50 protein-coding genes (2 of these 50 only partly in view) are annotated in these 56,879 nt (G+C 71.9%); 29 read left to right on the top strand and 21 right to left on the bottom strand.

The genetic code is table 11. The annotated features are described in order from the left end of the window. The 4 genes from MOV08_RS15780 to MOV08_RS15765 form a co-directional block, all read right to left on the bottom strand. Positions 1-244: the start of a succinate dehydrogenase/fumarate reductase iron-sulfur subunit gene (locus MOV08_RS15780; protein ID WP_275307801.1), read on the bottom strand. Its footprint begins 554 nt before the window's first position; only the first 244 of its 798 coding nucleotides appear in the window; its start codon is at positions 242-244; the stop codon falls past the left edge of the window. Then, the gene (locus tag MOV08_RS15775; protein WP_039640896.1) at positions 241-2,163 is read right to left on the bottom strand and encodes a fumarate reductase/succinate dehydrogenase flavoprotein subunit; all 1,923 of its coding nucleotides are present in this window, start codon (positions 2,161-2,163) and stop codon (positions 241-243) included. Before MOV08_RS15775 ends, MOV08_RS15780 begins: the two co-directional genes overlap by 4 nt. Before the next feature lie 70 nt (positions 2,164-2,233). Further along, the gene (locus MOV08_RS15770) at positions 2,234-3,061 is read right to left on the bottom strand and encodes a hypothetical protein (RefSeq protein ID WP_039633112.1); all 828 of its coding nucleotides are present in this window, start codon (positions 3,059-3,061) and stop codon (positions 2,234-2,236) included. Between the two features lie 15 nt (positions 3,062-3,076). Further along, positions 3,077-3,376 carry a hypothetical protein gene (locus MOV08_RS15765; RefSeq protein WP_039633110.1) on the bottom strand — a complete coding sequence of 100 codons (300 nt, stop codon included), beginning with the start codon at positions 3,374-3,376 and terminating at the stop codon, positions 3,077-3,079. 388 nt (positions 3,377-3,764) lie between these two features. Between MOV08_RS15765 and MOV08_RS15760 the strand changes: the two genes are divergently transcribed. From MOV08_RS15760 to MOV08_RS15730, 7 genes are all read left to right on the top strand, one after another. Then, positions 3,765-6,122: an ABC transporter family substrate-binding protein gene (locus MOV08_RS15760; RefSeq protein ID WP_275307800.1), complete on the top strand. Its 2,358-nt coding sequence runs from the start codon at positions 3,765-3,767 to the stop codon at positions 6,120-6,122. A 184-nt stretch (positions 6,123-6,306) separates the two neighbouring features. Then, positions 6,307-8,214, top strand: a complete 1,908-nt coding sequence (typA, locus tag MOV08_RS15755; RefSeq protein ID WP_039633106.1) for a translational GTPase TypA — start codon at positions 6,307-6,309, stop codon at positions 8,212-8,214. Positions 8,215-8,465: 251 nt separating this feature from the next. Next, the gene (locus MOV08_RS15750) at positions 8,466-10,088 is read left to right on the top strand and encodes a peptide ABC transporter substrate-binding protein (RefSeq protein ID WP_275307799.1); all 1,623 of its coding nucleotides are present in this window, start codon (positions 8,466-8,468) and stop codon (positions 10,086-10,088) included. 20 nt (positions 10,089-10,108) lie between these two features. Further along, positions 10,109-11,032, top strand: a complete 924-nt coding sequence (locus tag MOV08_RS15745; protein ID WP_039640894.1) for an ABC transporter permease — start codon at positions 10,109-10,111, stop codon at positions 11,030-11,032. Then, the gene (locus MOV08_RS15740; protein ID WP_039633103.1) at positions 11,025-12,008 is read left to right on the top strand and encodes an ABC transporter permease; all 984 of its coding nucleotides are present in this window, start codon (positions 11,025-11,027) and stop codon (positions 12,006-12,008) included. Before MOV08_RS15745 ends, MOV08_RS15740 begins: the two co-directional genes overlap by 8 nt. A gap of 13 nt (positions 12,009-12,021) precedes the next feature. Next, the gene (locus MOV08_RS15735) at positions 12,022-13,032 is read left to right on the top strand and encodes an ABC transporter ATP-binding protein (RefSeq protein ID WP_275307798.1); all 1,011 of its coding nucleotides are present in this window, start codon (positions 12,022-12,024) and stop codon (positions 13,030-13,032) included. Further along, the gene (locus tag MOV08_RS15730) at positions 13,019-14,080 is read left to right on the top strand and encodes an ABC transporter ATP-binding protein (RefSeq protein ID WP_275307797.1); all 1,062 of its coding nucleotides are present in this window, start codon (positions 13,019-13,021) and stop codon (positions 14,078-14,080) included. Before MOV08_RS15735 ends, MOV08_RS15730 begins: the two co-directional genes overlap by 14 nt. Positions 14,081-14,157: 77 nt before the next feature. Here MOV08_RS15730 and MOV08_RS15725 read toward each other — a convergent pair whose 3' ends face one another. The 6 genes from MOV08_RS15725 to MOV08_RS15700 all read right to left on the bottom strand — a co-directional run bounded on the left by MOV08_RS15725 (position 14,158) and on the right by MOV08_RS15700 (position 23,372). Further along, a complete protein-coding gene (locus MOV08_RS15725) occupies positions 14,158-15,306 on the bottom strand; it encodes an ABC transporter ATP-binding protein (protein ID WP_039633097.1) in 1,149 nt (382 codons plus the stop codon). 12 nt (positions 15,307-15,318) lie between these two features. After that, on the bottom strand, positions 15,319-16,386 hold the full coding sequence (locus MOV08_RS15720; protein WP_073443631.1) for an ABC transporter ATP-binding protein: 1,068 nt from the start codon (positions 16,384-16,386) through the stop codon (positions 15,319-15,321). 11 nt (positions 16,387-16,397) lie between these two features. Beyond that, positions 16,398-17,369 (bottom strand): ABC transporter permease, encoded by a 972-nt coding sequence (locus MOV08_RS15715; protein ID WP_039633093.1) that lies wholly within the window; start codon positions 17,367-17,369, stop codon positions 16,398-16,400. Positions 17,370-17,492: 123 nt separating this feature from the next. Then, positions 17,493-19,292 carry an ABC transporter substrate-binding protein gene (locus tag MOV08_RS15710; RefSeq protein ID WP_039633092.1) on the bottom strand — a complete coding sequence of 600 codons (1,800 nt, stop codon included), beginning with the start codon at positions 19,290-19,292 and terminating at the stop codon, positions 17,493-17,495. Between the two features lie 101 nt (positions 19,293-19,393). Beyond that, the gene (locus MOV08_RS15705) at positions 19,394-20,428 is read right to left on the bottom strand and encodes an ABC transporter permease (RefSeq protein WP_039633090.1); all 1,035 of its coding nucleotides are present in this window, start codon (positions 20,426-20,428) and stop codon (positions 19,394-19,396) included. Positions 20,429-21,212: 784 nt separating this feature from the next. Further along, positions 21,213-23,372: a S9 family peptidase gene (locus tag MOV08_RS15700; RefSeq protein WP_275307796.1), complete on the bottom strand. Its 2,160-nt coding sequence runs from the start codon at positions 23,370-23,372 to the stop codon at positions 21,213-21,215. A 233-nt stretch (positions 23,373-23,605) separates the two neighbouring features. On the opposite strand from MOV08_RS15700, the gene MOV08_RS15695 reads away from it, so the two are divergent. After that, entirely contained in the window at positions 23,606-23,800 is a 195-nt protein-coding gene (locus MOV08_RS15695) for a hypothetical protein (RefSeq protein WP_039633087.1), read from the top strand. A 307-nt stretch (positions 23,801-24,107) separates the two neighbouring features. Here the strand turns inward: MOV08_RS15695 and MOV08_RS15690 are convergent, their stop codons facing one another. Beyond that, positions 24,108-25,343: an IS110 family RNA-guided transposase gene (locus MOV08_RS15690; protein ID WP_275307795.1), complete on the bottom strand. Its 1,236-nt coding sequence runs from the start codon at positions 25,341-25,343 to the stop codon at positions 24,108-24,110. A 475-nt stretch (positions 25,344-25,818) separates the two neighbouring features. On the opposite strand from MOV08_RS15690, the gene mshB reads away from it, so the two are divergent. From mshB to MOV08_RS15650, 8 genes are all read left to right on the top strand, one after another. After that, positions 25,819-26,820: an N-acetyl-1-D-myo-inositol-2-amino-2-deoxy-alpha-D-glucopyranoside deacetylase gene (gene mshB / locus MOV08_RS15685; protein ID WP_275307794.1), complete on the top strand. Its 1,002-nt coding sequence runs from the start codon at positions 25,819-25,821 to the stop codon at positions 26,818-26,820. Beyond that, positions 26,817-27,380 carry a DUF6113 family protein gene (locus tag MOV08_RS15680; RefSeq protein WP_275307793.1) on the top strand — a complete coding sequence of 188 codons (564 nt, stop codon included), beginning with the start codon at positions 26,817-26,819 and terminating at the stop codon, positions 27,378-27,380. Before mshB ends, MOV08_RS15680 begins: the two co-directional genes overlap by 4 nt. 242 nt (positions 27,381-27,622) lie before the next feature. Next, positions 27,623-29,911 carry a hypothetical protein gene (locus MOV08_RS15675; RefSeq protein WP_420834161.1) on the top strand — a complete coding sequence of 763 codons (2,289 nt, stop codon included), beginning with the start codon at positions 27,623-27,625 and terminating at the stop codon, positions 29,909-29,911. Between the two features lie 174 nt (positions 29,912-30,085). Continuing rightward, positions 30,086-31,045, top strand: coding sequence for an ABC transporter ATP-binding protein (locus MOV08_RS15670; protein ID WP_275307791.1), 960 nt, complete (start codon positions 30,086-30,088; stop codon positions 31,043-31,045). Continuing rightward, positions 31,042-31,779, top strand: coding sequence for an ABC transporter permease (locus tag MOV08_RS15665; protein ID WP_039633077.1), 738 nt, complete (start codon positions 31,042-31,044; stop codon positions 31,777-31,779). The genes MOV08_RS15670 and MOV08_RS15665 overlap by 4 nt, the downstream gene beginning before the upstream one ends. After that, positions 31,776-33,041, top strand: coding sequence for an ATP-binding protein (locus MOV08_RS15660; protein ID WP_275307790.1), 1,266 nt, complete (start codon positions 31,776-31,778; stop codon positions 33,039-33,041). Before MOV08_RS15665 ends, MOV08_RS15660 begins: the two co-directional genes overlap by 4 nt. A gap of 331 nt (positions 33,042-33,372) precedes the next feature. Further along, positions 33,373-33,978, top strand: coding sequence for a response regulator transcription factor (locus tag MOV08_RS15655; protein ID WP_180990357.1), 606 nt, complete (start codon positions 33,373-33,375; stop codon positions 33,976-33,978). 216 nt (positions 33,979-34,194) lie between these two features. Next, on the top strand, positions 34,195-35,316 hold the full coding sequence (locus tag MOV08_RS15650; RefSeq protein WP_275307789.1) for a PP2C family protein-serine/threonine phosphatase: 1,122 nt from the start codon (positions 34,195-34,197) through the stop codon (positions 35,314-35,316). A 23-nt stretch (positions 35,317-35,339) separates the two neighbouring features. Here the strand turns inward: MOV08_RS15650 and MOV08_RS15645 are convergent, their stop codons facing one another. Together MOV08_RS15645 and MOV08_RS15640 are read right to left on the bottom strand one after the other, a co-directional pair. Next, the gene (locus MOV08_RS15645; protein WP_039633071.1) at positions 35,340-36,215 is read right to left on the bottom strand and encodes a transglutaminase family protein; all 876 of its coding nucleotides are present in this window, start codon (positions 36,213-36,215) and stop codon (positions 35,340-35,342) included. A 17-nt stretch (positions 36,216-36,232) separates the two neighbouring features. Beyond that, positions 36,233-37,297, bottom strand: a complete 1,065-nt coding sequence (locus MOV08_RS15640; protein WP_275307788.1) for a GNAT family N-acetyltransferase — start codon at positions 37,295-37,297, stop codon at positions 36,233-36,235. Positions 37,298-37,439: 142 nt separating this feature from the next. On the opposite strand from MOV08_RS15640, the gene fdxA reads away from it, so the two are divergent. Beyond that, complete coding sequence (gene fdxA, locus MOV08_RS15635) at positions 37,440-37,766, top strand: ferredoxin (protein WP_016573354.1); 327 nt, start codon at positions 37,440-37,442, stop codon at positions 37,764-37,766. Positions 37,767-37,956: 190 nt separating this feature from the next. Further along, complete coding sequence (dapC, locus tag MOV08_RS15630; protein WP_275311789.1) at positions 37,957-39,108, top strand: succinyldiaminopimelate transaminase; 1,152 nt, start codon at positions 37,957-37,959, stop codon at positions 39,106-39,108. Between the two features lie 73 nt (positions 39,109-39,181). On the opposite strand, the gene MOV08_RS15625 is transcribed toward dapC, so the two are convergent. Both MOV08_RS15625 and MOV08_RS15620 read right to left on the bottom strand, forming a co-directional pair. Beyond that, entirely contained in the window at positions 39,182-39,655 is a 474-nt protein-coding gene (locus MOV08_RS15625; RefSeq protein WP_039633065.1) for a hypothetical protein, read from the bottom strand. Positions 39,656-39,983: 328 nt separating this feature from the next. Then, positions 39,984-40,919, bottom strand: coding sequence for a VldE C-terminal domain-containing protein (locus tag MOV08_RS15620; RefSeq protein ID WP_039640888.1), 936 nt, complete (start codon positions 40,917-40,919; stop codon positions 39,984-39,986). Between the two features lie 42 nt (positions 40,920-40,961). On the opposite strand from MOV08_RS15620, the gene dapE reads away from it, so the two are divergent. Continuing rightward, positions 40,962-42,062: a succinyl-diaminopimelate desuccinylase gene (dapE, locus tag MOV08_RS15615; RefSeq protein WP_275307787.1), complete on the top strand. Its 1,101-nt coding sequence runs from the start codon at positions 40,962-40,964 to the stop codon at positions 42,060-42,062. Between the two features lie 105 nt (positions 42,063-42,167). Beyond that, entirely contained in the window at positions 42,168-42,920 is a 753-nt protein-coding gene (locus tag MOV08_RS15610; RefSeq protein ID WP_039633061.1) for an LOG family protein, read from the top strand. A gap of 176 nt (positions 42,921-43,096) precedes the next feature. On the opposite strand, the gene folP is transcribed toward MOV08_RS15610, so the two are convergent. After that, complete coding sequence (folP, locus tag MOV08_RS15605; RefSeq protein WP_275307786.1) at positions 43,097-43,957, bottom strand: dihydropteroate synthase; 861 nt, start codon at positions 43,955-43,957, stop codon at positions 43,097-43,099. A gap of 93 nt (positions 43,958-44,050) precedes the next feature. Between folP and MOV08_RS15600 the strand changes: the two genes are divergently transcribed. Together MOV08_RS15600 and MOV08_RS15595 are read left to right on the top strand one after the other, a co-directional pair. Further along, entirely contained in the window at positions 44,051-44,530 is a 480-nt protein-coding gene (locus tag MOV08_RS15600) for a DivIVA domain-containing protein (RefSeq protein ID WP_275307785.1), read from the top strand. After that, a complete protein-coding gene (locus MOV08_RS15595; RefSeq protein ID WP_275307784.1) occupies positions 44,527-45,132 on the top strand; it encodes a DNA-3-methyladenine glycosylase I in 606 nt (201 codons plus the stop codon). Before MOV08_RS15600 ends, MOV08_RS15595 begins: the two co-directional genes overlap by 4 nt. A 40-nt stretch (positions 45,133-45,172) precedes the next feature. Here MOV08_RS15595 and chcB read toward each other — a convergent pair whose 3' ends face one another. Further along, the gene (chcB, locus tag MOV08_RS15590) at positions 45,173-45,973 is read right to left on the bottom strand and encodes a 2-cyclohexenylcarbonyl CoA isomerase (RefSeq protein WP_275307783.1); all 801 of its coding nucleotides are present in this window, start codon (positions 45,971-45,973) and stop codon (positions 45,173-45,175) included. A 323-nt stretch (positions 45,974-46,296) separates the two neighbouring features. Here chcB and MOV08_RS15585 point away from each other — a divergent pair, with 323 nt between their 5' ends. Then, entirely contained in the window at positions 46,297-46,464 is a 168-nt protein-coding gene (locus MOV08_RS15585; RefSeq protein WP_003985072.1) for a DUF3117 domain-containing protein, read from the top strand. 171 nt (positions 46,465-46,635) lie between these two features. Here MOV08_RS15585 and MOV08_RS15580 read toward each other — a convergent pair whose 3' ends face one another. Further along, complete coding sequence (locus tag MOV08_RS15580) at positions 46,636-47,319, bottom strand: O-methyltransferase (protein ID WP_275307782.1); 684 nt, start codon at positions 47,317-47,319, stop codon at positions 46,636-46,638. 299 nt (positions 47,320-47,618) lie between these two features. Here MOV08_RS15580 and sigE point away from each other — a divergent pair, with 299 nt between their 5' ends. The 5 genes from sigE to MOV08_RS15555 all read left to right on the top strand — a co-directional run bounded on the left by sigE (position 47,619) and on the right by MOV08_RS15555 (position 52,807). After that, a complete protein-coding gene (gene sigE / locus MOV08_RS15575; RefSeq protein WP_039633050.1) occupies positions 47,619-48,320 on the top strand; it encodes an RNA polymerase sigma factor SigE in 702 nt (233 codons plus the stop codon). Continuing rightward, complete coding sequence (locus tag MOV08_RS15570; RefSeq protein ID WP_275307781.1) at positions 48,317-49,264, top strand: anti-sigma factor family protein; 948 nt, start codon at positions 48,317-48,319, stop codon at positions 49,262-49,264. Before sigE ends, MOV08_RS15570 begins: the two co-directional genes overlap by 4 nt. Before the next feature lie 151 nt (positions 49,265-49,415). Beyond that, complete coding sequence (locus MOV08_RS15565; protein ID WP_275307780.1) at positions 49,416-51,428, top strand: S1C family serine protease; 2,013 nt, start codon at positions 49,416-49,418, stop codon at positions 51,426-51,428. Positions 51,429-51,545: 117 nt separating this feature from the next. After that, on the top strand, positions 51,546-52,043 hold the full coding sequence (locus tag MOV08_RS15560) for a sec-independent translocase (RefSeq protein ID WP_039633044.1): 498 nt from the start codon (positions 51,546-51,548) through the stop codon (positions 52,041-52,043). Positions 52,044-52,159: 116 nt separating this feature from the next. Continuing rightward, positions 52,160-52,807, top strand: a complete 648-nt coding sequence (locus MOV08_RS15555; protein ID WP_039633042.1) for a hypothetical protein — start codon at positions 52,160-52,162, stop codon at positions 52,805-52,807. 133 nt (positions 52,808-52,940) lie between these two features. On the opposite strand, the gene MOV08_RS15550 is transcribed toward MOV08_RS15555, so the two are convergent. From MOV08_RS15550 to MOV08_RS15540, 3 genes are all read right to left on the bottom strand, one after another. Beyond that, entirely contained in the window at positions 52,941-54,107 is a 1,167-nt protein-coding gene (locus tag MOV08_RS15550) for an Mrp/NBP35 family ATP-binding protein (protein ID WP_039640885.1), read from the bottom strand. Between the two features lie 96 nt (positions 54,108-54,203). Then, on the bottom strand, positions 54,204-54,815 hold the full coding sequence (locus MOV08_RS15545) for a DUF1003 domain-containing protein (RefSeq protein ID WP_039633040.1): 612 nt from the start codon (positions 54,813-54,815) through the stop codon (positions 54,204-54,206). Continuing rightward, the gene (locus tag MOV08_RS15540; RefSeq protein ID WP_039633038.1) at positions 54,805-56,112 is read right to left on the bottom strand and encodes a magnesium transporter MgtE N-terminal domain-containing protein; all 1,308 of its coding nucleotides are present in this window, start codon (positions 56,110-56,112) and stop codon (positions 54,805-54,807) included. The genes MOV08_RS15545 and MOV08_RS15540 overlap by 11 nt, the downstream gene beginning before the upstream one ends. Positions 56,113-56,328: 216 nt before the next feature. On the opposite strand from MOV08_RS15540, the gene MOV08_RS15535 reads away from it, so the two are divergent. Further along, a protein-coding gene (locus tag MOV08_RS15535) for a hypothetical protein (protein WP_039633036.1) crosses the window boundary here: on the top strand, positions 56,329-56,879 show its 5' portion. The gene runs 220 nt beyond the window's last position; only the first 551 of its 771 coding nucleotides appear in the window; it begins with the start codon at positions 56,329-56,331; its stop codon lies off the right edge, out of view.

Below are 56,879 nucleotides of genomic sequence, written 5' to 3'. Positions count from 1 at the left end.
TCAGCCGCGGCCGACCGTTGATCTCCGCGCTGCACGAACCGCACTTGCCCGCCTTGCAGTTCCACCGGACCGCGAGGTCGGGCGCCTGGGTCGCCTGGAGGCGGTGGATGATGTCCAGCACCACCTCGCCCTCGTGCACCTCCACCTCGAAGTCCCGCAGCGCGCCGCCGTCCGCGTCGCCCCGCCACACCCGGAAGTGCGCCTGGTAGGCGCCGGACCGCTGCTCCGCCTGCTGCTCGCTCACCGGCTCAGCTCCTCGTCCGTCAGATACTTCACCAGCTCGTCCTTGTCGAAGAGTTCGAGGAGATCGCGGCGGATCGGCGGGGTCTCGCGGCGGGAGAGCCGGATCTGCCCCAGCACCGGATCCGCCTCGCCCTGCTCCGCCCGGTAGTCGGCCAGTTCGCAGACCAGGTTGACGTTGCGCCAGTGCCGGTCCATCTGTGGATGGTCGTCGCGGGTGTGTCCGCCGCGGCTCTCGGTGCGCTCCAGGGCCGCCCGCGCCACGCACTCGCTGACCAGCAGCATGTTCCGCAGGTCCAGGGAGAGGTGCCAGCCCGGGTTGTACTGCCGGTGGCCCTCCACGCCCGCCCGGCGGGCCCGCGCCCGCAGCTTCGTCAGCCGGTCCAGCGCCTCGGCCATCTCGCCCTCCCGGCGGATGATGCCGACCAGGTCGTTCATCGACTGCTGGAGCTCCTGGTGCAGGGTGTACGGGTTCTCCGCCGGGCCGCGGCCGTCCTCGGCGCTGAACGGGCGCAGCGCCTCCGCCTCGGCGGCGTCGATCTCGCGCGGTTCGGGGGCCGGCCGGGCGCGCAGCCCACCGACGTACTCGGCCGCGTACAGCCCCGCGCGGCGGCCGAAGACCAGCAGGTCGGAGAGGGAGTTGCCGCCCAGCCGGTTGGAGCCGTGCATCCCGCCGGCCACCTCGCCGGCGGCGAACAGCCCCGGCACCCCGGTCGCCGCCGCGGTGTCCGGGTCCACCTCCACGCCGCCCATCACGTAGTGGCAGGTCGGGCCGACCTCCATCGGTTCGGCGGTGATGTCCACGTCCGCCAGTTCCTTGAACTGGTGGTGCATGGACGGCAGCCGGCGCTTGATCACCTCGGCCGGCATCCGGGTCGACACGTCCAGGAACACCCCGCCGTGCGGGGAGCCGCGGCCCGCCTTGACCTCGGCGTTGATGGCCCGCGCGACCTCGTCGCGGGGCAGCAGTTCGGGCGGTCGGCGGTTGTGCTCGGGGTCCTCGTACCAGCGGTCGCCCTCGGCCTCGGTCTGGGCGTACTTCTCCTTGAAGACGTCCGGGATGTAGTCGAACATGAACCGCTTGCCGTCGGTGTTGCGCAGCACTCCGCCGTCGCCGCGCACCGACTCGGTGACGAGGATGCCCTTGACCGACGGCGGCCAGACCATCCCGGTCGGGTGGAACTGGACGAACTCCATGTTGATCAGCGGCGCGCCGGCCAGCAGCGCCAGCGCATGGCCGTCGCCGGTGTACTCCCAGGAGTTCGAGGTCACCTTGAACGACTTGCCGATGCCGCCGGTGGCCAGCACCACGGCCGGCGCCTCCAGCACGAAGAAACGGCCGGACTCCCGGTCGTAGCAGAAGACGCCGCAGACCTTGCCGTCCGCCTTCAGGACGCGGGTGACGGTGCACTCCTGGAAGACCTTCAGCCCCTCCTCGTACGAGCCGGAGACCCGCTCGTCCTCCTGCTGGAGCGAGACGATCTTCTGCTGGAGGGTGCGGATCAGCTCCAGGCCGGTCCGGTCGCCGACGTGCGCCAGCCGCGGGTACTCGTGGCCGCCGAAGTTGCGCTGGGAGATCCGGCCGTCCGGGGTGCGGTCGAAGAGCGCGCCCCAGGTCTCCAACTCCCAGACCCGGTCCGGGGCCTCGCGGGCGTGCAGCTCGGCCATCCGCCAGTGGTTGAGGAACTTCCCGCCGCGCATGGTGTCCCGGAAGTGGACCTGCCAGTTGTCGTGCTCGTTGGCATTGCCCATGCTGGCCGCGATGCCGCCCTCGGCCATCACCGTATGGGCCTTGCCGAACAGGGACTTGCAGATCACCGCCGTCCGCATGCCCGCCTCACGGGCCTCGATGGCGGCACGCAGCCCGGCGCCGCCCGCCCCCACCACGACCACGTCCCAGGTCTGCCGGTCCACATGCGCCATCAGCGGCACACCTTCCCTCGGTTCTCGTCGGAGTCCGTGGATTCCCGCGGACTCCCTCGGATGTCGTTCGTCAGAAGAAGCGCGGATCCTCGAACGCGCCGCTGGCCAGCAGGAAGACGTAGAAGTCCGCCAGCGCCACGCTGATCAGCGAGGACCAGGCGAGCAGCATGTGGCGCGCGTTGAGCCTGCTGACCCAGCCCCACAGCCGGTAGCGCACCGGGTGCTTGGAGAAGTGCCGCAGCCGACCGCCGACGATGTGCCGGCAGGAGTGGCAGGAGAGGGTGTAGGCCCAGATCAGCCCGATGTTGGCGAGGAAGATCAGCGAGCCCAGGCCCATATGGCCCCAGCGGTAGTGGTCGTCGCGGAAGGTCAGCACGGTGTCGTAGGTGAGGACGCCGGCGACCAGCACCGCGAAGTAGAAGAAGTAGCGGTGGACGTTCTGCAGGATCAGCGGGAAGCGGGTCTCGCCGGTGTACTTCCGGTGCGGCTCGGCGACCGCACAGGCCGGCGGGGAGGCCCAGAAGCCGCGGTAGTACGCCTTGCGGTAGTAGTAGCAGGTCAGCCGGAAGCCCAGCGGGAAGATCAGGATCAGCAGGGCGGGCGACAGGCCCCACCAGCTGCCGAAGAGCGCCCAGTTGGGGCCGCCGCGCATGGTGTGGCAGTTGTCCGCCAGGCACGGCGAGTAGAACGGCGAGACATAGGGGGCGTGGTAGTAGTCGGCGTTCGCGAACGCACGCCAGGTCGAGTAGACGACGAACGCGAGCAGCCCTGCGGCCGTGCATGCCGGCGCCAGCCACCAGCGGTCGGTGCGCAGGTGGCGGGCGGGGATGGCGGCGCGCGAGGCATCGTGCACGCCGGTCGGGCCCGATTGCGATGCGGGTTCGATGCCAGTGGCCATCGTCGGTCTCCGTCCTCAGGGCGCGTGCCGGTCCTTGGCGCCCAGGCCCTCGTCCTCGGCGTCCGTCCACAGCGCGGCGTTGTAGGGGGTGTCCGGGATCGGCACCATCTCGTCCTCGGCCGCCTCCGGCCGGCCCGGCGGGGCACCGGCCAGGCCCTGCTTGAGCAGCGCCAGGCTCTCCCGCAGATGGTCCGTGTCGCTGCGGACCCGGCGGACGTCCAGCCCGCCACCGATCCGCGTCTGAAGTTTTCCGACCGCCTGGACCAGGGCGTCCAGGCTGCGTTCAACCGCCGTCAAGTCGTCCTGTACGGACATCACATGCCCTCACTTCGTGAGCGTGGTGGGCGATCTCATGCGCCCGAGAGTGTCGCGCGTCACAGTAGGGCTTGGGAAGGGGGCAGGCGCGAGTACGACTCGAACCGGTGCGTTGCGGGACCGCCGTACCCTGCGCTACGCCGAACTCCGGTGCGAAACGAGCCGGTACGGCGGCCCGCGGAGTTCCCGGCGCGCTCCCCGCGTCCGTCAGCCGGACGAGTCGCAATTGGGCCGGGCGGGTGGCCTTGCCCGGACCCCCGACGTGTCGAACGAGCCGGGCCTGGGCGGTCACCTTCAGTAGGGAGCCCATAGATGTGATGAGCCGCAAAGTCGGCCGAACGTGTTGCTGCGGCTCGGCGCGGCGCGGGCGAGCCCGGAGGGAACAGTCATGACCGACCACGTCAGCCCAGGCGGCGCGGTGTGCCGGAGGCGCCGCTGTGTCGCGCTCGTCGCGGTGGGGGTGCTGCTCCCGCTGCCGGCACTGGCCGGATGCAGCCAGGGCGACACCGCGCCCTCCGTCGCCCAGTCCCAGGACATCGCGCCGGCTCCGCGCGGGTCGGTCAAGGACGGCGGTACGGTCCGCTGGGCGATCGACTCGCTGCCCAGCACCTTCAACGCCTTCCAGAGCGACGCCGACGCGGCCACCGCCCGGGTCACCGGCGCCGTCCTGCCCAGCCTGTTCACCCTCGACGCCAACGGCCGGCCGCAGCGCAACGCCGACTACCTCGCCGCCGCCGACGTCAGCGCCCGCGAGCCGCGGCAGGTGGTCACCTACAAGCTCAACGCCAAGGCCCGCTGGAGCGACGGGCGGTCGATCACCGCCGCGGACTTCGTCGCCCAGTGGAACGCGCTGCGCGGCAAGGACAACGCCTACTGGACCGCCCGCAACGCCGGTTACGACCGGATCGCCAAGGTCGCGGCGGGCGCCACACCGCGCGAGGTCAAGGTCACCTTCGCCCGCCCGTACGCCGACTGGCAGTCGCTGTTCACCCCGCTCTACCCGAAGAGCGTGATGGGCGACGCCAACGCCTTCAACGACGCGGCACGGGAGAAACTCCCGGTCGGCGCCGGCCCGTTCCTCGTCCAGAAGCGGGACGCCGACCACCGCACCGTCACCCTCGTCCGCAACCCCCAGTGGTGGGGCGACCGGGCCAAGCTCGACCGGCTGGTGCTCACGGCGCTGCCCCGGAGCAAGCGGGCCAAGGCGCTGGCCGCCGGGGCGGTCGACGTCGCCGCGGTCGACCAGGCCGCCGCCAAGCGGGTCGCCCAGGCCGCCGGGCCCCCCGCGGCCAAGGGCGCGGACGCCAAGGCCGAGGGCCGGGACGCCGCCGCCCGGAAGGCCGCGCTGCGCGGCTACACCATCCGCAAGGCCCTGGAGCCGGCCTACACCCAGCTCGCCCTCAACGGCAGCGCCGGGCCGCTCGCCGACCAGCGGGTGCGCCGCGCGGTGGCCCGCGCGATCGACCGGCAGGCGCTCGCCGACACCGTCCTCAAGCCGCTGGACCTGCCCACCAAACCGCTCGGCAACCACCTGCTGATGGCCGGCCAGCACGGCTACGAGGACCACAGCGACGCCCTGGGCGACACCGACTCGGGCGAGGCCAGGAAACTGCTCGCGGAGGCCGGCTGGAAGCCCTCCGGCGGGTCCGCCGGGCAGCCGGCGGGGGAGGAGCAGGCCGGCGCCGGCCGGGCGGTCACGCCGGACCGGGCCGCCGACGGGGACGGGTACTCCGAGGACCCCCGGGCGGACGAGCCCGGCGACGGCACCGCCGTGGACCAGTCCGGCGACGCCGGGTCCGACGGCCGCAACCCGCACCGGCCCGGCGCGGTCGACGACCGGGACGGCGCCCGCCCGGCCGCCGCCGAGGCGCCGCTGTCCTTCGCCGGGGCGGTCGGCTCCGAGGTCCAGCAGGCCGCCCTGCTGCGGCAGAGCGCGGGGTTCTACAAGGCCGAGGCCGCCCAGCAGAAGGTGGCGGCGGGCGGGGACACCGCTTCCCCGGCGTACCGCAAGTACCGGCGGTACAAGAAGCGGGCCGCGCAGGTGCTGGGCGCCGCCGAGCGGATCGAGACCGGGCAGGCCCCGCACCTGCCGGGCGCCGCCGCCGGCCACGCCGCCGCCCTGTGGTCCGGCACCGGCCTGCTGCACGCCCGGCCGGCCGACGCCGGGCGCTCCTCGCAGGCGGCGGCCGGCCGGGCCCCCGGCGCGGCGCCGGTGCTGCGGAAGGACGGCCGGCCGCTGGCGCTGCGCTTCGTCCTCCCCGAGGGTCCCGGCTCCGAGCAGCTGCGCACCGTCGGCCGGCGGATCTCGGGGATGCTGAACCGGATCGGGGTGCAGACCACGATCCAGCAGGTGCCGGACTCCAGCTACTTCCAGGACCACATCGCCTCCGGCGACTTCGATCTGGCGCTGTACTCCTGGCCCGGCACCGCCTACCCGGCGACCGACGCCCGGCCGATCTTCGCCAAGCCGCAGCCGGCGCCGGACGGCTCGCTGACCGTCGAACAGAACTACACCCGGGTCGGCACCGACCACATCGACCAGCTCTTCGAGCAGGCCGCCTCGGAGCTGGACACGGACGCCGAGCACACCCTGGTCGAGCAGGCCGACGCCCGGATCTGGGCCGCAGCCGGCTCGATCCCGCTCTACCAGCGGCCGGAACTGGTGGCCACCAGGAAGTCACTCGCCAACATCGGCGCGTTCGGCTTCGCCACACCCCGCTTCCAAGACATCGGTTACACGAAGTAGGGGTTGCGCCAGAGCTAAAGTTCGATAAGAAACCGCAGGTCAGAGGTGGTGCGTACGGGCTGGGGCGGCCATTGCCGCCGCAGCCCCGTACCATGGGGTGAGGCCGTGGCGTGTCAAGCCCGGCAGGGCCGCGTAACACAGACGTACGCGCAGCCGTCCACTCACTTCGGGAGTACGCCGCAATATGGCCACGCGCCACGACATCCGTAACGTCGCCATCGTCGCCCACGTCGACCACGGCAAGACGACCATCGTCGACGCCATGCTCAAGCAGGCCGGCGCCTTCGCCGCGCACCAGCTGGAGTCCGTCGACGACCGCGTCATGGACTCGAACGACCTGGAGCGTGAGAAGGGCATCACGATCCTCGCCAAGAACACCGCGGTGAAGTATCACCCGAAGGACGGCGGGGAGCCCATCACGATCAACATCATCGACACCCCCGGCCACGCCGACTTCGGTGGCGAGGTCGAGCGCGGTCTGTCGATGGTCGACGCGGTGGTCCTGCTGGTGGACGCCTCCGAGGGCCCGCTCCCGCAGACCCGCTTCGTGCTGCGCAAGGCGCTGCAGGCCCGGATGCCCGTCATCCTGTGCATCAACAAGACGGACCGCCCGGACTCCCGCATCGACGAGGTCGTCAACGAGACGTACGACCTGTTCCTGGACCTGGACGCGGACGAGGAGCAGATCGAGTTCCCGATCGTCTACGCGTGCGGCCGTGACGGCATCGCGTCGCTGACGAAGCCGGAGGACGGCACGGTCCCGGCCGACTCCACCAACCTGGAGCCGTTCTTCTCCACGATCCTGGAGCACGTCCCGGCCCCGACCTACGACGAGACGGCCCCGCTCCAGGCGCACGTCACCAACCTGGACGCCGACAACTTCCTCGGCCGTATCGCGCTCCTGCGCGTCGAGCAGGGCGAGCTGCGCAAGGGCCAGACCGTGGCCTGGATCAAGCGCGACGGCACGGTCTCGAACGTCCGCATCTCCGAGCTGATGATGACCGAGGCGCTCACCCGCAAGCCCGCCGAGGTCGCGGGCCCCGGTGACATCTGCGCGGTCGCCGGTATCCCCGACATCATGATCGGCGAGACGCTGGCCGACCCGGAGAACCCGATCGCGCTGCCGCTGATCACGGTCGACGAGCCGGCCATCTCCATGGTCATCGGTACGAACACCTCGCCGCTGGTCGGCCGCGGCGGCACCGGCAAGGGCGCCGCAGCCAAGACGGCGGTCAAGGACCGCAAGGTCACCGCCCGCCAGGTGAAGGACCGCCTGGACCGCGAGCTGATCGGTAACGTCTCGCTGCGCGTCCTGGACACCGAGCGCCCCGACGCCTGGGAGGTGCAGGGCCGCGGTGAGCTGGCGCTGGCCATCCTCGTCGAGCAGATGCGCCGTGAGGGCTTCGAGCTGACCATCGGCAAGCCGCAGGTGGTCACCAAGGAGATCGACGGCAAGGTCCACGAGCCGGTCGAGCGCATGACGATCGACGTGCCCGAGGAGCACATGGGCGCCGTCACGCAGCTCATGGGTGTCCGCAAGGGCCGCATGGACAACATGTCGAACCACGGCTCCGGCTGGGTCCGCATGGAGTTCGTGGTCCCGTCGCGCGGCCTCATCGGCTTCCGTACGGAGTTCCTGACGCAGACCCGCGGCACGGGCATCGGCCACTCCATCCACGAGGGCCACGAGCCGTGGTTCGGCACGCTGACGACCCGTAACAACGGCTCGCTGGTTGCCGACCGTGCCGGTGCCGTCACCGCCTTCGCGATGACGAACCTGCAGGAGCGCGGCGTGCTGTTCACCGACCCCGGCACCGAGGTGTACGAGGGCATGATCGTCGGCGAGAACTCGCGCGCCGACGACATGGACGTGAACATCACCAAGGAGAAGAAGCTCACGAACATGCGCTCCTCCTCGGCCGACTCCTTCGAGGCGATCGTCCCGCCGCGCAAGCTGTCGCTGGAGCAGTCCCTGGAGTTCTGCCGCGACGACGAGTGCGTCGAGGTGACCCCGGAGGCCGTCCGCATCCGCAAGGTCGTCCTGGACCAGAAGGAGCGCGGCCGCACCGCCTCGCGCGCCAAGCACGGCTGACGCGACCCGCGCCACGGCTCTTCCCGGCGCCCCGTCGGACCACGGTCCGGCGGGGCGCCGCCGTATGCCCGTAGGGCTTGTCCGCACACGGGTCGGTGACCGGGGGTCGGTCATCCGAGGGGTTTCCCGGGGGTTCGGAGCAGTGGCGGCCGGTGCCGAGGTGCGCTATGCCACGGTTTGGGCTCTGATGTGGGCTACGTGTGGTCCCCGTGACTACGTGTGACCCGGAGTCCGGACCGTAAGGAGGCGCCATGCGCGGAGCCGTGCGCGCGAAGTGGGCCGTCTGCGCGGGGGTGCTGGCCCTCGTGGCCACCGCCTGCGGGGGCGGGACCGCCGGGCCGGGCGGCTCCGCCGTGGTCAGCGCCTCCTGGGGGGACCCGCAGAATCCGCTGGAGCCGGCCAACACCAACGAGGTGCAGGGCGGCAAGGTCCTGGAAATGCTGTTCCGCGGCCTCAAGCGCTACGACCCCGGGACCGGCGCCGCGGAGAACGTCCTCGCCGAGAAGATCGAGACCACCGACGCCCAGCACTACACCGTGACGCTCAAGCGCGGCTGGACCTTCAGCAACGGCGAGAAGGTCACCGCCAAGTCCTTCGTGGACGCCTGGAATTACGGCGCGCTGCTGGACAACAAGCAGAAGAACGCGCCCTTCTTCCAGTACATCGACGGCTTCGACAAGGTGCACCCGGACAATGGTTCGGCCACCGCGAAGACCCTCTCCGGACTCCGGGTGAAGGACGACCACACCTTCACCGTCGCCCTGAACCAGAAGTTCTCCAGCTGGCCGGACACCCTGGGCTATTCGGCGTTCATGCCGCTGCCCCAGACGTTCTTCCGCGACCACGCCGGCTGGCTGGCGAAACCCATCGGAAACGGCCCGTACGTGGTGGATTCGTACGCCAAGGGCAGCGTGCTGAAAATGCGGAAGTGGACGAGGTACCCCGGCTCCGACCCGGCGCAGAACGGCGGCATCGACCTCCGCGTCTACACCGACAACGAAACCGCCTACACCGACCTCCAGGCCGGGAACCTCGACCTGGTGGACGACATTCCGGCCTCCCAACTGAAGAACGTCCGGGCGGATCTGGGAGACCGGTACCTGAATCAGCCGGCCGGGATCATCCAGACCCTCACCTTCCCCATGTACGACCCGCGGTGGAGCACATCGGGCGCGGCGCAGGTGCGGCGCGGCCTGTCGATGGCGATCGACCGGGGGCAGATCACCAAGGAGATCTTCCAGAACACCCGCACCCCGGCCACCGACTGGACCTCACCGGTACTGGGCGTCAAGGGCGGCTACAAACCGGGGCTCTGCGGCGAACCCTGCGAATTCAACCCGGCGAAGGCCCGGCAACTCATCAAGGACGGCGGCGGAATTCCCGGCGGCCGGACCACGATCACGTACAACGCCGACACCGGCTCGCACAAGGACTGGGTCGACGCGATCTGCAACAGCATCAACAAGACGCTGGGGGACGACAAGGCGTGCGTGGGGAATCCCGTCGGCACCTTCGCGGACTTCCGTAACAAGATCAGTGCCAAACAGATGACCGGGCCGTTCCGGGCCGGCTGGCAGATGGACTACCCACTGATCCAGAACTTCCTCCAGCCGCTGTACTACACCGGTGCCTCCTCCAACGACGGAAAATTCAGCAACCCCGAATTCGACAAGCTCGTCAACCAGGCGAACGCCGCCCCGGACACCCGGCAGGCGGTGGCGAAATTCCAGGACGCGGAGCGGATTCTCGCCCGCGAGATGCCCGCCATCCCGCTGTGGTACCAGAACGGCAGCGGCGGCTATTCGGACCGGATCAGCAATGTGCGGCTCAATCCGTTCAGCGTGCCGGTCTACAACGAGATCACGGTCGGTTGACCACGGAGGCAGGCGCGCTCATGGGACGTTATGTGATCCGGCGGCTGCTCCAGATGATCCCGGTGTTCATCGGCAGCACCTTTCTGATCTTCCTGATGGTCTACGCACTGGGCGACCCGGTCGCCGCGATGTTCGGCGACCGGGCGCCGGACCCCGCCACCGCGGCGCAGATCCGCCACGACCTCTACCTCGACCAGCCGTTGTGGAAGCAGTACCCGCACTACATGGGCCAGATCTTCCAGGGGAACTTCGGCATCGCGTTCAACGGCCGACCGGTCACCGAGCTGATGTCCTCGGCCTTCTCCGTGACCCTCCGGCTCACCCTGGTCGCGATCGTCATCGAAATGGTGGTGGGCATCGCGCTCGGGGTGTTCAGCGGACTGCGGCGCGGCCGGGGCATCGACACCACCGTGCTGGTCCTCACCCTCGTCGTGGTCTCCGTGCCGACCTTCGTCAGCGGCTATCTGCTCCAGTTCGTCTTCGGCGTGAAGTGGGAATGGGCCGCGCCGACCGTCGCCCTGGACGCACCGCTGGGTCAACTACTGCTGCCCGGGCTGGTGTTGGCGCTGGTCTCGCTCGCCTACGTCACCCGGCTGACCCGCACCTCGATCGCGGAGAACGCCCGCGCCGACTACGTCCGCACCGCCATCGCCAAGGGCCTGCCCCGGCACCGGGTGATCACCCGTCACCTGCTGCGGAACTCCCTGATCCCGGTCGTCACCTTCATCGGCACCGACATCGGCGCGCTGATGGGCGGCGCCATCGTCACCGAGCGCATCTTCAACATCCACGGCGTCGGCTACCAGCTCTACCAGGGCATCCTCCGGCAGAACTCGCCCACCGTGGTGGGCTTCGTGACGATCCTGGTGCTGGTCTTCCTGATCGCCAACCTGCTGGTCGACCTGCTCTACGCCGTCCTCGACCCGAGGATCCGCTATGCCTGAGTCCCACGTGCCCAAGGAAGCCATCGGCCACGGCGACGGCGGCACCGCCGCGCTCGCCATCGGCGAGGCGGAATCCCTCGAACGCGCCCCCGCCGCCCGGCCCCTGCCCCCGGGCGGCGAACCCACCGGCAAGCCCCGCAGCCTGTGGAGCGACGCCTGGCACGACCTGCGCCGCAACCCGGTCTTCGTGGTCTCCGCGCTGGTCATCGTCTTCCTGGTGGTCATCGCCCTCTGGCCGCAGCTGATCGCCACCGGCAACCCCTACCGCGCCGACCTCGCCAAGGCCCAGCAGAGCGCCGGCCCCGGCCACCCCTTCGGCTACGACACCCAGGGCCGGGACGTCTACACCCGGGTCGTCTACGGCGCCCGCGCCTCCATGACCGTCGGCACCTGCGCCACCGCCGGCGTCGCCCTCCTGGGCGGCCTGCTCGGCGGCCTGGCCGGCTTCTTCGGCGGCTGGTGGGACACCCTGCTCTCCCGGCTCGCCGACATCTTCTTCGGCATCCCGGTGCTGCTCGGCGGGCTGGTCTTCCTCTCCGTGGTCACCAGCACCACCGTCTGGCCGGTGATCGGCTTCATCGTGCTGCTCGGCTGGCCGCAGATCGCCCGGATCGCCCGCGGCTCGGTCGTCACCGCCAAGCAGAACGACTACGTCCAGGCCGCCCGGGCCCTGGGCGCGGGCAACGGGCGGCTGCTGCTGCGGCACATCGCCCCCAACGCCGTCGCCCCCGTCATCGTCGTCGCCACCATCGCGCTGGGCACCTACATCGCCCTGGAGGCCACCCTGTCCTACCTCGGCGCGGGCCTGAAACCGCCCACCGTCTCCTGGGGCATCGACATCTCCGCCGCCTCCACCCACATCCGCAACGCCCCCCACATGCTGCTCTGGCCCGCGGGCGCGCTGAGCATCACGGTGCTGGCGTTCATCATGCTCGGCGACGCGGTGCGCGACGCCCTCGACCCCAAGCTGCGCTGAGGAGGCGGTGGAGATGACCAACGGCGGCGCGCCCACGGCGCAGCCCCTGCTCGACGTCCAGGACCTGGCGGTGGAGTTCCGCACCCGGGACGGGGTGGCCAAGGCCGTCAACGGCGTCAGCTACACCGTGGCCGCCGGCCAGACGCTGGCGGTGCTCGGCGAGTCCGGCTCCGGCAAGTCCGTCACCGCGCAGGCCGTGATGGGCATCCTCGACTCCCCGCCGGGCTTCGTCACCGGCGGCCGGATCCTCTTCCAGGGACGCGATCTGCTCACCCTGGGCAAGGAGGAGCGCCGCAGGATCCGTGGCGCGAAGATGGCGATGATCTTCCAGGACGCGCTCTCCGCGCTGAACCCGGTGCTCAGCGTCGGCACCCAACTCGGCGAGATGTTCCGGGTGCACACCGGGACGTCCCGCAAGGAAGCCCGGGCCAAGGCCGTCGAGCTGATGGAACGGGTCGGCATCCCGGCGGCCCGGGCGCGGGTGGGGGACTATCCGCACCAGTTCTCCGGCGGTATGCGCCAGCGCATCATGATCGCCATGGCGCTCGCCCTGGAACCCGACCTGATCATCGCCGACGAGCCGACCACCGCCCTGGACGTCACGGTCCAGGCCCAGGTCATGGACCTGCTCGCGGAGTTGCGCCGGGAATACCGGATGGGCCTGATCCTGATCACCCACGACCTGGGCGTGGTCGCCGACGTCGCCGACACCATCGCCGTGATGTACGCGGGCCGGGTCGTCGAGACCGCCCCGGTGCACCAGCTGTACAAGGCGCCCGCGCACCCGTACACCCGCGGCCTGCTGGAGTCCGTCCCCCGTCTGGGGCACAAGGGCCGGGAACTGCACGCGATCAAGGGCCTGCCGCCGAACCTCACCGCCATCCCGCCGGGCTGCGCCTTCCACCCCCGCTGCCCGCTGGCCCGCGACGTCTGCCACACCGACCGCCCGCCGCTCTACGACGTCGGGCCGGGCCGGACCAGCGCCTGCCACTTCTGGAAGGAGACGCTCGATGGCGCCCGGTGAACCCCTCCTCGAAGTCCGCGACCTGGTCAAGCACTACCCGCTCACCCAGGGCGTGCTGATCAAGAAGCAGGTGGGCGCGGTCAAGGCGGTCGACGGGGTCTCCTTCGACCTCGGGCAGGGCGAAACCCTGGGCATCGTGGGGGAGTCCGGCTGCGGCAAGTCCACCGTCGCCCGGATGCTGGTCGGCCTGGAACGGCCTACGGAAGGTCACATCCGTTACCGCGGCGAGGACATCACCCGGCTCTCCGGGCGCGCCATGAAGGCCGTCCGGCGCAACATCCAGATGGTGTTCCAGGACCCCTACACCTCGCTCAACCCCCGGATGACGGTCGGCGACATCATCGGCGAGCCCTTCGAGATCCACCCCGAGGTGGCGCCCAAGGGCGACCGTCGGCGCAGGGTCCGAGAACTCCTCGAAGTCGTCGGCCTCAACCCCGAGTTCATCAACCGCTATCCGCACCAGTTCTCCGGCGGTCAGCGGCAGCGCATCGGGATCGCCCGCGGCCTGGCCCTCCGCCCGGAGATCATCGTCGCCGACGAGCCGGTCTCCGCCCTCGACGTCTCCGTCCAGGCCCAGGTCGTCAACCTCCTGGCCCGGCTCCAGGCCGACTTCGGGCTCTCCTACGTCTTCATCGCGCACGACCTGTCCGTCGTCCGGCACCTCTCCGACCGGGTCGCGGTGATGTACCTCGGCAGGATCGCCGAGATCGGCACCGGCGAACAGATCTACGACCACCCCACCCACCCGTACACCCAGGCGCTGCTCTCCGCCGTCCCGGTACCCGACCCCGGGGCCCGCGCCCACCGGACGGGGGCGTCTGCCGGCGAGGGCCGGGGGCGGATCCTGCTGAGCGGCGACGTCCCCTCCCCGGCCGACCCGCCGTCCGGCTGCCACTTCCGTACCCGCTGCTGGAAGGCGCAGGAGCTGTGCGCACGGGTCGAGCCGCCGCTGGCGGTCCCGGCGGCGTTCCAGGACGCCACCGGCCCGGCGCGGCACGCCTCGGCCTGCCACTTCGCGGAGGAACGACGGGTGGTGCCGAGCGAGTAGTCGGTGGACGGGGGAATGCGAAGGAGCCCGCCCCCAGGGGGAAGCGGGCTCCTTCGGCGTCCTACGGGTGCGACGGGTCAGCTCTTCGCACCGTCCGCGCCGTTCGCGCCCTCGGCGGCGGCCTCCTCGATCGCCGCCAGCGCCGGGTCCAGGATGATGTCCTCGCCGCGGGACGCGGTCGTCGGCTCCTCCGGGAAGTGGCAGGCGGTCAGGTGGCCGGCGTCGTTCCGGGCGATCTGGATCAGCGGCGGCTCCTCCGTCGCGCACTTGTCCTGCGCCTTCCAGCAGCGGGTGCGGAACCGGCAGCCGGACGGCGGGTTGACGGGGGAGGGGACGTCGCCGGCGAGTCGGATCCGCTCGCGCTCCTCCTCGCCCTCCTCGGCCAGCTTCGGCTCGGGCACGGCCGAGAGCAGGGCGTGGGTGTACGGGTGGCGCGGCCGGTTGTAGATCTCGTCGCGGGTACCCACCTCGACGATCTTGCCGAGGTACATCACCGCGACCCGCTCGCTGAAGTGCCGGACGATCGCAAGGTCGTGGGCGATGAAGATGAACGCGATGCCCAGTTCGCGCTGGAGCTCCTGGAGCAGGTTGACCACCTGCGCCTGGATGGAGACGTCCAGGGCGGAGACCGGCTCGTCCGCGACGATCAGCTTGGGCTCCAGGGCGAGCGCCCGGGCCACGCCGATGCGCTGCCGCTGACCGCCGGAGAACTCGTGCGGGAAGCGGTTGTAGTGCTCGGGGTTGAGGCCCACGGTCTCCAGGAGTTCGCGGACCCGCTTCTCCCGGCCGCCGACCGGGTTGATCCCGTTGATCTCCATCGGCCCGCTGATGATCGTGCCGACCGTCTGCCGCGGGTTCAGCGAGGCATACGGGTCCTGGAAGATCATCTGGATCTCGGAGCGGATCGGCGCCAGCTGCTTGCGGTTGGCGTGCGTGATGTCCTGACCCGCGTAGGTGATCCTGCCCGAGGTGGGCTCCATCAGCCGGGTGAGCAGCCGACCGGTGGTCGACTTGCCGCAGCCGGACTCGCCGACCAGGCCGAAGCTCTCACCGGCGTGGACGGTCAGGTCCACCCCGTCGACCGCCTGGACGGCGCCGACCTTCCGCTTGAACGGGAAGCCGCCGTAGATCGGGAAGTGCTTGGTCAGTCCCTCGGCGGTGAGCAGGGGCTCGCCCTGGGTGGCCGCGGCGGCTCCGGGCGCGGTCAGGGTGTCGTTCTTGGCCATGGTGGTAGCTCCCTAGCCCAGCCGGGGCTTGATCTGCTCGGTGAAGAAGGTCTGCTTCTGCTCTGAGGTGAGGTGGCAGGCGGCGGCCCGGCCCGGCGCCAACGGCGGGCGCTCGCCGGTGCACAGGCCGCCGTCGACCTCCGCGGTGAACGCGCAACGCGGGTTGAAGGCGCAGCCCGACGGAGGATTGAGCAGGCTCGGCGGCGAGCCCGGGATCGGGTGCAGCTCCTCGTTGACGTCCGAGGAGAGCCGGGGCATGGAGCTGAGCAGGCCCCAGGTGTACGGGTGCCGGGGCTCGGTGAGGATCTCCCGGACCGAACCGCGCTCCACCGCCCGGCCGCCGTACATCACCAGCAGGTCGTCGGCGACGTCGGCGACCACGCCCAGGTCGTGGGTGATCAGGATGATCGCGGAGCCGAACTCCTGCTGGAGGTCCTTGAGAAGGTCCAGGATCTGCGCCTGGACGGTGACGTCCAGGGCGGTGGTCGGCTCGTCGGCGATCAGCAGCTGCGGGTTGCAGACCAGCGCCATGGCGATCATGGCGCGCTGCCGCATACCGCCGGAGAACTGGTGCGGGTAGTCGTCCACCCGCAGGTTGGGCTGCGGGATGCCGACCTTGGTGAGCATCTCGATCGCGCGCTGCCGGCCCTCGCGCTTGCTGGCGCCGGTGTGCTTCATGAACGGCTCGGCGATCTGCCGTCCGACGGTGTAGTACGGCGACAGGGCGGTCAGCGCGTCCTGGAAGATCATCGCCATCTTGTTGCCCCGGAGCTTCTCCAGGGTCTTCTCCTTGGCGCCGGTCAGCTCCTGGCCGTCCAGGTGGATCTCACCGGTGATCTCCGTGGCCTTGGGGTTGTGCAGCCCCAGCACGGCGAGGTTGGTGACGGACTTGCCGGAGCCCGACTCGCCGACGATGCCCAGGGTCTTGCCGCGCTCCAGGTCGAAGGAGAGGCCGTCGACCGCCTTGACGATGCCGTCCTCGGTGGAGAAGCGGACATGCAGGTCGCGGACGGAGAGGAAGGAGCCGGTGCCGGATCCGTTCGGGGCCGGCGTCTCCTCGGTCTTGGTGGGTGTGGTCACGACAGGCTCTCCTAGGACAGACGCACGCGCGGGTCGATGAACGCGTACGCCGCATCCACGACGATGTTGAAAACCAGGATCAGGGCGGCGCTGAAGATCATCACGCCCATCACCATCGGCAGGTCGAGGGTGGTGACCGAGTCGACCGCCAGCCGGCCGAGTCCCGCCAGCTGGAAGGTGAACTCGGTGATCATCGCGCCGCCGAACAGCGAGCCCAGGTCCACGCCGAGGATGGTGACGATCGGGATCAGCGAACCGCGCCAGGCGTACCGCAGGAAGACGTAACGCGCCGGCATGCCCTTCGCCTTGGCGGTGCGGACGTGCTCCTCCTGGAGCTGCTCGATCATCGTCGAGCGGGCCATACGGGTGTACTGCGCGGTGAAGATCGTCGCCATCACCAGCCACGGGATCAGCAGGCCCATGAACCAGCCGATCGGATCGCTGGTGAGGTTCACGTACGCCGGAGCGGCCATGATGCCGCTGTAGACGAAGATGCCCAGCACGACGGGGCCGAGGATGTAGATCTGCACCGAGCTGAGGATCATCGACAGACTCGTGACCGTCTTGTCCAGCAGCGAGCCGCGCTTCCAGGCGGCGAGCAGGCCGGCGCCCACGCCGATCACCAGGAAGGCCACGACACCGCCGAAGGCCAGCGACGCGGTGAGGGGCAGCCGGTCCATCATCGTGGACCAGACGTCCTGCTTGGTGGCGAAGGAGTAGCCGAAGCAGGGGGCGTTGCAGTGGCCGAGGGTGAAGTCGCGGCCCGCGAAGATCCCGACGAGGAAGTGCCAGTACTGGACGGGCACGGGCTGGTCCAGGCCCAGGTTCTTGTGGATGAGCGCGACGTTGTCGGCGGTGCAGTTCTTGCCGCACGCCATGAGCGCGGGATCACCGACGGAGAAGAAGACGAAGAAGGTGAAGGCGCTCAGCAGGAGGAGGATGACGACCGCGCCGAGCGTCCGGCGAAGTAGGAAGGGAAGCATGACAGTTCGCTGCTCTCAGGACGGCGGCTGCAGTGGGGTGAGGGGTGGCGGGAAGGCCCCGGAGTGCGCGCCCCGCCTTGCGCGCGCACTCCGGAATGCCTTCGGCTGTGTGCTGCTTACTTCTTACTTCTTGACGAACAGCGTGTTCACGTCGAGGTAGTTGGTGTCCGTGTTGTAGCGGATACCGCCGATCTTCGAGCCGTACAGCTGGAGCGACTTGACGAAGAACACCGGGGCGGCCGGGTTGACCTGCTCCACGATGTAGTGGTGGAGCTTCTGCCACTCCGCGGTCTGCTTCTGCACGTCCGGGATCTGCCGGATGCGGTCGATCTCCTGGCTGATCTTCGGGTCACGGACGTGCGAGTAGTTGGAGGCACCGTCCGCGATGATGCGGCCGTCGTAGGACGGCGGGATCACCGTGGAGGCGTCCGGCCAGTCCTGGCCCCAGCCGGTCAGGTAGACGTCGAAGCCGTTGTCGACCTTGCCCATCTGCTGGTACCAGGAGGAGGAGTCGACCTCCTTCTTCTGCACGTCGAAGCCGGCCTTGGTCAGCCCGTCGGCGATGGCGACGGACTCCTTCTGCCGGATCTCGGTGTTGGCGTAGGCGTAGACGAGCTTCATGCCCACCTTGCCGGCTTCCTTCAGGAGCTGCTTGGCCTTCTCCGGGTCGCCGTTGGGCTTCTTCAGCTTGCCGTAGGGGTCGTAGCCCTTCTCGTAGCCCGCGACGGTCGGGGAGAGCAGACCGCCGGCGACCTCACCGCCGTAGCTGCCGCCCTCGATCCGGACGACCTGCTGGCTCGGCATCGCGTAGGTGATCGCGTCACGGATCCGCTTGTCCTTGATGCGGTCCATGTTCATGTTCAGCTGCCAGACATAGGGCTGGTAGCCCTGCACCAGGCGCTTGCTGGCGCTGGGATCGCTCAGCACCTGCTTGGTCAGCGTCGGCTCCACGGCGTTGGTGAAGCTGACGGCGGTCTGGTCCTCGCCCTTGTCGGCCATCAGCCGCTTGGTGGAGTCGGAGAACTGGTGGTTGAAGGAGATGTTGTAGCCGTCGACGTACTGGTGGCGCGCCGGGTCGGTCTTGGGGTCCCAGCTCGGGTTCTTCACCAGTGCCATGGACTTGCCGGACTTGAACGACGCGATCTTGTACGGACCGCTGGTGACCGGCGCGACGTCGTAGCTGTCCTTGGTGTCCTTGGCGCTGTCCGGGACGGCGCTGTAGCCCGCCATCGCCAGCGCGTAGGGCAGCTGCGTCTGCGGCACCTTGAAGTGGAAGATGACGGTCTTGCCGTCCGGGGTGTCCAGGACGGACTTGGGCAGGTGGTCGCCCTTGTACGGGCCGTCCGGCAGTGCCTTGCGGTAGGTCGTGCCGTCGCCCGACAGCCACTGCTGGATGTAGGTCGGACCCTCGGTGATGAACGGCGCGTACATCCGCTCGATGGAGTGCCGGATGTCCTTCGAGGTGATCGGCGTGCCGTCCTCGAACTTGATGCCGTCCTTGAGCGTGTACGTCCAGGTCTTGCCGCCGTCGGACATCTTTCCGGCGTCGGTGGCGAGGTCGCCGACGAGGGTCTTGTTGCCCTTGTCGTCCTGCGTGTACGTGGTCAGGCCACGGAAGATCAACTTGGCCAGGTCGCCCACGTCGCTGACGTACATCTGGGCCGGGTCCAGGTGGTTGTAGCTGTCGCGCTGGTAGACGGTGATGGTGCCACCGTTCTGCGCGCCCGCCACCGCGGCCGCGGGGCCGTTGGACTGCGCCGCGGTGCCGAGCGGCACCACCTTGGACTGGGAGGCCGCGTCCTTGTCGGTCTGCGCGTCGTCCTTGCCCGAACGGCTGCCGCCGCTGCAACCGGTGAGCGCGAGCGAACCGGCCGCCAGGGCCACGATCACCGCGCGGGTTCTACGCGTGGAGAGTGTGTTCATGAGGATCCAAGCACCTGCCTGTCAGTCGTTGTCCCGATGTGCTGTCTGACTCCGGTGCGCCACCGGCGCGGGGGTGACAGCTGCCCCCGTCAAGAGGGCGATCAGCGCCCGGACTTGGGGTCGAACGCGTCCCGGACCGAGTCCCCGAGCAGGTTGAAGCAGAGCACGAAGATCACCATCGCGGCGCCGGGGAAGAGGAGGAAGGTCGGGTCGTTCTCGTAGATCTGGCCGGCCGTTTTGAACAGCCGACCCCAGTCGGGGGTGGGGTCCACGATGCCGACGCCCATGAAAGACAGGCCGGCCTCCGCCGTCACGAACAGCGGGAGCATGTAGGTGCTTTGCACCAGGATCGGGGTCACCACGTTCGGCAGCAGCTCCTTGGTGATGATCCGCCAAGGGGAGGCACCGGTGATCCTCGCGGCCTCGACGAAGTCCCGCTCCCGTAGGGACATCACCTGTCCGCGCAGCAGACGGGCCAGACCCATCCAGCCCAGCGCCCACTGCACGAGGATCAGCGCGATCACGCGGATATAGGTGGGGGTCTCGTCGCCCGGCGCCACGAAGACCGCGATCACCGCGGGCATGAACGCCACGAACGTCAGCTGGCTGGGGAAGGCGAGCAGGAAGTCGATCAGCCGGCCGACCCAGTAGTCGGTCTTGCCGCCCAGGTAGCCCGCCGTGATGCCGATGATGGTGCCGGTGATGACCACCAGGATGGTGACCATGAGCGAGATGCCCAGCGAGGTCCGCATGCCGTACAGCAGGTTGGTGAACAGGTCGCGGCCGAGGCCCGGCTCGATGCCGAACCAGAAGTCGCCGGAAATGCCGCCGTTGGGCGCCGCCGGATAGCTGAACTCGTCCAGCAGACTGGGGTTGTCGCTGCCGTACAGCGTGTACGGGTTCTTGCCGTAGAGCGAGGCGATCACCGGGGCCAGGGCCGCGATGACGAAGAACGCGAGCACGATGATCGCGCAGATCATGCCGGTGCGGTCGCGCTTGAAGCGCGCCCACATCAATTGCCCGGGGGAACGGCCTACGAGCTCACCGCCCTTGCCCTTCTTTTCCTTCTTCAGACCCTTGGATGCAAGTCCCGGGGTATCGGGCTTGCCTGCCGCGGTCTGGGATGGACTAGTCATCGCGAAGTGCCCCCGCGCCGAGTTCTCTTGGAACGTGAAGCGGCACCGGTCGCACCGCTGGATGAGCGCGACTTTCGCAAGGGATTTACGGCGGAGTCAAGGGTAAGAGGTGCGCTCGTGCACAGGTCGTCCGCTTCTTGAGCGAAGATTGCGCAGATCGTCTCCCTCGCGTGCTTGACACGGGATTGTCATATACGGCATGAGGGACATATCGTTCCCAAGCGCCTTAACATGAAGGCAACTTGTCCGTCGCATCACCGATATACGGACGCTTCATGCTGAACAACGTACGGCCGTGCGGGTGCCGTAGGTCGGCCGGGAGGTGCCAGCGGCGCCCCGGCCGACCGCCGTTTTGTCGGTGTTTCGGGCCCCGATCCCCCCGTGTCTGTTGTCCGATGGACGAGATTGGTGTAGACCTTCGATAGCGCCTTCACGAATGCGGGGACGCGGTGGAGGCCGTGGGTCACCGACGCGATCGGGCCGTGTCGACGACATGTCCGCACGATGTCCGTCCATGACGTGCGTCGGGGCGCCGGTTCGCTACGCGGGTCCACGACGTGTGGTGGGGTGCCCGTCCACGATGCGGGTCCACGACGTGTGCTGGCGTGCCTGTTCACGATGCGGGGCGGGCGCGCGTCCGCGGTACGTGTCCACCCCGCGGTCGAGCCGCCTCCACCGCGGTGCGCTGGGGGCGTCGTCATGACGGGCCCGTTGGTCGCCGCCGGCGACCGGTGGCCCGGCCGCCGGCATCCACCGGGAGGCATCGCCGCCCGGCGCACGGTCCTCAGCGGATGCCCAACGACCTCTTGAGGAAGTCCACCTGGAGCAGCAGCAGGTTTTCCGCCACCTGCTCCTGGGACGCCATGTGCGTCACCCCCGACAGCGGCAGCACCTCGTGCGGCCGGCCGGCGGCCAGCAGCGCCGAGGAGAGCCGCAGGGAGTGCGCCACCACCACGTTGTCGTCGGCCAGGCCGTGCACGATCAGCATCGGACGGTGCGGTTCCGCCGCGCCGGACAACCCCTCGTCCGTCACCAGGGAGTTGAAGGCGTAGACCTCTGGCTCCTCGTCCGGGTGGCCGAGATACCGCTCCTGATAGTGGGTGTCGTACAGCCGCAGGTCGGTGACCGGCGCCCCGACCACCGCGGCGTGGAAGACCTCCGGCCGGCGCAGCGCCGCCATGCCCGCCAGATAGCCGCCGAACGACCACCCGCGGATCGCCACCCGTCCCAGATCCAGCGGGAAGGAACCGGCCAGCGCCTCCAGGGCGTGCACCTGGTCCTCCAGGGCCACCGGCCCGAGGTTCCGGGAGACCGCCTTCTCCCACGCGGGGGAGCGGCCCGGGGTGCCCCGGCCGTCCGCCACGATCACCGCGAAGCCCTGGTCGGCGAACCACTGGGAGGTCAGATGGGCGTTGTGCGCGGCGACCACCCGCTGGCCGTGCGGACCGCCGTAGGGGTCTAGCAGCACCGGTAGCGGACCGTCGCCCTCCGCATAGCCGGTCGGCAGCAGCACCGCGCACGGGATCCGGCGCTCACCGGCGAGCACCAGCCGCGGCCGGGCGGTGAGATGCGGCGTCTCGGCATACGAGCCGATGACGGCCAGCACCTTCTCGCCGCCGTCCGGATCCAGCCGCACCACCTCCGACCGGGCGCCCGGCCACTGCAACGACGCCTGGGTCAGTACCGTCAGCTCCCCGCCGCGCACCACGGAGGACACCGTCGGATACGGCCGCTCACCCACCCTCTCCCAGCCGCCCTGGTCCCCGCTGCCGCGGAACCACGCCCGATAGACCCCGATGTCGTGGGTGTCCGCGCCGCTCGCCGAGAACAGGACGTCGTCCTCGCCGATGTCCAGCACCGCCCGGACGTGCAGCGGCTCCCCGGTCAACGGCCGGTCGCCGACGAACAGCTTCCGGGCGCCGCCCTCGTCGGCGATCCGCACCAGCCGCCCGTCCGGCGTCCAGGCCGGCGCCCCCGGGAACGGCTCGACCCACGCGTCGTCCTGGTCCTCGTGCACCACGGTGGTCGCGCCGGTCTCCGGGTCGACCGTCAGATAGCGCTGGGCGCGCTGGTCCCGGGTCTGGACCAGCAGCAGCGGCGGACCGGCCGCCGACCAGTGCACGCGGGCCAGATAGGGGTAGTGCGCGGTGTCCCACCGGATGTCCGTCCGGGAGCCGTCCAGGCCGAACAGCGCCAGGGTGACCTCGGCATTGGCGCTGCCGGCCACCGGATACGGCACCCGCGCGGGCTCCCGGTCCGGGTGCGCCGGGTCGGCGATCCACCAGCGGGTCACCGGCGCGTCGTCGACCCGGGCGGCCAGCACCCGGTCTCCCTCCGGGGACCACCAGAAGCCCCGGTGGCGGTCCATCTCCTCGGCCGCGACGAACTCCGCCAGCCCCCAGGTGACATCGGGGCCGTCGGGCTCCGCCAACGCCCGGTCCGCGCCCGCGGCGCCGTCGCCGCCGCCGTCGGCCGCGACGACCCGCAGCGCGCCGTTCGCCACATAGGCCACATGGCGGCCGTCGGGGGACGGGCGGGGGTCCACCACCGGCCCCGCCGCGGGGAGTTCCCGGGTGGTGCCGGCCCGCAGCTCCGAGACGAAGAGCCGCCCCGACAGCGCGAAGGCGGCCAACTCCACGGCGGAGTCGACGGCGTAACCGACGATGCCCGCCGACCCCTCGCGGCTGCGCTCGCGGCGCGCCCGCTCCTCCGGGGGGAGCTCCTCGTCCGCGCCGGCCAGCAGGGCGTGCGGGTCCGCCGCGGTGAACTCCCCTCCACCGTCCAGATCGAGGACCCAGAGCTGCTGACTGCGGTCGGTGCCGGTGCGGGACCGGAGGAAGACGACGCGCGCGCCGTCGGGGGAGAGGGCGAAGTCGCGGGGCGTGCCGAGCGTGAAGCGCTGGGTGCGCGCGTAGTGCCGGGGGAAGGGCAGCTGTCCGGTCATGCCGCCGAGCCTACGGCGGGAGGGGCCCGGCGGTGCGGGACTGTGGAAAACGGCGTGCGCCCCCGTCGTGCTCCGGTGCACCGACTTATGCGCACGGACGGAAAGTTATGATCCCTTGCGCGGGGTGGGTACGGGGTAAAGAGCCCTTGGCATACCCGGGTACATGGCGCCGACCCGTCGGCTCCCGTACCGTCAACTCTGTCCGGACCGTGAGTACTTGGAGGTGAGCCGCCGTGGCACTCTCGATTTCGGCGGTGGTGCTGCTGGCGATCATCGTCTTCTTGCTGATCAGGAAGTCCGGGCTGAAGGCGGTGCATGCATTTGTCTGCATGCTGCTGGGCTTCTATCTGGCCAGCTCGTCCATCGCCCCGACGATCAAGACCCTGACGACCAATGTCGCGGGGATGCTCGGCGGTATCAAGTTCTGATCGCGACCCGGCGGTCTCGGGGGCCTGTCCGGAGGGTCCCCGTGGGCCCGCGGGGCCTGCTGTCGCACGTTCCCGACTGACGCGGGGAGAGGCTCGCGCCCCGCGTCGTCGCATCGCCCACGGACATCCGGTCCGCGCCCGGCGCCCCGCCCGGCACCGCGCGCCGCGGAGTGATCCACACCGGCCCACCGGGCGGACCCCGGGCCAACCCCCGGCCCCGCGCCTCCACGGGGCGCACGGGCGGCCGTCCCGATCGGCTGCGGAGGGTGCGGCGGGCGGCTCGTAGACACCTCACGCCTCTAAGCCGTCAAGCCGCCACTGCGAGTTGCGTGGGGAACGCGGCCTGTTCGTCGAACAGTTCGTGGTTCTGGATGCAGTGGTAGAGCTGGCCGATCATGCGGTTGAAGAGGTTGCGTTGGGCGGCGGCGTGCCAGTCTCCGTGATCGTCGCGGCGGCGTCGGTAGTGGGCTTTAGCGCCGGGGGAGGCGGTGATGGCGGCGAAGGCCCACAGGTAGCCGACGTGGTTGAGCCGGTCGTTTTTCACCCACCTTCGGGTGATGCTGGACTTCTTCCCTGACGCCCGGGTGACGGGTGAGGAGCCGGCGTATGCCTTCAGGCCGCGGGCGTCGGCGAAGCGTGTGCGGTCGTCTCCGATCTCGGCGAGCACCCGGGCGCCGAGCTGGACGCCGAGGCCAGGGAAGCTGAGGATCACCTCAGCGTCCGGGTGCTGGGGGAAAGCCTCCTCGACCGCCTTGGCGAGGTCGTCGGCGGCGGCGCAGGCAGCGTCTAACTGGCCCAGGAGGGCCAGCATCTGTTTGCCCAGCGCGTCCTCGACCAGCGGAGGCTGGTGGGCCCAGTCGGCGCGGAAGACCTCGCGGAGCCGCTCGGCGTCGGCTTCGATGCCGCGTTGGCGGCCGGCGCGTTTGAGCGCGGCGCACAGCTGGGCGCGTGTGAGCCGGGCGGCTCTGGCCGGGGTCGGGGCAGTTCTGAGGAGTTCGCGTGCTTCGGGGCGGCACAGGCCGTTGCGCCAGGGCTCGAAGGCGGCCAGGGCGGCTGGGTAGTACTCGCGAAGCAGGGACCTGAGCTGGTTGGAAAGCTGCTGTCGGTTCCAGATCGCGTCCTGCTGAGCGCGGGCTAGGACGGCGATGGCGCGGGCGAGGTCGGTGTCGTTGGGCAGTGGGCGGTGCACGACCATGTCGGTGCGGAGGATGTTCGCGAGGACCAGGGCGTCGCCGGGGTCGGACTTCTTTCGTGAGACGGCGTGCCTATCGCGGTAACGGGCTGCGGCCATCGGGTTGATGGCGAAGACCTGCCTCTTGCCCTGTCGTAGCACAGTCACCAGCAGCCCGCGCGAGGTCTCGATCGCCACCGGGATCGGATCGTCCTCGGTGTCGCCGTATTCGGCGAGCAGGTCCAGCAGGATCCTGTAGCCGACCGCGTCGTCGGTGATGTGGCGCTTGGCCAGCAGCTGGCCGGTGTCGTCGACGAGCGCCACGTCGTGTGTCTTCTCGGCCCAGTCGATTCCGCAGTAGATCAACTTCATTCCTCCCCTGGAAGTGGACGTTCGCGCTGGTTGCGAGCGCATGCGGGCCACGCAGCGACCTAATCCCAGGACTCGACCCACGGGCCGGTCCGCCACCTCACTAGCCGTTCGTGGCACCAGCTCACCCCACGGGCCTCGGTCTGTGCGGGAGCTCATGCGGCTCGGGCGTAACAAGAGGTCACCGTGCGATGGGCTCGCACCACAAACGCCAACGAGTAAGAACAAATCGGGTGGTGGCGGCTGCGAGGACGCCGAACGTCGCCGCTCTGGGTAAAGGCGTACGCGCCGGGTCATGAGAAGGCATCCGTCCGGCGCCCATGCAGCCGCCACCACCACGAGCACCAAGGCCGAGCACCGATCTACGAGGAGGCATTGCCTGCCCGGCTGTCCGAAGATGTCACGGCCCCACCGCTCGAACAGTTCCGAGGGATTTCGCCTTCCGGAACTGCCGCTAGCACCGGATTAGGCTGTCCGCATGACCTCCCACCCGTCGCCCGCCGCCACCCCGAGCGGAGCCGCTGCGCCGCGTGGCGCCGTGCCCGTTCCCTCTCGCCGCCTCCTCTTGGTGCACGCGCACCCGGACGACGAGTCGATCAACAACGGCGTCACCATGGCCAGATATGCCGCAGAGGGCGCGCTGGTCACCCTGGTGACCTGTACCCGCGGCGAGGAAGGCGAGGTCATCCCGCCCGAGCTCGCCCACCTGGCGCCGGACCGCGACGACACCCTGGGCCCCTACCGCGTCGGTGAACTGGCCGACGCGATGGCCGCCCTCGGGGTCGCCGACCACCGCTTCCTCGGCGGCCCGGGCCGCTACCGGGACTCCGGGATGATGGGCGCGCCCCAGAACGACCGGCCGGGCTGCTTCTGGCAGGCCCCCGTGGACGAGGCGGCGGCCCACCTGGTGGCGGTTATCCGCGAGGTCCGCCCCCAGGTCCTGGTCACCTATGACCCGAATGGCGGATACGGCCACCCCGACCACATCCAGGCCCACCGCGTGGCGATGCGGGCCGCGGAGCTGGCCGCGGAGGCGGACTTCCGCCCGGATCTCGGCGGCGCGTATGCGATCGAAAAGATTTACTGGAACTGCACCCCGCGCTCGGAGGTCGAGGCGGGCCTCGCCGCGGTGCGCGCGGCCGGGCACGGCTTCGCCGGGGTGGCGGCGGTGGACGACGTCCCGGGTGTGGTCCCGGACGACGCGGTCACCGCATCGCTCGCGGGCGCGGGCGCGTACGCGGATGCGAAGGCCGCGGCGATGCGCGCGCACGTGACGCAGATCGCGGTCGACGGGGCGTTCTTCGCGCTCTCCAACGCCCTGGGCCAGCCGCTGTTCGGCACCGAGCACTACCGGCTGGTCCACGGGGCGTCCGGCGCGGCCGACGGGGAACGCGAGGACGATCTCTTCGCGGGAATCGGGGAGTCGACGGATTTGGTGGGTATGGAGGAGAGTGCCCGAATTGAGGAGGCGGCGGAATGACGACGTCCAAGGGTGGCGGGGCCGCGGACAAGGGCGGCGCCGGTAACGGCGGCGACGCGGAGAGGGCGGAGAAGGCGAGCAAGGCGGACAACGGGCGGCGGACGCGGGCGTCCGGCGGCGGCCCGGCCGCGGCGCGCGGTGGCGGTACCCCCGCGGCGCCGGCGGGCCGGCCCGCGCCGGGTGCACCGCTGACGCCGGGTCGGGTGGGCATGTACGCCCTGCTGCTGGTCACGGGCATCCTGCTCGCGTTCGCCGGAACGCTTCTCCAAGCGGCCTGGTTCCCGGGCGGATTGCTGCTGGCCCTGGCCGGCATGGTCGGCCTCTTCTACGGGGGCTCCCGGGCCACCGGGACCGTGGGCGGGGTGCTGGTGCCCGGCGCCGCCTGGCTGGTGACGGTGTTCCTGCTGCTCAGCGACGTCCGGCCGGAGGGCGATTTCCTGTTCGGGCCGGGTATCGGTTCGTACGCCTTCCTGCTGGGCGGCATCGTGATCGCTGTGATCTGCGCCACCGGGAGCCAGGTGCGCGCTACCGGCGTGTCCCCGGGCCGAGTTGGCGGATGACGTGGTTCATACCAGGACGGATGCTGCGCGGTTCCGGGTGACCGGCCGCGGTGCGGGGGCGGATCCCGGTGCGGCGGTCTTCCCGCGCACCCCGAGTGTCGGCCGGCAGCGGCCAGTATGGTGGTGCGCGCCGCCGCGCCGCCCTGGGGGCGCTTCCCCAGCTAACGCTGGGGGCTCCCCCACTCGGCCCGAGGCCGAGGATCATCTCTGACGAGCGGCGGAGCCAACCGGGAGAACCTGCTTTGAGTCGTGAATCTGACAGTTCGTCCTCCGGCCCCCGGGGCCGTGGCGGAGCCGTGTACCCGTCGGGGACACCGCCCTACGGCTCGCCCAGGGGAGAAACCGGCGAGACGCCGGTGCCCGGAGCCGCGGACCGGCCGGAGGAGCCCAAAACCGAGACCACGCTGACCACGCGGATCAAGATCAACATTCCGGGGTCCCGCCCCATCCCGCCGGTCGTCGTGCGCAAGCCCGTCGGTGAGGAGTCCGGCATGAACGCATCGGCTGCATCCGGCGGTTCCGCCGGCCCGTCCGGTTCCCCGGGGACGTCCGGTCCGGCCTTCGGCGGCGAACGGCCCGCCGAGCGCACGGCGGAGACGCCGCGGCCGGAGGCGACGGCGGACGAGGCACCCGCCGCTCCGAAGGAGAAGACGACCAGCGACTGGTTCTCGCCGCGCAAGTCGCAGGGCCAGGCCGGCGGGCAGCCGGCGGCGCCCGCCGCCGCCCCCGCGCCCGGGGCGACCGGCGGCAAGACCGCGCAGCGTCCGGACCTCCCGTACTTCTCGGACGCCCCGGCGGGCTCCGGGCCGGCCGCGCAGAGCCCCGGCACGCCCTTCGACGGTGCCCGCGGGCACGGCGGTTCGCCCTACGGGAGCGACCCGCTCGGTGGCGACCCCCTGGGCAGCGACCCGTTGGCCGGCGACCCCCTGGGCGGCGACCCCCTGGGTGGTGGCCCCCTCGGGAGCGCTCCCCTCGGGAACGACCCGCTGGGCAGCGACCCGTTGGGCGGCGACCCCCTCGGGGCCGATCCGCTGACCGGGCCCTCCCCGTTCGATGGTGGTCCGCGGGGCGAGGCGTCCCCGTTCGACGGTGGCCCGCGCGGCGGCTCGCCGTTCGACGCCCCGGCGCAGCCGGCCCGCGACCGCAACCCGTTCGACGCCCCGGCGGGCGGCGCCGCCCCCACCGGCCCGACGACCGGCCCGGCGCGCGGCGACTCGGCGCTCGACCTCCCGCCCGGATTCAGCGACCCCAGCGCCGGCAAGAGCGCCGCGGGCCGGATGAGCGACGACACCGCCGAACTCACCCCGCAGCCGTCGGCGCCACCCGGCGGCCTCGGCGTCACCGGCGGCATCACGGGCGGCCGCAAGGACAAGGGCGCCGGGACCGGCCCCAAGGGCGGCCCGAAGAGCGGCGGCCCCGGTGGCCGGGTGTCCGGCGACACCCTTGTCAGCGGGATCCCCAAGGTGCCCGGGGGGACCGGGCCGGCCGCCGCCACCCCGTTCGCCGGGGTGTCCGGTGGCGACGAGGAGAGCGCCGCCCCCAAGCCGCGGCCCAAGATCCCCGAGCCGATCAAGCCGCCCAAGAAGGGCCGCAACAAGCTGGTGCTCATCGGCGTCGCCGTCGTCGTCCTGGCCGGCGTCGCCTACGGCGCCGGGCTGCTGCTCGACCACGCCGACGTCCCCAACAACACCACCGCGCTCGGCGTGGACATCGGCGGCAGCTCCAAGGACGACGCGGTCAAGAAGCTGGAGACCGCCCTCAAGGACCGCCGCACCGCGCCGCTCAAGATCACCGTTGACGGCCGGACCGAGACCCTGCTGCCGGCCCGGGCGGGCCTGGACATCGACCTGCAGGCGACGGTCCGCAACGCCTCCGGCCGGGACTACAACCCGGTCTCCGTCGTCGGCTCGCTCTTCGGCGTCAAGCGCACCGCCCAGCCCGCGGTGATCACCGACAAGGAGAAGCTGGCGGTCGCGCTCCAGGGGCTGACCGGGCCGGCGGACGTGGCGGCGGACGGCGGGATCACGTTCGAGAACGGCAAGGCGGTGCCGCACTACGGCGCGCCGCACAAGGCGATCGACGCCGCGGCCTCCGAGAGCAAGATCACCGACGCCTACCTCGACCGTGTCAGCACCGGCAGCGACACCCCCGTGGTGCTCGCCGCCACCACCCAGCAGCCCAAGGTCGACAAGGCCGCGGTGGACAAGGCCCTCAAGCAGTTCGCCGAGCCGGCGATGTCCGGGCTGATCACGGTCCGGACGGACCCCCAGCACGCGGTCTCCTTCAGCCCGCAGAAGTCCATCCCGAAGTTCCTGTCCTTCAAGATCATCAGTGGCCAGCTGGTGCCGTTCTACGACCGGCCGGCGCTCAAGGAGCTCTACGGCAACACCTTCGACAGCGTCATGGTGACCAAGGGCGACGGCAGCAAGCACCCGGTCAGCGTCGAGGAGGTGGCCAGCGCGGTGGGCAGGGCACTGGTCGGCAAGACCCCCGCCGAGCGCGTGCAGACCATCGCGACCAACGGCAGCTGACGCCCGCGGTACCGCGCACCGGCCGCCGTAGAATACGGAAAGAGCAGGTCAGAGGCCCTCTGGGGCGAGTCCTCCGGGATTCCCCCTAGGGGGCCTCACCCATGACATCTGTCATGGCGATTCGCAGACGGTTGACACTGCCGCACGGTCCGACGATCCAGGAAGCTGAATGGCATGACGACGACAGCTACCACCACAGCCACCACCGCGCAGGACGCGGGACGGGCCCCGGTGGTCAGCTTCCAGGGGGTCAGCAAGAGTTACGGCGCGGTGCGCGCGGTGGCCGATCTGCACCTGGAGCTGCACCCCGGCGAGACCGTCGCACTCCTCGGCCCCAACGGCGCGGGCAAGTCCTCCACCCTCGACCTGCTCCTCGGCCTCCGCACCCCCGACGCCGGATCGGTGTCCCTGTTCGGCACCACTCCGCAGCGTGCCATACAGCAGGGCAAGGTCGGCGCGATGCTCCAGAGCGGCGGCCTCATGGAGGGCGTCAAGGTGCGCGAGCTGGTCCAGCTGGCCCGCGACCTGCACCCGCAGGGCTATCCGATGGACCAGATCCTGGCCAACGCCGGCATCACGGACATAGCCGACCGCCTGGTCGGCAAGCTCTCCGGCGGCCAGGAGCAGCGCGTGCGGTTCGCCCTCGCCACCGCCGGCGCCAACGACCTGATCGTGCTGGACGAGCCCACCACCGGCATGGACGTCTCCTCCCGGCAGACCTTCTGGGGCGCCATGCGCCGCCAGGCCCAGGAGGGCCGCACGGTCCTCTTCGCCACGCACTACCTCGAAGAGGCCGACGAGATCGCCGACCGGGTGATCGTGCTGCACCGCGGCCGGGTGCTGGCCGACGGCACCTCCGCCGAGATCAAGGCCCGCGCCGGCGCCCGCCGGATCAACTTCGACCTGACCGAGCCGGCCGACCGCGCCGCGCTGGAGGCGCTGCCGCACCTCACCGCGCTGACGGTGTCCGCCAGCGGCTCCGGGAGCACCGTCCGCATCCAGTCCCAGGACGCCGACGCGACCGTGCACGCCCTCTACGGCCTCGGTCTCTACCCGCGCAACCTCGAAGTCTCCGGCCTCGGCCTGGAGCAGGCGTTCATCGCCATCACCACCGCCGAGGAGGCGGCCCGATGACCACTCTGATCAAGCTTGAGATCATCCGCGCGCTGCGGAACAAGAAGTTCATGTTCTTCTCGGTGATCTACCCGCCGGCGCTCTACCTGATCATCGCCGGCGGCGCGGACAGCAAGCCGATCCCCGGCACGGGGCTCAACATGGGCCTGTACTACATGGTCTCGATGGCCGCGTTCGGCGCCATGACCGCCGTCCTGCTGGGCAACAGCGAGCGCATCGCCAAGGAACGCGAGCAGGGCTGGGTGCGCCAGCTGCGGCTGACCGCACTGCCCGGCCGCGGCTACGTCGCCGCGAAGATAGCCGCCGCGGCGACGGTCAGCCTGCCCTCGATCCTGCTGGTCATGATCGCCGCCGCGACGGTCAAGGGCGTCCGCCTCGAAGCCTGGCAGTGGATCGCCATCGCCGTCGGCACCTGGCTCGGCAGCTTCGTCTTCGCCGCCCTGGGCGTCGCCATCGGCTATCTGGCCAGCGGCGACGCGGTCCGCCCGATCTCCATGCTCTGCTTCTTCGCTCTGGCCTTCCTCGGCGGCCTGTGGATGCCGATGACGCTGCTGCCGCAGTGGGTGCAGAACATCTCCGAGTGGCTCCCGACGCACGCCTACGCCGCGCTGGGCACCGCCGTCGAGGCCGGCGGCGCGCCGCACGTCAAGGACATGGCGATCCTGCTCGGCTACCTCCTCCTCTTCGTGGGCGGTGCGGCCTGGCTGTATCGCAAGGACACTCGGAAGGCATGAGACCGGTGGAGACGAAGAGCGCGTTCGACGACCGGAACTCGGTGCTGATCGGACAGCGGCCGCGCAGCCGTCGGCAGGCCCTGCGCAAGGCGATGTGGATCGCCATGTGGCTGCTCTACCTCGCCGGCCCGGTGGGGGAGCTGACCGGCCACGGCTTCAGCACCGCCCAGCGGACCTGGGGCATCACCGGTCTCGCGCTCTTCGTCCTCGCCTACTGCGTCCTGGTCTTCCGCCACGTGTGGCACCGCCCGCCCGTCTCGCAGCGCTACACCCCGCTGGCGGTGATGCTGGCGCTGGCCGTCGCCCTGACCTGGACGCTGGGCGCCACCTGGCTGGTGCTGTTCATCTTCACCAGCGTGGCCTCCGCCGTGGTGCTGCCCTGGCAGCGCTCCCGCTGGGCCATACCGCTCGTCACCGCGGTGGTGATCGTCGTAGGCGCCCGCTATCCGGAGATACGCGGCTACTACCTCTTCGCGTACGCCCTGCCCGCCCTCGGCAGCGGCTTCGTCATGGTCGGCGTGCAGAACCTGATCCGCACCACCCAGGAGCTCCGCGCCGCCCGGGAGGAGGTCGCCCGCCTCGCCGCCAACGAGGAACGGCTGCGGCTCGCCCGCGATCTGCACGACCTCCTGGGCCACTCGCTCTCCCTGATAACGCTCAAGAGCGAGCTGGCCGGGCGGATGCTGCCCGGCCGCCCCGAGGACGCCGCCAAGCAGGTCGCCGACATCGAACAGGTCAGCCGGCAGGCCCTGGTCGACGTCCGCGAGGCGGTCACCGGCTACCGCCGCCCCCGCCTCGCCGTGGAGCTGGCCGGCGCCCGCGCCGCGCTGCGCACCGCCGACATCACGCTGACCGTCGATCCGGCCCTGGGGGACGAGCCGCGCGGACTGACCGCCGACACCGAGGGCGCCCTGGCCTGGGCGCTACGCGAGGCGGTCACCAACGTCGTCCGGCACAGCGGCGCCGGCCGCTGCGCACTGCTGCTCACCGAGGAGTGGGAGGCCGACGACCGCCACTACGTCTGCCTCACGGTGAGCGACGACGGGGACGGCCCGCCCCGCACCCAGCACGACGGCAACGGCCTGGCCGGCCTCCGCGAGCGGCTGGCACTCGCCGACGGCCGTCTGGAGACCGGCCAGCCCCGCGGGTCGCGGGGCTTCACCCTGCGCGCGTACGTCCCCAGGAGCACTCCCGCCGCGTCCCCCGACGACCCGATACCCGTGCCGGACACGGCTCCCGGAGCGGCGAACGGTTCGCTCTAGGGCCTGTCGTCAAACTCCCGCCTGCCTCGCGACGCCTGGCACGCACTCCCCCACGCCTTAGGGGACCCCCATGCTGCGTTGTCGGGCTCATCCCGGTACGCCCGGTACCGGGATGACCCTCCGCCTTGAGATCGCACGCACCAGACGCCGCGAGGCCCGCCCTCCGGGCGAACGACGGGAGTTTGACGACAGGCCCTAGCGGGGTGTGTCCGGCGGACTCGGGGTCTGGCCCCGGGCCCAGGGCGGCCGGGCCCTTCCTCGCCGCTCCCGCCCGCTTTCCCCGCGCCGACTGCGGGCCGCCGCGTCGGTGCCAGGTCGTAAGCTGACCCGCATGATCAGACTGCTGCTGGCGGAGGACCAGTCGATGGTCCGGGAGGCGCTGGCAGCGCTGCTGTCCCTGGAGGACGACCTGGAGGTCGTCGCCCAGGCGGCGCGCGGCGACGAGGTCGTCGGGCAGGCGCGGGCCCACGAGGTCGATGTCGCGCTGCTGGACATCGAGATGCCGGGCCTGAGCGGACTGGACGCCGCCGCCCTGCTGCGCGCGGAGCTGCCCGACGTGAAAGTCGTCATCCTCACCACCTTCGGCCGCCCCGGCTATCTGCGCCGGGCCATGGAGGCGGGCGCGGACGCCTTCCTGGTCAAGGACGCCCCGGCGGCCCGGCTCGCGGAGGCGGTGCGCCGGGTGCTGCGCGGGGAGCGGGTCATCGACCCGGTGCTGGCGGCGGCCGCGCTGGCCGACGGCGCCAGCCCGCTGACCGACCGCGAGCGCGAGGTGCTCCGGGCCGCCGCCGACGGCTCCACCAACGCCGAGATCGCCGCCGCCCTGCACCTGTCCCAGGGCACGGTCCGCAACTACCTCTCGCTCGCCATCCAGAAGACCGGCGCCCGCAACCGCGCCGAGGCGGTCCGCACCGCCCGCGACAAGGGCTGGCTTTAGGGCCTGTCGTCAAACTCCCGTCGTCCGGCCGGAGGGCGGGCCGGGCGACGACCGGCAGACGGGAGTTTGGCGACAGGCCCTAGCTCTGTCCGACGGGGCCTGGCCGCGGTCCCGGCCGATCGCACCGTCGGCGCCGTGTCCAGGACCTTCACCGGTGCGCGGCCGGACCTTCGCCCCTGTGCGGGCTCGCGGAACGTCCCGCAGGCTTGAAGTGTCATGCCAGCCCATCGCCCCGCCGAGGGTGGCCTCCTCACCCCCGTGCTGCTGATCCTCGCCATCCTGATCGTCGCGACCGTGGACGCGACGACCGGCCCGGAGCTGCACATCTCCGCCTTCATGGGCATCGCCCCGCTGGTCGCCGCGCTGCGCTGCTCCTACCGCCGGACGCTGCTGGTGGCCGTGGTCTACGTCGTCTGCCTCACCTACGTCGATCTGCTGACGGTGCCCGACTGGGCCCCGGCCAGCCGGGTCGTCGGCGTCTTCGGCGCGTTCCTGGTGGGCGTCTTCGCCCTGGTGCTGTGCCGTACCCGACTCCAGCGCGAGGCGCTGCACGCCCGCACCACCCTGGTGGCCGACACCGTGCAGCGGGCGATGCTGCGCGAGCTGCCGCTGCGCGCCGGACCGCTGGAGGCGTACGGCTTCTATGTGTCCGCCCAGGAGGGCGCCCGGGTCGGCGGCGACATCTACGAGGCCGTCGACACCCCGCACGGGCTGCGGCTGATGATCGGCGACGTCCAGGGCAAGGGCATGCCGGCGATCGGCGCGGGGCTGGAGGTGCTGGCGTCGTTCCGCGAGGCGGCGCAGTACCAGGAGTCGCTGGAGGGCGTGGCCGGCCGGATGGAGCAGGCGCTGACCCGCTACAACGCCCGCTCCGCCAAGGAGGGCGCCGACGAGCGCTTCGTCACCGCACTGCTGCTGGAGGTCCGCGCGCCCGGCCGGGCCCGGCTCCTGTCCTGCGGCCACATCCCGTACTACGTGGTGCGGGACGGCATCGTCCAGGAGCGCTCCGACGGCGAGGGCGGGCTCCCCCTGGGGCTGGGCGGACTCAGCCGCGAGCCGCGCCGGAGCGTCCGCATCCAGCACGAACCCCACGACTGGGTGGTGCTGTGCACGGACGGCGTCACCGAGGCCCGCGGCGGTGACGGCCGCTTCTACCCGCTGGCCGAGCGGCTCACCGCCTGGGTCGACCTGGAGCCGGTCGAGCTGGCCCGCACCCTCCGTGCCGACCTGGAGCACTTCACCGGCGGCGATCTGAAGGACGACGCCACGCTGCTGGTCGTCCGCCGTGCCCCGGCGGAGCAGACCGCGCCGGCGCCGGCCCGGACCGCGGCGGCCTGACCGGGCCCGGCCCCGTCGAGCCCTCAGTTCAGCCGGGCCCGGGCCGCCCCGGCCTCCCGGCGCAGCGCGGTCGCCGCGGCCGGCTGGACCGGCTCCAGCACCCGCGCGTACTCCTCAAGCTCGGCCGCCCCGGCCAGGAACTCGCCCCGCTGGACGAGGAGTTGGGCGCGTTCATGGCGCAGTTGCGCCGGATGGCTGGGCAGCAGCAGCGACAGGTCCAGCGCCCACAGATGGACCGCGCTGTGCTCCGGCCGGGCCTGGGCCCAGGCCCGGATGTTGTTGAGGATCCGCTGGACGATCTCCAATGGGCCGGCCGGGGTCAGCATCCCCGGGGTCAGCGCCTCACCGGTCGCCCCCGCGACGATCATCGCCGCGTCCTGGTCGGTGAGCGGCCGCCCGCCCTCGAACGGATCCGCCAGCACATGCCGCCCGGCCGGATCCCCGAGGCCGACGACGAAGTGGCCCGGCAGCGCCACCCCGTACACCGGCGCCCCGGCCCGCCGGGCGACCTCCAGCCAGACCACCGACAGCAGGATCGGCAGCCCGTGGCGCCGCCGCAGCACCTCGTGCAGCAGCGACGACTCCAGCCGGCGGTAGGCGCCGGGCGAGCCCACGAAGCCCTCCCGGCTGCCCAGCAGCTCGGCGAGGTTCCGGGCCCAGGCGCCGGGGCCGCCGGCGGGGGAGTGCGGCAGCAGACCGGCCAGCCGGTCCAGTTCGATCTGGGCCGCGTCGACACCGGCCTCGTCCAGGCCGGGATCGGCTTCGGCGCCGATCAGCAGGCACAGCAGCGCGAGGTCGGGCCGCTCCTCGCGGGCCGCCGCCGCGAACTGCCGCCGCCGCTCGTCGCGCGCCGTGTCCCGCTCGGGCCCCGGTTCCCCGCGCTCCGCTCGCTCACCCATACCGGACGGATACCCCCTCAGGCCCCGGCCCCGCCGCCCGCCGGGCCGCGTCGATAGTGATAGCCGTGGTGCTCGACGAACCCCAGCCCGTCGTAGAGCGCCCGGCCGCCGGCGTTGTCCGCCTCGACCTGGAGGTACGCCGCCGAGGCGCCCTCGGTCAGGGCCCGCTCGGCGAGCGCCGCCATCACCAGTGTCGCCAGTCCCTCGCGCCGCCGCTCGGGCGCGGTCTCCACCGCGGCGAACCCCGCCCAGCGCCCGTCGACGGCCAGCCGTCCGATCGCCGCGGTGCCGCCGTCCGGCGCCGGCACCCGTGCGAACCACACCGAGGGGCCGCCGGTCAGCACCGCCAACCCCGTCGCCGTGGCCGCCCCGGTCCGGTTGTACAGGCCCAGCCAGCCGTCGTCCGGCTGCCGGGAGAGCAGTACGCCCGAGGTGTCCGCCTCGGTGTCCGCGAGCGGCGCCAGCGCCGCGATCCGCACGGAGGTGTGCGCCTCGTCGCGCCACCCGCGCTCGGCGAGCGCCGCGGCCAGCCGCTCGTCGGCGTCCGCCCGCCCGGTGGCGACGGAGACCAGGGCGGGCAGTCCGCGATCGGCGTACCACCGGGTGACCCGGTCCAGCGCCTCGTCCAAGGGGACGCCGGGGTCGCCGAGCGGCAGCACGGAGTTGGCGCGGCGGGTGAAGCCGGTCCGCTCCGGGCCGCCGGGAGCGCCCGCCGCGTGTGCCGTCTCCTGGACGGACGCCCGCAACGTCCACGCACCGAGACGCTCTGTCTCAACGGCAGGCCACCCGCGGGCGGCCACCTCCTGGAGCTCCCGCACCGTGGCCGCCGGGACCTTCCGGCGGGCCGGCGCAGCCGGGACAACCTTGGCCGCTACCAGCGAAGACTCCTCGACCCGCACGGATCCGCCGTCCCGCCGTGTGATGCTCAGCACACCGTCGTCCCATGATGTGAGAACGCCGATCGCGTCGGTGAACGCGGGCTCCCCGGCCGGAGCCCCGGTCAAGCGCCGGACGGATACCCTTTTGCCCACGTCGGCACGGGTGATCCGGACCTCCGCGCGCCCGCCGGAGAGGAATTCCATTGATCTCCAACCGCCCCTCTTGTTCGTCTCGTGCCCGGGAACGGAGATACTAGGTGGCGGGCATCGACGACGCCGCGCTCCCGCGCGCCCAGCGGCGGTACCGCCGATCGGTCCGCCGGCCCTACCGAGGAGGAACGACAGCGTGACCTACGTCATCGCGCAGCCTTGTGTCGACGTCAAGGACAAGGCATGCATCGAGGAGTGCCCCGTCGACTGCATCTACGAGGGCTCCCGGTCCTTGTACATCCACCCGGACGAATGCGTCGACTGTGGTGCCTGTGAGCCGGTCTGCCCGGTGGAGGCGATCTTCTACGAGGACGACACTCCGGAGGAGTGGAAGGACTACTACAAGGCGAACGTGGAGTTCTTCGACGAGCTCGGTTCCCCGGGTGGTGCCAGCAAGCTCGGCCTGATCGAGCGCGACCACCCGTTCATCGCCGCGCTGCCGCCGCAGAACCAGGACCACTGACACCCCGGAGGGCGGAGCGGAGCCGGCCGGCTCCTCCCGTGCCTCCGAGGCCGCCGGGGAGAGCCCCGGCATGAGCTGGGGAAGGCCATACGGCGCCGCCCGGTCCCGTACGGCCCACCCGCTGTACGGGACCGAGGCGTTTTCGCGCGCCGACGTCCCCCGCGCCACCCCGTACGAGAAAGAGAGCACCGTGGGCGCAGTCTCCTCCCGCCACCCGTCAGGCGCGACCCTCCGCGACCGCCTGCCCGCCTTCCCGTGGGACCGCCTGGAGCCGTACAAGGCGACCGCCGCCGCCCATGCGGACGGCATCGTCGACCTCTCCGTCGGCACCCCGGTCGACCCGGTGCCCGCGCTGGTCCAGCGCGCGCTCACCGACGCGGTGGACAGCCCCGGCTATCCCACGGTGTGGGGCACGACCGCCCTCCGGGACGCGCTCACCGGCTGGGCCGCCGACCGCCTCGGCGCCCCCGACCTGGCGCACACCAACGTGCTGCCGGTCGTCGGCTCCAAGGAACTCGTCGCCTGGCTGCCGACCCAGCTGGGCCTGGGCCCCGGCGACAAGGTGGCCTACCCGCGGCTGGCCTACCCCACCTACGAGGTCGGCGCCCGCCTGGCCGGCGCCGAGCCGGTCGTCTACGACGCCGAGACGTTCGCATCGTCCGACGCGGGCATCGACCTGGACCCGACCGGCCTGAAGCTGCTCTGGCTCAACTCCCCGTCCAACCCCACCGGTCAGGTGCTCACCGTCGACGAGCTGCGCCGCACCGTCGCCTGGGCCCGCGAGCACGGCGTCCTGGTCTTCAGCGACGAGTGCTACCTCGAACTGGGCTGGGACGCCGAGCCGGTCTCCGTCCTGCACCCGGACGTCTGCGATGGCTCCTACGAGGGCATCGTCGCCGTCCACTCGCTGTCCAAGCGCTCCAACCTCGCCGGCTACCGCTCCGCGTTCCTGCTCGGCGACGCCGCGGTCCTCGACGACCTGCTCCAGATCCGCAAGCACGGCGGGATGATGGTGGCCGCGCCGGTCCAGGCCGCCACCGTCGCGGCGCTCGGCGACAGCGTGCACGTCGCCGAGCAGCGCGAGCGCTACGCCGGCCGCCGCACCGCGCTGCGCACCGCCTTCGAGGCCGCGGGCTTCCGCATCGAGCACAGCGAGGCGTCGCTCTACCTCTGGGCGACCCGCGACGAGCCCTGCTGGGACACCGTCGGCGACCTCGCCAAGCGCGGCATCCTGGTCGCCCCCGGCGACTTCTACGGCACCGCGGGGGAGCGGTTCGTCCGGATCGCCTTCACCGCCACCGACGAGCGGGTGGCCGCCGCGGTGCGCCGCCTGACCGCATGAGCCGCTGAACCACCGCACGCACGGGGGCCCGGGGAGAGCAGTTCCCCGGGCCCCTGCAGCGTCGTGCGGAAGATCAGTTGGAGTGGGTGCTGGTGCCGATCGGGAGCCCGCCGATCAGGCCGTGGACCGGCGTGCGCGGCTCCTGGGGGGCGCCCACGAGGTGCTTGACCGCCTCGCCGGCCAGCGAGTTGGTCGACATGCCCTTCTTCGCGACCGGACGGGCCACGTCCTCCGCCTGACGGGCGGTCTCCTGGGTCAGCGGCGCGGCCTCCTCGACGATCGGGGCCAGCGTCCGGACCAGCGCGGGGGCGAGGGTGCGCGCGGCCTCGTCGCCGGTCTTGTTGACCAGGCCGACGCCGGTCCGTGCGGCGCCGTCCAGGGTCTTGGCGGTGTTCGCGGAGTCCACGGTGGTCAGTCCGCCCAGCTCGTTGCCCTGAGGCGGCAGGTTCACAGCGTTCGCGGATCCGGCCGCGGCGACCACGGGAGCGGTGCCCGCCGCGACCAGCAGGGCGGCTCGGGCGATCCGACGCGTAACGGGGAGGGACATGGTGCTCCTTTTACGGAGAAGAACTCGTACTTCTGACAGATGTGCCATGTCCGCCGGGCGGACGGACGCCCTGAATACCGCGTCAGGTGCCCGAAGGTTGCGGTGAAATCCGGTAAAGAATTGGCAACGTGTCACATAATCTGCCCTCGATAAATACGAGGAATGTGTGCGCGCGCCGAAGCCGTGCGGAAAGGTCACAGACCTCTAAACGCAAGGGAATTGGCCGAGGATACGGTCGCAACCAGGTGAAATCCCGGACCAGGAAAGGACATTGCCGCCGCGCCACCCGTCGGCGACGTCAACCACGGTCCCCCGATGGGTCGGTGGACTACTGCGCGGTGACGATCCGCACCGCGCCCGCGGCGTCCCCGGCCGCCGCCGCGCCCTGCCAGCCCTTGTCCGAGTCGGCCGCCGTCCACGTCCGCCCGGCGTACGAGATCCGCTCGATGTGCAGGTCGGTGGCGTGCGCCAGCGCCCAGTTCGCCAGCTGCCAACCACGCTGGCCGGCATCGCCCGGGGCCGTCGCCTGGTACCCGTCCGACTGCACCGGCACCGTCAGACTGCGGCCGGAGCCCGCCGCCCGCCCGCCGGCCGCGTCCGTCCGCGGCAGCACGTCCGCGCCGAACTCCCGCACCAGCTTCTCCCGCACCTTCGCCGCGCCGTCCGGCCCGGCGCCGTCCACGGGGTGGCTCACCGTGCAGCTCAGCACGTCCCCGTTCCGGCCGGTCAGCGCCCCGGTGAGCAGTGCCGCATTCGCCTCGTGCTTGGCGTACGCCTGCGGATAGCCGCTGCGCTGCACCTTCTGTGCGGCAACGGTCAACGGCAGCCGGGAATAGCCGGGGACTTTCACCAGATGGCGGTAGAACTCCCCGGACGAATAGACCGGGTCCATGATCTGTTGCACGGTGCCCCAGTCCTGCGACGGCCGCTGCTGGAATAGCCCCACCGAATCCCGGTCGCCGAAATTGATGTTGCGCAGCCCGGACTCCTGCATCGCGGTCGCCAGCGCGATCGTCACCGCCCGCTCCGGCAGCCCGCGCGAGGCCGCCACCGCCGAGATCGTCGCGGCGTTCGCGGCCTGCTCGGGGGTGAGCTCGTACGGGTCCCCGCCGCCCTGGACACGCACCGAACAGCGCGGCGCCCCGGGGCCGCTGGTGACGTACTGCACCAGGAGATACACGACCACCCCCAGAAGGACGGCGACCGCCGCGGCGGTACGCCACAGGCGGGCGCGGCGGGCAGGGGAAACGGGCTGGGCGGACACGCAGCACAACGTACCCGAGGGCCGCCGGATAGGGTCGGCTCCATGGAGCGCACCACTCACCCCGGCCTTGACCTGTCGCTGGACGCCGCCGCGCTGACCGCCCAGCTCGTCGACTTCCCGTCCGAGAGCGGCGACGAGAAGGACCTCGCGGACGCCGTCGAGAACGCCCTGCGCGCCCTGCCGCACCTGACCGTCGACCGGTACGGCAACAACGTCGTGGCCCGCACGCACCTGGGCCGCGCCGAGCGGGTGGTGCTCGCCGGACACCTCGACACCGTGCCGATCGCCGACAACGTCCCGTCCCGGCTCGACGAGCACGGCGTCCTGTGGGGCTGCGGCACCTGCGACATGAAGTCCGGGGTCGCCGTCCAGCTCCGGATGGCCGCCACCGTCCCCGCCCCCAACCGGGACCTGACCTTCGTCTTCTACGACAACGAAGAGGTCGCCGCGCACCTCAACGGCCTCGGCCACGTCGCCGACGCCCATCCCGACTGGCTCACGGGCGACTTCGCCGTCCTCCTGGAGCCCTCCGACGGCCAGGTGGAGGGCGGCTGCCAGGGCACCCTCCGGGTCCTGCTGCGCACCCGGGGCGAGCGCGCCCACTCCGCGCGCAGCTGGATGGGCGCCAACGCCATCCACGCCGCCGCCCCCATCCTGGCGAAGCTCGCCGCATACGAGCCGCGCCGCCCGGTCATCGACGGCCTGGAATACCGCGAGGGCCTCAACGCGGTCCGCGTCGAGGGCGGGGTGGCGGGCAACGTCGTCCCCGACGAGTGCACCGTCACCGTCAACTTCCGTTACGCGCCCGACCGCACTGCCGAGGAGGCGGTGGCCCACGTCCGCGAGGTCTTCGCGGACTGCCCCGTGGACGAGTTCGTCATCGACGACCACTCCCCGGGGGCGCTGCCCGGGCTGTCCCACCCGGCGGCCCAGGCGTTCATGGCGGCGGTCGGCGGCACCGCCAAGCCCAAGTTCGGCTGGACCGACGTCTCCCGCTTCAGCGCCCTCGGCGTCCCGGCCGTCAACTACGGGCCCGGCGAGGCGCTGCTGGCCCACAAGAAGGACGAGCGGGTCGCGATCGACCGCATCCTGCACTGCGAGGAGCGGCTGCGCGCCTGGCTGACCGCCGGCCCGGCGGCCTGACGGCCCCGTCGCCGACCGCCCGCATACCCGGCGAATTCCCTTCCGCTTCACACCGACGGATCTACGCTGAAGTGGCAAACGATCTGTCAGCGGAGGGAGCACGTCATGGTCGACCCCGAGGGAGCGTACGTCCCTGAGGAGCAGCGACTGGGCCCCGTACTGCGCCGGCACGACCAGGTGCAGACCGGCACGACGACGGACCAGCGGCTGCTGGATTCCGAAGGCCCCTCCGAGTGGGTGCACACCGACCCCTGGCGCGTGATGCGGATCCAGTCGGAGTTCGTCGAGGGCTTCGGCGCGCTGGCCGAGCTGGGCCCGGCCGTCAGCGTCTTCGGCTCGGCCCGGACCCCGCGCGGCACGGCGGAGTACGACGCGGGCGTGCGGATCGGCGCCGCGCTGGTGAAGGCCGGCTTCTCGGTGATCACCGGAGGTGGCCCCGGGGCCATGGAGGCCGCCAACAAGGGCGCCTTCGAGGCCGGCGGCACCTCCGTCGGGCTCGGCATCGAGCTGCCCTTCGAGCAGGGCATGAACGAGTACGTGAACCTCGGGGTGGACTTCCGCTACTTCTTCGTCCGGAAGACCTGTTTCGTGAAGTACGCGCGCGGCTTCGTCGTCCTCCCCGGTGGACTCGGCACCCTCGACGAGCTCTTCGAGGCGCTGACCCTCGTCCAGACCCGCAAGGTCACCCGCTTCCCGATCGTGCTGTTCGGCTCGGACTACTGGAGCGGGCTGCTCTCCTGGCTGCGCGAGACGGTGGTCGCCCAGGGGAAGGCGTCGGCGCACGACCTGGAGCTGTTCCACCTCAGCGACGACGTCGACGAGGCGATCGCCCTGGTGACCAAGGAGGTCGGGATCTAGAACCGGGGCCGGGGCCGGGGCCGGGATCGGGGCCGGGGCCGGGATCGGGATCGGGATCGGGGACGGGGACGAGGGCGGGAATCGGGAATACCGCCCGCCCCCGCCCCGTTGTGGCCCCGCAGGGGGCGCGGCCGTCCCCTAGGGAATCCGTTCGCACGCCCCCTGGGCGCGTCCCCTCACGCCAGGCCGCGGCGGGCGACCGCCGGCGGGCGGTGGCCGGCGATCGAGGCCACCATGTCCAGCACCTGGCGGGTCTCGGCGACCTCGTGGACGCGGTAGACCTGGGCGCCCAGCCAGGCGGAGACGGCGGTGGTCGCGAGGGTGCCCAGCACCCGCTCCTTGACCGGCTTGTCCAGCGTCTCGCCGACGAAGTCCTTGTTGGACAGCGAGACCAGCACCGGCCACCGGGTCTCCGCCATCTCGCCGAGCCGCCGGGTCGCCTCCAGGCTGTGCCGGGTGTTCTTCCCGAAGTCGTGCCCCGGGTCGATCATGATCCCGTCCCGCCGGACGCCCAACTCCACGGCCCGCTCGGCCAGTCCGAGCGTCACCCGCAGGATGTCGGCCATCACGTCGTCGTAGACCACCCGGTGCGGCCGGGTACGCGGCTCGGCGCCGCCCGCGTGGGTGCACACCAGGCCCACGTCGTACCGCGCGGCGACCTCGGCGAGCCGCGGGTCGACCCCGCCCCAGGCGTCGTTGAGCAGATCGGCGCCGGCCTCGCACACCGCCTCGGCGACCTCGTGCCGCCAGGTGTCGACGCTGATCACCACGTCGGGGTGGCGGCGCCGCACCTCGGCCACGAAACCGACCGTGCGGCGGGCCTCCTCCTCGGCGTCCACCTCCTCGCCGGGGCCGGCCTTGACGCCGCCGATGTCGATGATCGCGGCGCCCTCGGCGATCGCCTGTTCCACGCGGTGCAGCGCGGGTTCGTCGCGGAAGGTCGCACCCTGGTCGTAGAAGGAGTCCGGCGTCCTGTTGACGATCGCCATGATCACCGGCTCATGCGCCCCGAACTCGCGTTTTCCCAGCCGCAGCATTCCCTTGACTCCCTCTCCGTGGTCCGGGAGCGACCCTAACTGTCAGACCCGCATGGCACGATCGGTGCAGGCACTCAGTCCGGGGAGTTGGTCGTGTTCTGGTTCATGCTGATCGCGCTGGTCGTGGTGGTGGCCGCGGTCACGCTGGTCGTCGTCGGCGGGGGAGACGCCGGCGGGGAGGGCGGCGGCCTGCGCGAGGCCGAGCCCGCGGGCCTGTACGACCCGCTGCCCCAGGACCGCCCGCTGGCCCGGGCCGATGTGGAGGCCGTCCGGCTGCCGATGGCCGTCCGCGGCTACCGCATGGACGACGTCGACGACGTCCTGGACCGCCTCGGCGCCGAGCTCGCCGAGCGGGACGCCCGGATCGCCGAGCTGGAGGCCGCGCTGGCCGGCGCCAACGCCGCGGCGATGGGCGGGCCGGGCCTCATAGAGGGGGCGTCGCCGGTGCCGCCCGCGGTCGGACCGGCCGGGCGGCCGGGTACACCGGGCGGTGCCGCGGAGCCCGACAGTCCGGATGGCCCCGAGCGGGGAGACGGCCGCGCCGAGCGCGGAGAAGGCGAGGAGCAGGCATGAGCGGAGTGGTGACGGCGCCCGACGGCGTCCCGCGCTGTCCCTGGGGCATGGAATCCGAGCAGATGGCGGACTACCGCGTCTACCACGACACGGAGTGGGGCCGTCCGGTCCACGGCGACGACGCGCTCTTCGAGCGGATGAGCCTGGAGGCGTTCCAGTCCGGGCTGTCCTGGATCACGATCCTGCGGCGCCGCGAGGGGTTCCGCACCGCGTTCGCCGACTTCCGGATCGCGGAGGTGGCGCGGTTCACCGACGAGGACGCCGAGCGGCTCCTCGTCGACCAGTCCATCATCCGCAACCGCGCCAAGATCACCGCGACGATCGCCAACGCCAAGGTCGCCGCCGACCTGGCCCCCGGCGAGCTCGACGCGCTGATCTGGTCCTATGCCCCGGCCCGGGCCGGCCGCCCGGCGCCGCGCACCAGCGGCGACCTCCAGCCGGTGACCCCGGAGTCCACCGCCCTCGCCAAGGACCTCAAGAAGCGCGGCTTCCGGTTCGTCGGCCCGACCACCGCGTACGCCATGATGCAGGCGTGCGGCCTGGTCAACGACCACCTCGCGGACTGCCATGTGCGCGCGGTGGTGGAGGCGGCGGCAGCCTGACCGCCGGCCGGGCCCGCCGCCCGTTCACCGCGCGCCGGGCTCAGCGCCCCAGGAAGACCGGCTTCTCCTTCTTGACGAACGCCTCCACCGCGCGGTGGTGGTCCTCCGAGGCCCCGGCCCGGACCTGGAGCTCGTCCTCCTTGTCCAGGGTCTCGGCGAGCGCGCGCCCGGCGCCGAAGGCCAGCGACTCCTTGATCGCGGCATAGGCGGCGGTCGGCCCCTCGGCCAGCCGGCGGGCCACCGCCGCCGCCTCGTCGGCCAGCTCGTCCGCGGGGACGACCTTGTTGGCGATGCCCAGCTCGTGCGCCTCCTGGGCGCCGACCGAGCGCGGGAAGAGCAGCAGGTCGGCGGCCCGGCCGTGGCCGATCAGCCGCGGCAGCGTCCAGGACATCCCGGAGTCCGCGGTCAGCGCCACCCCCGCGAACGAGGTGTTGAAGGAGGCCGTGTCGGCGACCACCCGGTAGTCGGCGGCCAGCGCGAAGCCCGCACCGGCGCCCGCGGCGACCCCGTTGACCCCTGCCACCACCGGCTTGGCCATCCCGGCCAGCGCCGTGACGATGGGGTTGTAGTGCTCCCGCACGGTGTTCATGGTGTGCCCGGTACCGGTCTTCCGGTCCTCGGCCAGCAGCCCGATGTGCTCCTTGAGGTCCTGCCCGACGCAGAACGCGCGCCCGGTGGCGGTCAGCAGCACCGCCCGTACGGCCGGGTCGGCGGCGGCCTCCTGGAGGATGTCCCGGAGCGCGACCTTCGCCTCCGTGTTCATCGCGTTCATGGCATCGGGGCGGTTGAGAGTGACCGTCGCCAGTCCGTCGGTCACGTCGTAGAGCACGGTGTCGGCCATAGTGGAGTCCCCTCCGTCGCGGCTCTGGACTGCCCGGTAACGGCAGCCAGCGCTCAGGATGCCGGAGATCATCCGGCGACGGCATGTGACGTACGTCAAAGATTGTGGGCGCGAGGGGTGGCGGAGAGTGGCGCAGTATCGCAGGGCGCTCCCCGAATTGGGTGGGTTTGCGGGAGCGCGTTGCCAAAGGGATGCCCCCTGATGTTGGTCATCGGGTCGTTCGATGCGGGATAATGGCCTGGAAGCAATGTGTTCGACGCCGGTGACACGCGCCTAACAAGGCCATCGGCTGAGATGAGCTGGTTTCAGGAAGGGGAACGAGCATGGCGGCCATGAAGCCGCGGACGGGTGACGGCCCGCTCGAGGTGACCAAGGAGGGGCGGGGCATCGTCATGCGCGTTCCGCTCGAAGGCGGCGGTCGGCTCGTCGTCGAGCTGACCCCCGACGAGGCCAAGGCCCTGGGTGAGGCCCTAGAGAAGGTCACCGTCTGACGAGGGCGGAGAAACCGCTGCGGTTTTCGGGGACTCCACCCCGGTACCTCCAGCCAGATACCCCGGCCCCGGCACGCGGCACGCCACGACACGGCGTGCCGCGTGCCGGGGCCGTTTCGCGTGCCCGCGCGGTCGTGGATCGGTGCTCCGGCCGGGTCGGGGACGAGCGGCTCAGCCGCGCCTGACCGCACAGAGCAGCCCGTCGCCGACGGGTAGCAGGGCCGGCACCAGCGCGCTGCTCTCCCGAACGGCCCGCAGCAGTTCGCGGACCCGCAGCACCTCGTCGGGCTGCTCCGCGGAGTCCACCGTCCGGCCGTCCGCGAAGACGCCCTGGAAGCAGACCAGGCCGCCGGGGCGCAGCAGACGCAACGATTCAGCGAGGTACTCCAGGTACTCCATGAGGTCGCCGTCGCAGAAGACGAGGTCGTAGCCGCCGTCCGCCAGGCGCGGCAGGACGTCCAGGGCCCGGCCCGGGATGAAGCGGGCGCGGTTGCCGGCGAAGCCCGCGGCGCGGAACGCCTGCTTGGCGAATGCCTGCCGCTCCGGTTCGAGGTCCACGGTGGTCAGCACGCCGTCCGGGCGCATGCCGTGCAGGAGGTAGATGCCGGACACCCCGGTGCCGGTGCCGATCTCGGCGACGGCCTTGGCGTCGGCGGTGGCGGCGAGCATCCGCAGGGCCGCGCCGGTGCCGGCGGTCACCGTGCGGACGCCGACCTCCCGGGCGCGGTCGCGACACCAGAGCAGGGCGGTGTGGGCGTCGTCGTCGAGGGTTCCGGCGCCGTACGCCTCGGCGAATGCCAAGCTCGTCTGCCGGTTGCCGGTAATGGCCCTCTCCTGTCCCCGTAGTTGACGCAACCGTGACTGTATCCGCTGTGCGCGGGAACCCGCAGATGGGACCGGGCGTTAGGAGAGGGCGAGGGGAGAGACGGGGGGACGCACCGGTGGATACCGCGCAAGAGGCCCGGCGAGAGCCGCGGCAGGACGAGAAGCCAGACCAAATGCTGGTCAAAACTGCTTATCCGGAGCTAACGGGCGAGGTGGATATGGTAGGGGCTCTACTGGACACCACCAGAGCCACCAGGGGAGGTGCGGCTGCGGCGGGTGACCGAAGGGTGCGCAGGCGCTTGCGACGGTCGTTTGCCGGGCCGAAATCCGTGACCAACACCGCTGACCGATTCCGCCCTCACGGCCCCAAGGCCAGGGGAGGGGCCCCCATCGCCGACGCCCCCACCGCGACCTTCGCCGCCGACGCGGACGTGCAGGCGTGGTCTCCGCCCACCTGGGAGGAGATCGTCAGCACGCACAGCGCACGGGTGTACCGCCTCGCCTACCGCCTCACCGGCAATCAGCACGACGCCGAGGACCTCACGCAGGAGGTGTTCGTCCGCGTCTTCCGCTCGCTGTCGACGTACACCCCCGGCACCTTCGAGGGCTGGCTGCACCGCATCACGACCAACCTCTTCCTGGACATGGTCCGCCGCCGTCAGCGCATCCGCTTCGACGCGCTCGGTGACGACGCCGCCGAGAAGCTCCCCAGCCGTGAGCCCGCACCGCAGCAGCAGTTCGACGACACCCACTTCGACGCCGACGTCCAGCACGCGCTGGACACCCTCGCGCCCGAGTTCCGCGCCGCCGTGGTGCTCTGCGACATCGAGGGCCTGTCGTACGAGGAGATCGCCGCGACGCTCGGCGTCAAGCTCGGCACGGTCCGCAGCCGGATCCACCGGGGCCGCTCCCACCTGCGCAAGGCGCTCAAGCACCGCTCGCCGGAGGCGCGCGCGGAGGAGCGCCAGGAGCAGCGGCGCGAGCAGCGGACCCTGGCCGTGGTGCCCAGTAGGGAGGTCGGAATCGCGTGAGCGGCAGTGGCGGTCCGTCCCCCGCCGAGCAGCATCTCGGCGACCGCCTCGCGGCCCTGGTCGACGGTGAACTGGGGCACGACGCACGGGAGCGGGTGCTGGCGCACCTCGCGACGTGCGGGAAGTGCAAGGCGGAGGCCGACGCGCAGCGTCGGCTGAAAAGCGTGTTCGCGCAGGCGTTGTCCCCCGGGCCCTCCGAGGGGCTGCTGGCGCGCCTTCAGCAGTTGCCCGGCGGCGATCCCGACGGGCCCGGCAGCCGGCTGGGCAACGGCACCTTCGGCCGCGGCGAGTTCGCCCGTGGCGACGGTGCGTTCCGTTACGTGCCCTCGGACGACCACCTCGGCGGTGCCATGGCGGCCGTCGCCGCCCCGTCCCGGGCGCGCGGCTTCCGGGTGCAGGAGCCGGAGCGCGGCGCCCCGCAGCGGCGCCGGCTCGCGTTCGCGGCGGCCGGGGCGGTCTCGTTGGCGGCGTTCGCGCTCGGTGGCGCCCTCCCGCTGGAGGCCGCGGTCGACGTGCCCGGCCCCCGCGCCGAGGGCAGCGGCACCGCGGTCACCCCGCTCGGCGCCCGTCCCGCGGCCGGCTCCGGTGTCTTCTCCCGCGATGCGGGGGGCCCGATCGCGCGTGAGCCCGGTCCCGGGTCCTGGCCCTCCGCCAGCGACCCCACCGGCGCCCCTGCGCCGAGCCCGATGTCCCTGCTCGCGCCGGGCGAGAGCCGTCCCTCGGACGCGGTGCCGGCGTTCAGCCCCGCGCCCGGCCGTTTCGGTCTCTCGCCGCTGATAGCCGCCACCGGCCCGGCGACGGATTTCCGCTTCGCCCAGCTGTCTGCCTTGAGTGGGAATGTCCCGGTAAGTCATGTCCCGCCGTCGCTGCCGCCCCTGGAGCCGATGCGGCCCCTGCTCGGCTCGTCGGCCCCCACCGGCCAGGCCGCCTCCGGCCCGCACTGACCGGGCTCTGCGCGTCCCCGCCCGGAACTGGTTGAATCCCTTCTCGGGCGGCGCGCCCCTGCCCGGGGCGCGTACCGCACGGGCCTGTCGCCGGACAGGCCCCAGGTGGCGGTGGCCCGCGCAGGGTCGCGGGTGAATTGTTGGGGAGAGCATGGACGACGCGAAGGCCGCCGGGCCCAAGCTGAAGTGGTGGAGCCGCCCGGAGCAGGTTCCGGGGCCCGGGCAGCCCGCTCCGGCGGCCGGGGAGCCGGAGCCCGGTGCGTCCGGGGCCGAGGCGTCGGGCGACTGGGTCGTCCGCCCGCCGCAGCCCGCGCCCACGGCGGCGGCCCCCACGGCCCCGGACGCCGCAGGTGCCGCAGCCGCCACGGAACCCGCAGAAGGCACGGATGCCGCGGGAGCCACGGGCGTCCAAGCGACCGGTGCAGAACGGGAGTTGGCCGCCGCGCCGACGGAGACATCCGGGACGGCGCCCGCGGCGGAGACCGCCGGTGCCCAGCCCGTCGAGGACGCGTCGGCCGCGCCCGCCCCCGCGGAGCGCCCCGCCGCGACGATGACGCTCGGCCAGGTGCCCGCCGGTGCCCGGGCCGATCGGCTGCCCGACCCGCGCACCGAGCCCCCGGTGGCGCCCGACGCCGCACCCCCTGCCGCGCCCCCCGCCCCCACCGGCGGCGCGCCGCGGCAGCGACCACTGCACCCCGAGGACCCGTACGGCACGCCGCCCTACGGTGGCCCCGGCCCGTGGGCGCCGGCCCCGCTCGTCCAGCGCCCGACGGCCACGCCCGCCCACGGCACCGCGCTCCCGCCCGCGCCGCCTGCTCCGCCCGCCCCGGCGCCGGTGGCCCACGCTGCCCCGCAGGACGCCCCGGCCGGCCCCGTCGCCGGACCGCGGCCGACCGGCCCCGAGCCGGCCGAGGGCGGCTTCGTCCCGCACCCCGGAGACGGCGGCCCCCGCCCCGCGCCCCCGGCCGCGCCCGCCGCCTGGCAGCAGTACGACCCCTGGAGCGCGCCCCGGCCCGTCGGGGCGGCCGTCGCGCCCCCGCCCCGGCGGCGCGGCCGGCGCTCCGGGCTGGTGGTCGGCGCCGTGGCGTTGGCGCTGCTGGCCGGCTGCGTCGGCGGGGTGGCCGGCGCATACGTCGAGCGGTACGGCGGCATCGACGACATCAAGCTGCCCCAGGTGGCGGGGGACGCGGGGAGCCGCAGCCCGGAGAGCGTGGCCGGGATCGCCCGGGCGGCGCTGCCCGGCGTGGTGACCCTGCACGTCCGCGGCAACGCCGAGCAGGGCACCGGCACCGGCTTCGTGCTCGACCGGCAGGGGCACATCCTCACCAACAACCACGTCGTCGAGCCGGCCGGGACCGGCGGCGAGATATCGGTGACGTTCAGCGGCGGGCAGACCGCCCGGGCGAGGGTCGTCGGGCGGGACGGCGGCTACGACCTCGCGGTGGTCCAGGTCGAGGGCGTCACCGGGCTGCACCCGCTCACCCTCGGCGATTCGGACGCGGCCCAGGTCGGCGACCCGGTGGTGGCGATCGGGGCGCCCTTCGACCTCGCCAACACCGTCACGTCCGGGATCATCAGCGCCAAGCAGCGACCGATCACCGCGGGCGGCAAGAAGGGCGACGGCAGCGATGTGTCGTACGTCGACGCGCTGCAGACCGACGCACCCATAAACCCGGGCAACTCGGGCGGGCCGCTGGTGGACGCCAAGGCCCGGGTGATCGGGATCAACAGTGCGATCCGGGCGGCCGACAGCGGCAGCGGCGGGCTGGACGGCGGCGGTCAGGGCGGCTCCATCGGGCTGGGCTTCGCCATACCGATCAATCAGGCCAAGCGGGTGGCCGAGGAGCTGATCAACACCGGCCGGGCCACCCACCCGGTGATCGGCGTCACGCTGGAGATGGAGTACGCCGGCGACGGCGCCCGGGTCACCGAGGGCGGCAAGACGGGCACGCCGCCGGTCACCCCCGGCGGTCCCGGTGCCAAGGCCGGCATCCGGCCGGGCGACGTCATCACCCGGGTGGACGGAGCGCCGGTGCACAGTGGTGAGGAGCTGATCATCAAGGTCCGCAGCCACCGGCCGGGGGACACACTCACGCTGACGGTCCAGCGGGGCGGCGCCGAACGGCCCGTCCGGCTGACACTGGGTTCCTCAAGCGGGAGCTGATCGTTTGTACGGTGTTGGCACGGGCGACTCCCACCCGACGCCCGGGGCCAGGTACCGTGAGAGACGGCCTTGGCCCAAAGGCCCTCGAAGGCCGCGGATACCCCAAGGAGCTGCAAGGTGTTCTTCGACATAGGACCCCTAGAGCTGGTAGCGATCGTGGTCCTCGCGGTGCTCATCTTCGGGCCGGACAAACTGCCCAAGGTCATCCAGGACGTGACGGGGTTCATCCGTAAGGTCCGGGCGTTCTCCGACAACGCCAAGGAGGACATCCGCAGCGAGCTCGGCCCGGAGTTCAAGGACTTCGAGTTCGAGGACCTCAAGCCGCGGAACTTCGTCCGCAAGCACGTGCTGGAGAAGGACGAGTACGGCCTGCGGGAGCTCGCCGAGATCCGCGACGGCTTCGACCTGAAGAAGGAGATGGCCGACGTCACCGAGGCGGTCCGGGACTCCACCGCGCCCCGCCCGGCGCCGGCTGCCCCCGCCGCGTCCGGTGGTGCGCCCCTGAGCCTCTCCAAGGAATCCCCGGCCGCGTCCGGCGGCCGACCGGACATGTTCACCAAGGGCGCCGACCCGTCCCGCCGGGAGCCGCCCCCGTTCGACGCCGACGCGACCTGACATCTCGTATGCCCGGCTGGGTTGACCCCACTGGCTATGCTCCGGGTGTCCGGGGTGAGGTCGCCTGAGGGGGGCGGGCCGCCCACGACGCAGGGCAACGAGGAGGCTCCGCGCAGATGGAGACGACGAGTCGGGCGGTCACCCGCGAGGTGACCGCCGATACCGGCCGGAAGGTCGACGGCTATCTGCTGGCCGCATTCCCGTGGTACGGCCTCGATGAGGCGTTCACCGGACCGCGCTGGCTGATGCAGGTCGGCTCGGCCGCGGACGGCACCGTCGAGCACGGTGCGACCGGTCATGGCGTGGAGCCCACCATAAAGGTCGAGAAGCCGGAGGACGAGCGCTTCGCGGTGGTGGTGACGGTCGCCAGTCGGCCGGTGCGGCGCAGCGCGGACGGCACCGGCGTCCTGGAGGCCACCTCGGTCTCGACGGCGGCCTGGCTGGCCGGTTCCGGTCTGCTCTCCCACACCTGGCCGACCCAGATGGACCGGACGCTGCGCCAGGACTGGCTGGACCAGCAGACGACGCTCGCCTGGGAGTTGGCCGACGACCTCGGCGAGGAGAGCTGGAGCGAGCTGATGCTGCCGGTGGACGGGGTGCCGACGCCGTTCTGCTACCGCGAGTCCGAGTACGGCTGGGTGCTCGCCGGGACCGCCGGCCAGGACGGGCCGGAGGGGGTGCACCTCGGTGCCTACGGACGGGGGATGAGCGCGTACGGCCTGGGCTTCTCGGTGATCAAGGACCTGAGCGCCTACGGGGGCTGAGCGCCCGCAGGGGGGCGCGTGCGGGATGAGGTGCGGCCCCTTCGGGCGGCGCGCGCGACGCACGCAAAAGGGCGGACCACTGCGGATCCGCCCTTCCCGGCGTCGTACGGGACCGGCGACCGGCCCGTGGCGATCAGAACTTGTTGCGCGGGGTGATCCCCAGCGACATGCCCGCCAGACCGCGCTGACGGCCGCCCAGCTTGCCCGCGATGGCGCGGATCGCCGCACCGGCGGGGGAGTCCGGATCGGTCAGCACCACCGGCTTGCCCTCGTCGCCGCCCTCGCGGAGCCGGACGTCGATCGGGATGGCGCCGAGCACCGGGACCTGCGTGCCGGTGGTCTTCGTCAGGCCCTCGGCGACCCGCTCGCCGCCGCCGGTGCCGAAGACGTCGACCATCTCGTCGCAGTGCGGGCAGGGCAGCCCGGACATGTTCTCCACCACGCCGACGATCTTCTGGTGGGTCTGCACAGCGATCGAGCCGGCCCGCTCGGCGACCTCGGCGGCCGCCTGCTGCGGGGTGGTGACCACCAGGATCTCGGCGTTGGGGACGAGCTGGGCCACCGAGATGGCGATGTCGCCGGTGCCCGGGGGCAGGTCCAGCAGGAGGACGTCCAGGTCGCCCCAGTAGACGTCGGCGAGGAACTGCTGGAGGGCGCGGTGCAGCATCGGGCCGCGCCAGACGACCGGGGCGTTGCCCGGCGTGAACATGCCGATCGAGATGACCTTCACGCCGTTGGCCGACGGGGGCATGATCATGTTCTCGACCTGGGTGGGCCGGCCGTCCGCACCGAGCATCCGGGGCACCGAGTGGCCGTAGATGTCGGCGTCGACCACGCCGACCTTGAGGCCGTCGGCGGCCATCGCGGCGGCGAGGTTGACCGTCACCGAGGACTTGCCGACGCCGCCCTTGCCGGAGGCCACCGCGTAGACCCGGGTCAGCGAGCCGGGCTTGGCGAAGGGGACCTCCCGCTCGGCGGTGCCGCCGCGCAGCGCCGTGGCCAGCTCCCGCCGCTGCTCGTCGCTCATCACGTCCAGCTCGACCGCGGCGCGGGTCACACCGGGCACCCGCTCGACGGCCTCGCGGACGTTGCTGATGATCGTCTCCCGCATCGGGCAGCCGGAGACCGTGAGGTAGACCACGACCGCCACCGAGCCGTCCGCGGCGACATCCACCGATTTGACCATCCCCAGTTCGGTGATGGGGCGGTGGATCTCGGGGTCGTTGACCGTCGCGAGCGCTTCGCGGATCGCGTCCTCGCTCGGCGCGGAGCCGGTGGGCTGGGGCGTGTCTGTTGCCATGCACAGATAGTACGGCCGCGCGAAGCGCGCCCCCAAGGGGTGGTGGTCGGGCGACGGGAGGGCGGACGGCGGGTGAGGGCGCCTCCGGAAAGGCTCTCAGCGGTCGCGTTCGTCACGCTCCGGGTGCTCGCCGTCGGCCGTCTGCCGCAGTTCCAGCTCCCGCAGCAGGTCCTCCAGTTCGGAGCGGATCCAGTCGCGGGTGGCGACCTCGCCCAGGCCCGTCCGCAGTGCCGCGATCTCCCGGGTCAGATACTCGGTGTCGGCGATGGAGCGCTCGTTCTGCTTGCGGTCCTGCTCGTGGGTGACCCGGTCGCGGTTGTCCTGGCGGTTCTGCGCCAGCAGGATCAGCGGCGCCGCGTACGACGCCTGCAGCGAGAGTGCCAGGGTCAGGAAGATGAAGGGGTAGTTGTCGAACCGCAGAGAGCCGGGCACGGTGACGTTCCAGCCGATCCACAGGATGATCGTGACCGTCATCCAGACGATGAAGCGGCCGGTCCCCAGGAAGCGGGCGATCTTCTCGGACATCCGCCCGAACGCCTCCGGGTCGTACTCCGGGAAGAACGTCCGGCGCGGCACCCGCGGGAGGTCCAGCCGCACCCGCGGTCGCGGCTCGGCGCCCCGGGACCGCTCCCCGGCGCCGCCCCGGCGCACCGCCGAGGCGCCGTGCATCCGCCGCTCCTTGGGGTTCTCCCGGTCCTCAGTGCCCATCGGCGGTCTTCCCGTGCGGCCCGGCGGCATCGTCGCCGGTCGGCGTGCGGCCGTGCAGCCCGGCCTCCCGCCAGTCGTCCGGCAGCAGGTGGTCCAGCACGTCGTCGACGGTGACCGCGCCCAGCAGCGCCCCGCCCTCGTCCACCACCGGCGCCGCGACCATGTTGTACGCGGCCAGGTAGCTGGTCACCTCGGGGAGCGGGGTGTCCGGCGGCAGGGCCGGCAGATCGGTGTCCACGATGAAGCTGACGAGGGTGAACGGCGGGTCCCGCAGCAGCCGTTGGAAGTGCACCAGGCCCAGGTACTTGCCGGTCGGCGTCTCGTCCGGCGGGCGGCAGACGTACACCTGGGCGGCGAGCGCGGGGGAGAGGTCCGGGTCGCGCACCCGGGCCAGCGCGTCCGCGACGGTGGCGTCCGGGCGCAGCACGATCGGCTCGGTGGTCATCAGGCCGCCCGCGGTGCGCTCCTCGTAGGACATCAGCCGCCGGACGTCCGCCGCCTCCTCCGGCCGCATCAGGGTCAGCAGGCGCTCCTTCTCTTCCTCGGGGAGTTCGGAGAGCAGGTCGGCGGCGTCGTCCGGGTCCATCGCCTCCAGGACGTCGGCGGCCCGTTCGTCCTTCAGCTTGCCGATGATCTCGACCTGGTCGTCCTCCGGCAGCTCCTCCATGACGTCGGCCAGCCGGTCGTCGTCGAGCGCCGCGGCGACCTCGGCGCGGCGCTTGGGGGTCAGGTGGTGCAGGACGCCGGCCAGGTCCGCCGGGCGCAGCTGCTCGAAGGTGGCGAGGAGGTTCTCCGCGCCCTGCCCGTGTTCCTCCAGGGAGAAGCCGGTGACCGCCGACCATTCCACCGTCAGGGTCTCTCCCTTGCGCCGCAGCGCTCCCCCCTTCCCGCGCCGGACGAAGACCTTGTCGATCTCCCAGTCGCGGCGGGCCGGCAGCTGGGTGATGCCGATGTCGAGCACGGTGACCTCCTCGCCGGTCTCGACCAGCCGCACCCGCCGGTCCAACAGCTCGCCGAAGACCAGCGTCTCCGACGCCCGCTGCTCGAAGCGCCGCATGTTGACCACGCCGGTGGTGACGATCTGGCCGGACTCCACGCCGGTCACCCGGGTCATCGGCACGAAGATCCGGCGCCGGCTGATCACCTCGACCACCAGCCCCAGCAGCCGCGGCGGGCGGTCCCCGACCCGGAGCAGCGCGACGAGGTCCCGCAGTCGCCCGACCTGGTCGCCGTTGGGGTCGAACACGGCGATGCCGGAGAGGTGGGAGACGAAGATCCGGGGAGTGACCACCGCCATGAAAAGCGCCGCCCTTCTCCCTTTCCGTCCGGATAGCTCCATAAAAGACCGGAGAACAATGCATTGATCCTGGTTCAGGCTAACCCGTCGGGGTGGGCCGCGCCCCGACGGGAACGGCCGTCCGGTGGCCGCCCGGCATCCGGTCTGCGGGCCCGCGCCCCCCGGGTACGCTGCCGTGAGCTGTCGAGGTCACCCGCATCAGGAGGCAGAGCCGACGTGAGCGCCATCCCCCCGGACACCACCCGTCGACCGCCGGCCCGCACCCGACGCAGTGGGCGGGCTGCGCTGGTGGCGGCGGTGTGCGCGGCGCTGACCGCGACGGTGGCCGGCTGCGCGGCGGAGGACCCGGACGCCGGCACCAACGGGGTCGGCAAGCTGCCCGCCCAGCAGATCGAGGCCAAGGCCCGGGCCGCCGCCGCGGGCACCGACACCGTGCGGCTCTCCGGGAAGGTCGTCAGCCAGGGCGCCACCTACACGCTGGACATGCGGCTGGCCAAGAACGGCGCCCGGGGCGAGCTGACCACCAAGGCCACCTCGTTCCAACTGCTGCGGATCGACGACGCGCTCTATCTCAAGGCGGACGCGTCCTTCTGGGCCGGGGAGAAGAGCGGCTCCGCCGCCACCGCCGCCAAACTCGGCAACAAGTACGTCAAGGTGCCCGCCGCCGACCCCGTCTACCAACGCTTCAGCGGCTTCACCGACAAGGACACCCTGCTCGCCGGACTGCTCGGCCTGCACGGCGAGCTGACGGCCGGAAACCGCGGGAC

This window comes from Streptomyces yunnanensis (assembly GCF_029011865.1).
In the GTDB taxonomy this organism is placed as follows: Bacteria; Actinomycetota; Actinomycetes; order Streptomycetales; family Streptomycetaceae; genus Streptomyces; species Streptomyces yunnanensis.
The sequence above is the reverse complement of the archived record's forward strand: the minus strand, read 5'-3'. Positions and strand labels throughout refer to the sequence as shown.

What these genes read in the sequence shown, in the direction of transcription:
- MOV08_RS15775 (WP_039640896.1), bottom strand. Translation starts at nt 2,163, where the DNA reads ATGGCGCATGTGGACCGGCAGACCTGGGACGTGGTCGTGGTGGGGGCG.
- MOV08_RS15770 (WP_039633112.1), bottom strand. Translation starts at nt 3,061, where the DNA reads ATGGCCACTGGCATCGAACCCGCATCGCAATCGGGCCCGACCGGCGTG.
- MOV08_RS15765 (WP_039633110.1), bottom strand. Translation starts at nt 3,376, where the DNA reads ATGTCCGTACAGGACGACTTGACGGCGGTTGAACGCAGCCTGGACGCC.
- MOV08_RS15760 (WP_275307800.1), top strand. Translation starts at nt 3,765, where the DNA reads ATGACCGACCACGTCAGCCCAGGCGGCGCGGTGTGCCGGAGGCGCCGC.
- typA (WP_039633106.1), top strand. Translation starts at nt 6,307, where the DNA reads ATGGCCACGCGCCACGACATCCGTAACGTCGCCATCGTCGCCCACGTC.
- MOV08_RS15750 (WP_275307799.1), top strand. Translation starts at nt 8,466, where the DNA reads ATGCGCGGAGCCGTGCGCGCGAAGTGGGCCGTCTGCGCGGGGGTGCTG.
- MOV08_RS15745 (WP_039640894.1), top strand. Translation starts at nt 10,109, where the DNA reads ATGGGACGTTATGTGATCCGGCGGCTGCTCCAGATGATCCCGGTGTTC.
- MOV08_RS15740 (WP_039633103.1), top strand. Translation starts at nt 11,025, where the DNA reads ATGCCTGAGTCCCACGTGCCCAAGGAAGCCATCGGCCACGGCGACGGC.
- MOV08_RS15735 (WP_275307798.1), top strand. Translation starts at nt 12,022, where the DNA reads ATGACCAACGGCGGCGCGCCCACGGCGCAGCCCCTGCTCGACGTCCAG.
- MOV08_RS15730 (WP_275307797.1), top strand. Translation starts at nt 13,019, where the DNA reads ATGGCGCCCGGTGAACCCCTCCTCGAAGTCCGCGACCTGGTCAAGCAC.
- MOV08_RS15725 (WP_039633097.1), bottom strand. Translation starts at nt 15,306, where the DNA reads ATGGCCAAGAACGACACCCTGACCGCGCCCGGAGCCGCCGCGGCCACC.
- MOV08_RS15715 (WP_039633093.1), bottom strand. Translation starts at nt 17,369, where the DNA reads ATGCTTCCCTTCCTACTTCGCCGGACGCTCGGCGCGGTCGTCATCCTC.
- MOV08_RS15710 (WP_039633092.1), bottom strand. Translation starts at nt 19,292, where the DNA reads ATGAACACACTCTCCACGCGTAGAACCCGCGCGGTGATCGTGGCCCTG.
- MOV08_RS15705 (WP_039633090.1), bottom strand. Translation starts at nt 20,428, where the DNA reads ATGACTAGTCCATCCCAGACCGCGGCAGGCAAGCCCGATACCCCGGGA.
- MOV08_RS15700 (WP_275307796.1), bottom strand. Translation starts at nt 23,372, where the DNA reads ATGACCGGACAGCTGCCCTTCCCCCGGCACTACGCGCGCACCCAGCGC.
- MOV08_RS15690 (WP_275307795.1), bottom strand. Translation starts at nt 25,343, where the DNA reads ATGAAGTTGATCTACTGCGGAATCGACTGGGCCGAGAAGACACACGAC.
- mshB (WP_275307794.1), top strand. Translation starts at nt 25,819, where the DNA reads ATGACCTCCCACCCGTCGCCCGCCGCCACCCCGAGCGGAGCCGCTGCG.
- MOV08_RS15680 (WP_275307793.1), top strand. Translation starts at nt 26,817, where the DNA reads ATGACGACGTCCAAGGGTGGCGGGGCCGCGGACAAGGGCGGCGCCGGT.
- MOV08_RS15670 (WP_275307791.1), top strand. Translation starts at nt 30,086, where the DNA reads ATGACGACGACAGCTACCACCACAGCCACCACCGCGCAGGACGCGGGA.
- MOV08_RS15665 (WP_039633077.1), top strand. Translation starts at nt 31,042, where the DNA reads ATGACCACTCTGATCAAGCTTGAGATCATCCGCGCGCTGCGGAACAAG.
- MOV08_RS15660 (WP_275307790.1), top strand. Translation starts at nt 31,776, where the DNA reads ATGAGACCGGTGGAGACGAAGAGCGCGTTCGACGACCGGAACTCGGTG.
- MOV08_RS15655 (WP_180990357.1), top strand. Translation starts at nt 33,373, where the DNA reads ATGATCAGACTGCTGCTGGCGGAGGACCAGTCGATGGTCCGGGAGGCG.
- MOV08_RS15650 (WP_275307789.1), top strand. Translation starts at nt 34,195, where the DNA reads ATGCCAGCCCATCGCCCCGCCGAGGGTGGCCTCCTCACCCCCGTGCTG.
- MOV08_RS15645 (WP_039633071.1), bottom strand. Translation starts at nt 36,215, where the DNA reads ATGGGTGAGCGAGCGGAGCGCGGGGAACCGGGGCCCGAGCGGGACACG.
- MOV08_RS15640 (WP_275307788.1), bottom strand. Translation starts at nt 37,297, where the DNA reads ATGGAATTCCTCTCCGGCGGGCGCGCGGAGGTCCGGATCACCCGTGCC.
- MOV08_RS15625 (WP_039633065.1), bottom strand. Translation starts at nt 39,655, where the DNA reads ATGTCCCTCCCCGTTACGCGTCGGATCGCCCGAGCCGCCCTGCTGGTC.
- dapE (WP_275307787.1), top strand. Translation starts at nt 40,962, where the DNA reads ATGGAGCGCACCACTCACCCCGGCCTTGACCTGTCGCTGGACGCCGCC.
- MOV08_RS15610 (WP_039633061.1), top strand. Translation starts at nt 42,168, where the DNA reads ATGGTCGACCCCGAGGGAGCGTACGTCCCTGAGGAGCAGCGACTGGGC.
- folP (WP_275307786.1), bottom strand. Translation starts at nt 43,957, where the DNA reads ATGCTGCGGCTGGGAAAACGCGAGTTCGGGGCGCATGAGCCGGTGATC.
- MOV08_RS15595 (WP_275307784.1), top strand. Translation starts at nt 44,527, where the DNA reads ATGAGCGGAGTGGTGACGGCGCCCGACGGCGTCCCGCGCTGTCCCTGG.
- chcB (WP_275307783.1), bottom strand. Translation starts at nt 45,973, where the DNA reads ATGGCCGACACCGTGCTCTACGACGTGACCGACGGACTGGCGACGGTC.
- MOV08_RS15585 (WP_003985072.1), top strand. Translation starts at nt 46,297, where the DNA reads ATGGCGGCCATGAAGCCGCGGACGGGTGACGGCCCGCTCGAGGTGACC.
- MOV08_RS15565 (WP_275307780.1), top strand. Translation starts at nt 49,416, where the DNA reads ATGGACGACGCGAAGGCCGCCGGGCCCAAGCTGAAGTGGTGGAGCCGC.
- MOV08_RS15555 (WP_039633042.1), top strand. Translation starts at nt 52,160, where the DNA reads ATGGAGACGACGAGTCGGGCGGTCACCCGCGAGGTGACCGCCGATACC.
- MOV08_RS15550 (WP_039640885.1), bottom strand. Translation starts at nt 54,107, where the DNA reads ATGGCAACAGACACGCCCCAGCCCACCGGCTCCGCGCCGAGCGAGGAC.
- MOV08_RS15545 (WP_039633040.1), bottom strand. Translation starts at nt 54,815, where the DNA reads ATGGGCACTGAGGACCGGGAGAACCCCAAGGAGCGGCGGATGCACGGC.
- MOV08_RS15540 (WP_039633038.1), bottom strand. Translation starts at nt 56,112, where the DNA reads ATGGCGGTGGTCACTCCCCGGATCTTCGTCTCCCACCTCTCCGGCATC.